Source organism: Streptomyces sp. NPDC055025, from assembly GCF_053608565.1.
This window is the reverse complement of record NZ_JBSGVS010000033.1, coordinates 1-57,671: the sequence shown is the minus strand read 5'-3', so window position 1 is coordinate 57,671 and position 57,671 is coordinate 1. Positions and strand designations below refer to the sequence as shown.

The 57,671-nt window shown below is 71.6% G+C and carries 40 protein-coding genes (1 of these 40 running past the window's edge); 27 read left to right on the top strand and 13 right to left on the bottom strand.

The window, feature by feature from the left end:
* From ACWGDX_RS20985 to ACWGDX_RS20970, 4 genes are all read left to right on the top strand, one after another.
* Positions 1-2,844, top strand: partial view of a carbohydrate-binding protein gene (locus ACWGDX_RS20985; RefSeq protein ID WP_453627622.1) — the 3' portion only. The gene continues 36 nt to the left of window position 1, outside the view; the window shows 2,844 of its 2,880 coding nt (coding positions 37-2,880); the start codon falls outside the window, past its left edge; its stop codon occupies positions 2,842-2,844.
* A gap of 19 nt (positions 2,845-2,863) precedes the next feature.
* Positions 2,864-5,578: a ThuA domain-containing protein gene (locus ACWGDX_RS20980; RefSeq protein WP_453627619.1), complete on the top strand. Its 2,715-nt coding sequence runs from the start codon at positions 2,864-2,866 to the stop codon at positions 5,576-5,578.
* Positions 5,579-5,780: 202 nt separating this feature from the next.
* Positions 5,781-7,208 carry a polyprenol phosphomannose-dependent alpha 1,6 mannosyltransferase MptB gene (gene mptB, locus ACWGDX_RS20975; protein ID WP_453627617.1) on the top strand — a complete coding sequence of 476 codons (1,428 nt, stop codon included), beginning with the start codon at positions 5,781-5,783 and terminating at the stop codon, positions 7,206-7,208.
* On the top strand, positions 7,205-8,461 hold the full coding sequence (locus tag ACWGDX_RS20970) for a glycosyltransferase 87 family protein (RefSeq protein ID WP_453627615.1): 1,257 nt from the start codon (positions 7,205-7,207) through the stop codon (positions 8,459-8,461). The genes mptB and ACWGDX_RS20970 overlap by 4 nt, the downstream gene beginning before the upstream one ends.
* On the opposite strand, the gene ACWGDX_RS20965 is transcribed toward ACWGDX_RS20970, so the two are convergent.
* The 3 genes from ACWGDX_RS20965 to ACWGDX_RS20955 all read right to left on the bottom strand — a co-directional run bounded on the left by ACWGDX_RS20965 (position 8,433) and on the right by ACWGDX_RS20955 (position 12,401).
* Entirely contained in the window at positions 8,433-9,632 is a 1,200-nt protein-coding gene (locus ACWGDX_RS20965; RefSeq protein WP_453627612.1) for a PP2C family protein-serine/threonine phosphatase, read from the bottom strand. The two genes, ACWGDX_RS20970 and ACWGDX_RS20965, sit on opposite strands and share 29 nt — an antisense overlap.
* A 114-nt stretch (positions 9,633-9,746) precedes the next feature.
* Entirely contained in the window at positions 9,747-11,186 is a 1,440-nt protein-coding gene (locus tag ACWGDX_RS20960) for a CAP domain-containing protein (RefSeq protein WP_453627700.1), read from the bottom strand.
* Positions 11,187-11,339: 153 nt separating this feature from the next.
* The gene (locus tag ACWGDX_RS20955) at positions 11,340-12,401 is read right to left on the bottom strand and encodes a ferric reductase-like transmembrane domain-containing protein (protein WP_453627610.1); all 1,062 of its coding nucleotides are present in this window, start codon (positions 12,399-12,401) and stop codon (positions 11,340-11,342) included.
* A gap of 189 nt (positions 12,402-12,590) precedes the next feature.
* Between ACWGDX_RS20955 and ACWGDX_RS20950 the strand changes: the two genes are divergently transcribed.
* Together ACWGDX_RS20950 and ACWGDX_RS20945 are read left to right on the top strand one after the other, a co-directional pair.
* The gene (locus ACWGDX_RS20950) at positions 12,591-13,262 is read left to right on the top strand and encodes a hypothetical protein (RefSeq protein ID WP_453627607.1); all 672 of its coding nucleotides are present in this window, start codon (positions 12,591-12,593) and stop codon (positions 13,260-13,262) included.
* 290 nt (positions 13,263-13,552) lie between these two features.
* Positions 13,553-14,161: a sigma-70 family RNA polymerase sigma factor gene (locus tag ACWGDX_RS20945; protein ID WP_453627605.1), complete on the top strand. Its 609-nt coding sequence runs from the start codon at positions 13,553-13,555 to the stop codon at positions 14,159-14,161.
* Positions 14,162-14,202: 41 nt separating this feature from the next.
* Here the strand turns inward: ACWGDX_RS20945 and ACWGDX_RS20940 are convergent, their stop codons facing one another.
* From ACWGDX_RS20940 to ACWGDX_RS20910, 7 genes are all read right to left on the bottom strand, one after another.
* Positions 14,203-15,534: an MFS transporter gene (locus tag ACWGDX_RS20940; protein ID WP_453627603.1), complete on the bottom strand. Its 1,332-nt coding sequence runs from the start codon at positions 15,532-15,534 to the stop codon at positions 14,203-14,205.
* Positions 15,524-16,783 (bottom strand): ATP-grasp domain-containing protein, encoded by a 1,260-nt coding sequence (locus tag ACWGDX_RS20935; protein ID WP_453627600.1) that lies wholly within the window; start codon positions 16,781-16,783, stop codon positions 15,524-15,526. The genes ACWGDX_RS20940 and ACWGDX_RS20935 overlap by 11 nt, the downstream gene beginning before the upstream one ends.
* Complete coding sequence (locus tag ACWGDX_RS20930) at positions 16,780-17,871, bottom strand: pyridoxal-phosphate dependent enzyme (protein WP_453627598.1); 1,092 nt, start codon at positions 17,869-17,871, stop codon at positions 16,780-16,782. The genes ACWGDX_RS20935 and ACWGDX_RS20930 overlap by 4 nt, the downstream gene beginning before the upstream one ends.
* Positions 17,868-18,608: a class I SAM-dependent methyltransferase gene (locus tag ACWGDX_RS20925; RefSeq protein WP_453627596.1), complete on the bottom strand. Its 741-nt coding sequence runs from the start codon at positions 18,606-18,608 to the stop codon at positions 17,868-17,870. The genes ACWGDX_RS20930 and ACWGDX_RS20925 overlap by 4 nt, the downstream gene beginning before the upstream one ends.
* Before the next feature lie 239 nt (positions 18,609-18,847).
* Positions 18,848-19,534 (bottom strand): NADPH-dependent F420 reductase, encoded by a 687-nt coding sequence (locus ACWGDX_RS20920; RefSeq protein WP_453627594.1) that lies wholly within the window; start codon positions 19,532-19,534, stop codon positions 18,848-18,850.
* Positions 19,535-19,636: 102 nt separating this feature from the next.
* Complete coding sequence (locus ACWGDX_RS20915; protein ID WP_453627592.1) at positions 19,637-20,092, bottom strand: lamin tail domain-containing protein; 456 nt, start codon at positions 20,090-20,092, stop codon at positions 19,637-19,639.
* Positions 20,093-20,320: 228 nt separating this feature from the next.
* Positions 20,321-21,118 carry an HpcH/HpaI aldolase family protein gene (locus ACWGDX_RS20910; protein WP_453627590.1) on the bottom strand — a complete coding sequence of 266 codons (798 nt, stop codon included), beginning with the start codon at positions 21,116-21,118 and terminating at the stop codon, positions 20,321-20,323.
* Positions 21,119-21,674: 556 nt separating this feature from the next.
* Between ACWGDX_RS20910 and ACWGDX_RS20905 the strand changes: the two genes are divergently transcribed.
* The 10 genes from ACWGDX_RS20905 (at position 21,675) to ACWGDX_RS20860 (ending at position 39,058) form a co-directional block, all read left to right on the top strand.
* The gene (locus tag ACWGDX_RS20905) at positions 21,675-23,528 is read left to right on the top strand and encodes a BTAD domain-containing putative transcriptional regulator (protein WP_453627588.1); all 1,854 of its coding nucleotides are present in this window, start codon (positions 21,675-21,677) and stop codon (positions 23,526-23,528) included.
* A 68-nt stretch (positions 23,529-23,596) separates the two neighbouring features.
* On the top strand, positions 23,597-25,933 hold the full coding sequence (locus tag ACWGDX_RS20900) for a TOMM precursor leader peptide-binding protein (RefSeq protein ID WP_453627586.1): 2,337 nt from the start codon (positions 23,597-23,599) through the stop codon (positions 25,931-25,933).
* Between the two features lie 28 nt (positions 25,934-25,961).
* Entirely contained in the window at positions 25,962-28,034 is a 2,073-nt protein-coding gene (locus ACWGDX_RS20895; protein WP_453627697.1) for a TOMM precursor leader peptide-binding protein, read from the top strand.
* A gap of 56 nt (positions 28,035-28,090) precedes the next feature.
* Complete coding sequence (locus ACWGDX_RS20890) at positions 28,091-29,866, top strand: nitroreductase family protein (RefSeq protein WP_453627695.1); 1,776 nt, start codon at positions 28,091-28,093, stop codon at positions 29,864-29,866.
* Positions 29,867-30,126: 260 nt separating this feature from the next.
* Positions 30,127-32,880 (top strand): lantibiotic dehydratase, encoded by a 2,754-nt coding sequence (locus ACWGDX_RS20885; protein WP_453627692.1) that lies wholly within the window; start codon positions 30,127-30,129, stop codon positions 32,878-32,880.
* A complete protein-coding gene (locus tag ACWGDX_RS20880) occupies positions 32,868-33,986 on the top strand; it encodes a lantibiotic dehydratase C-terminal domain-containing protein (protein ID WP_453627584.1) in 1,119 nt (372 codons plus the stop codon). The genes ACWGDX_RS20885 and ACWGDX_RS20880 overlap by 13 nt, the downstream gene beginning before the upstream one ends.
* On the top strand, positions 33,983-35,245 hold the full coding sequence (locus ACWGDX_RS20875) for a peptidase M50 (RefSeq protein WP_453627581.1): 1,263 nt from the start codon (positions 33,983-33,985) through the stop codon (positions 35,243-35,245). The genes ACWGDX_RS20880 and ACWGDX_RS20875 overlap by 4 nt, the downstream gene beginning before the upstream one ends.
* Positions 35,246-35,274: 29 nt before the next feature.
* Positions 35,275-36,285: an ABC transporter ATP-binding protein gene (locus ACWGDX_RS20870; protein WP_453627579.1), complete on the top strand. Its 1,011-nt coding sequence runs from the start codon at positions 35,275-35,277 to the stop codon at positions 36,283-36,285.
* The gene (locus ACWGDX_RS20865; RefSeq protein ID WP_453627577.1) at positions 36,282-37,037 is read left to right on the top strand and encodes an ABC transporter permease; all 756 of its coding nucleotides are present in this window, start codon (positions 36,282-36,284) and stop codon (positions 37,035-37,037) included. The genes ACWGDX_RS20870 and ACWGDX_RS20865 overlap by 4 nt, the downstream gene beginning before the upstream one ends.
* Entirely contained in the window at positions 37,034-39,058 is a 2,025-nt protein-coding gene (locus ACWGDX_RS20860; protein ID WP_453627575.1) for a TOMM precursor leader peptide-binding protein, read from the top strand. Before ACWGDX_RS20865 ends, ACWGDX_RS20860 begins: the two co-directional genes overlap by 4 nt.
* Positions 39,059-39,214: 156 nt before the next feature.
* Here ACWGDX_RS20860 and ACWGDX_RS20855 read toward each other — a convergent pair whose 3' ends face one another.
* Positions 39,215-39,391, bottom strand: coding sequence for a thiazolylpeptide-type bacteriocin (locus ACWGDX_RS20855; protein WP_046505532.1), 177 nt, complete (start codon positions 39,389-39,391; stop codon positions 39,215-39,217).
* A 162-nt stretch (positions 39,392-39,553) separates the two neighbouring features.
* Here ACWGDX_RS20855 and ACWGDX_RS20850 point away from each other — a divergent pair, with 162 nt between their 5' ends.
* Positions 39,554-40,891, top strand: a complete 1,338-nt coding sequence (locus tag ACWGDX_RS20850; protein ID WP_453627573.1) for an amidohydrolase — start codon at positions 39,554-39,556, stop codon at positions 40,889-40,891.
* Here the strand turns inward: ACWGDX_RS20850 and ACWGDX_RS20845 are convergent.
* On the bottom strand, positions 40,827-42,191 hold the full coding sequence (locus ACWGDX_RS20845) for a M20/M25/M40 family metallo-hydrolase (RefSeq protein ID WP_453627690.1): 1,365 nt from the start codon (positions 42,189-42,191) through the stop codon (positions 40,827-40,829). The genes ACWGDX_RS20850 and ACWGDX_RS20845 overlap by 65 nt on opposite strands.
* Positions 42,192-42,406: 215 nt before the next feature.
* Here ACWGDX_RS20845 and ACWGDX_RS20840 point away from each other — a divergent pair, with 215 nt between their 5' ends.
* The 3 genes from ACWGDX_RS20840 (at position 42,407) to ACWGDX_RS20830 (ending at position 44,931) form a co-directional block, all read left to right on the top strand.
* Positions 42,407-44,227, top strand: a complete 1,821-nt coding sequence (locus tag ACWGDX_RS20840) for a DUF885 domain-containing protein (RefSeq protein ID WP_453627571.1) — start codon at positions 42,407-42,409, stop codon at positions 44,225-44,227.
* 84 nt (positions 44,228-44,311) lie between these two features.
* The gene (locus ACWGDX_RS20835) at positions 44,312-44,554 is read left to right on the top strand and encodes a hypothetical protein (RefSeq protein WP_453627569.1); all 243 of its coding nucleotides are present in this window, start codon (positions 44,312-44,314) and stop codon (positions 44,552-44,554) included.
* A complete protein-coding gene (locus tag ACWGDX_RS20830; RefSeq protein ID WP_453627567.1) occupies positions 44,554-44,931 on the top strand; it encodes a toxin Doc in 378 nt (125 codons plus the stop codon). The genes ACWGDX_RS20835 and ACWGDX_RS20830 overlap by 1 nt, the downstream gene beginning before the upstream one ends.
* Positions 44,932-45,009: 78 nt before the next feature.
* On the opposite strand, the gene ACWGDX_RS20825 is transcribed toward ACWGDX_RS20830, so the two are convergent.
* A complete protein-coding gene (locus ACWGDX_RS20825) occupies positions 45,010-47,199 on the bottom strand; it encodes an alpha-galactosidase (protein WP_453627565.1) in 2,190 nt (729 codons plus the stop codon).
* Between the two features lie 178 nt (positions 47,200-47,377).
* On the opposite strand from ACWGDX_RS20825, the gene ACWGDX_RS20820 reads away from it, so the two are divergent.
* From ACWGDX_RS20820 to ACWGDX_RS20790, 7 genes are all read left to right on the top strand, one after another.
* Positions 47,378-48,553, top strand: coding sequence for an ROK family protein (locus ACWGDX_RS20820; protein WP_453627562.1), 1,176 nt, complete (start codon positions 47,378-47,380; stop codon positions 48,551-48,553).
* Between the two features lie 8 nt (positions 48,554-48,561).
* The gene (locus tag ACWGDX_RS20815; protein WP_453627560.1) at positions 48,562-49,872 is read left to right on the top strand and encodes an ABC transporter substrate-binding protein; all 1,311 of its coding nucleotides are present in this window, start codon (positions 48,562-48,564) and stop codon (positions 49,870-49,872) included.
* A 22-nt stretch (positions 49,873-49,894) separates the two neighbouring features.
* Positions 49,895-50,845 (top strand): carbohydrate ABC transporter permease, encoded by a 951-nt coding sequence (locus tag ACWGDX_RS20810; protein ID WP_453627558.1) that lies wholly within the window; start codon positions 49,895-49,897, stop codon positions 50,843-50,845.
* A complete protein-coding gene (locus ACWGDX_RS20805) occupies positions 50,842-51,768 on the top strand; it encodes a carbohydrate ABC transporter permease (RefSeq protein WP_453627555.1) in 927 nt (308 codons plus the stop codon). Before ACWGDX_RS20810 ends, ACWGDX_RS20805 begins: the two co-directional genes overlap by 4 nt.
* 141 nt (positions 51,769-51,909) lie before the next feature.
* Positions 51,910-53,742 (top strand): alpha-galactosidase D, encoded by a 1,833-nt coding sequence (locus tag ACWGDX_RS20800; RefSeq protein ID WP_453627553.1) that lies wholly within the window; start codon positions 51,910-51,912, stop codon positions 53,740-53,742.
* 188 nt (positions 53,743-53,930) lie between these two features.
* The gene (locus tag ACWGDX_RS20795) at positions 53,931-56,369 is read left to right on the top strand and encodes a glycosyl hydrolase family 95 catalytic domain-containing protein (protein WP_453627551.1); all 2,439 of its coding nucleotides are present in this window, start codon (positions 53,931-53,933) and stop codon (positions 56,367-56,369) included.
* On the top strand, positions 56,366-57,601 hold the full coding sequence (locus ACWGDX_RS20790; RefSeq protein WP_453627549.1) for an SGNH/GDSL hydrolase family protein: 1,236 nt from the start codon (positions 56,366-56,368) through the stop codon (positions 57,599-57,601). Before ACWGDX_RS20795 ends, ACWGDX_RS20790 begins: the two co-directional genes overlap by 4 nt.
* Positions 57,602-57,671 lie beyond the last annotated feature (70 nt).

The window sequence follows — 57,671 nt, the reverse complement described above, 5'->3', positions numbered from 1 at the left end:
AGACGCCTCTGGTCACGATGGCTCACCGCGTTGGCGCTGATCGTCGGCGGTGGCGCCGTCGCGGTGCCGGCGGCCGGTGCGCCGGCGGCCGTAGCGGCGCCCGCAGCGCCCGCCGTCATTCCGGCCGGCGACTACCAGCAGGTGCAACTTGCCCTGGGTGCCGCCGAGTTGGGTGAGGCAATGTCTCTCGCGGTCCTGCCGGACCGCGCCGTCGTCCACACCGCCCGCGATGGCACGGTCCGTTTCACGGACGCCGCGGGCAACACGAAGACGGCCGGCAAGCTGGACGTCTACACGCATGACGAGGAGGGGCTCCAGGGCATAGCGGCCGACCCCGGCTTCGCCTCGAACCGCTATCTCTACCTCTACTACTCGCCCAAGCTGTCGACTCCGGGCGGCGACGCCCCCGTCACCGGCAGCGCCGCGTCCTTCGAGCCGTGGAAGGGTCATCTCAACCTCTCCCGGTTCACGCTGAAGACCGACGGCACGCTCGACATGACGAGCGAGAAGGTCGTCCTCGAGGTGCCCAACGACCGGGGACAGTGCTGCCACGTCGGTGGTGACATCGACTTCGACGCCGCCGGGAACCTGTATCTGACCACGGGTGACGACACCAACCCGTTCGAGTCGAACGGCTACGCGCCGATCGACGAGCGGACCGACCGCAACCCGCAGTTCGACGCCCAGCGCTCCTCCGGCAACACCAACGACCTGCGCGGCAAGGTCCTGCGGATCAAGCCGACGGCGGCGGGCGGCTACACCGTCCCGACCGGCAACCTCTTCGCTGCCGGTACGGCCAACACCCGGCCCGAGATCTACGCGATGGGCTTCCGCAACCCCTTCCGGATGTCCGTCGACAAGGCCACCGGCATCGTCTACCTCGGTGACTACGGCCCCGACGCCGGAGGCACCGACGGTGGCGGGCGCGGCCCCAGCGGCCAGGTCGAGTTCAACCGCATCACCGCGCCGGGCAACTACGGCTGGCCCTACTGCACCGGCACGAACACCGCCGCCGAGACCTACGGCGAGTACGCCTTCCCGAACGGTCCCTCCAGCGGGAAGTACAACTGCGCGAGCGGCCCGGCCAACAACTCCTTCCGCAACACCGGCCAGGCCACGCTGCCCGCGGCCAAGGCTGCCTGGATCAAGTACGGCGGCGACGCCGGCTCCCCGCCCGAGTTCGGCGGCGGCTCCGAATCGCCCATGGGCGGACCGGTCTACCGCTACGACGCGAACCTGAACTCCAATGTGAAGTTCCCGCAGTCGCTCAACGGCTACTTCTTCGCCGCCGAGTACGGCCGGAAGTGGATCAAGCCCATCGAGGTGAAGGCCGACGGCACCCCCGGTGTCATCGAGAGCTTCCCGTGGACGGGCACCCAGGTCATGGACCAGGCCTTCGGTCCGGACGGCGCGCTGTACGTCCTCGACTACGGCACCGGCGCCAACAACCAGGCGCTGTACCGGGTCGAGTACGTCGGCGGCAGCAACCGCAACCCGATCGCCGCCGCGGCGGCGGACAAGACCTCGGGACCGACCCCGCTGACCGTCGCGTTCTCCTCGGCGGGCAGTTCCGACCCCGAGGGCAAGGCACTGACCTACTCCTGGAACTTCGGGGACGGCGGCACGTCCACCGCGGCGAACCCGTCGCACACGTACACCACCACGGGCACCTTCCGTCCCACCCTGACGGTCAGGGACCCGGAGGGACTCACCGGTACGGCGAGTCTGGTGGTGACGGCGGGCAACACGGCGCCGTCGGTCAACCTCACCGCTCCCAAGGACGGTGAACTGTTCTCCTTCGGTGACACCGTGCCCTTCTCGGTCACCGTCAGCGACCCCGAGGACGGGGCCATCGACTGTGCCAAGGTCAAGGTGACCTATCTCCTCGGCCATGACGAGCACCGTCACGCGATCACCTCGAAGAACGGCTGCACCGGCACGATCGCCGTGCCGACCGACGGTGAGCACGACACCGCCGCCAACATCTACGGGGTCTTCGACGCCGAGTACACCGACGGCGCCGGACTGACCACGCACAGCGCCCGGGTCCTCCAGCCCCGGCACCGGCAGGCCGAGCACTTCTCCGCCCAGTCCGGTGTCCAGGTGGCCGCGCACGGCACCGCCGAGGGCGGCAACACGATCGGCTTCACCGACAACAACGACTGGATCTCCTTCAAGCCGTACGCCCTGGGCAACGCCAACCGCATCACCGCCCGGGTCTCGTCCGGCGGCACCGGCGGCACCATCGAGGTACGGGCGGGCTCCGCCACCGGCACCCTGCTCGGCACGGTGACCGTACCGGTGACCGGTGGCTGGGAGACCTTCACCGATGTCTCGGCCAACCTGACCAACGCCCCGACGGCCTCCACGGAGCTGTTCCTCGTCTTCAAGGGACCGACGGGCCAGGGCAACCTGTTCGACCTCGACGCCTTCACCTTCGCCACCGGCAGCACCCCGTCGAGCCAGACCGTGGAAGGGGAGTCGTTCTCCTCGTCCCTGGGTGTCCAGGCCGCGGACCACGCCGCCGCCAGCGGTGGCAAGACGCTCGGCTACATCGAGAACGGTGACTGGGCGGGCTACGCCTCCGCCCCCACCGCCGGGACCAAGACCTTCAGCGCGAAGGTCTCCTCGGCCGGGGCCGGCGGCACCATCCAGATCCGCTCCGGATCCGCCACCGGCGCGGTGCTCGGCACGGTGGCCGTACCGGTGACCGGCGGCTGGGAGACCTTCACCAATGTCACCACCGCCCTGACCGGCACGACCAGTTCGGGAGCGCTGTTCCTGACCTTCACCGGCGGCGCGGGCTCCCTGTTCGACATCGACACCCTCACCCTCACCAAGTGACCACGGGAAAGGGAAAGTGATGCTACGTCAGCTTCGCCGACTCCCGTCGGCCGCTGCCTCGGCCTTTGTCGTCGCGCTCGCACTCGTGGGGGCGTTCCTGACACCGGCCACTATCGCCCAGGCGGCCGACCCGGCCTACAAGGTGCTCGTCTTCTCCAAGACGGCGGGCTTCCGCCACGACTCCATCCCGGCCGGTACCCAGGCCATCCGTGATCTCGGTGCGGCCAACAACTTCACCGTCACGGCCACCGAGGACAGCGCGGCCTTCACCACGGCCAATCTGGCCCAGTTCAAGACGGTGGTGTTCCTCAGCACCACCGGCGATGTGCTCAACGACACCCAGCAGTCGGCCCTCCAGTCGTACCTCGACGGCGGCGGCGGCTATGTCGGTGTGCACGCGGCGGCGGACACCGAGTACGGCTGGCCGCAGTACGAGGGGATCGTCGGCGCCTGGTTCAAGAGCCACCCGGCGATCCAGCAGGCCACGCTGAAGACCGAGGACCGGTCCCACGCGGCCACCTCGCATCTCGGCCAGACCTGGTCGCGCACCGATGAGTGGTACAACTACCGCGCCAACCCCCGCGGGAACGTCCGGGTGCTCCAGAGCCTGGACGAGTCCACCTACAGCGGTGGCGAGATGAGCGGTGACCACCCCATCACCTGGTGCCACCCGCAGGGCAACGGGCGGTCCTTCTACACCGGGCTCGGCCACACCGCCGAGTCCTACGCCGACCCCGCCTTCCGTACCCTGCTGCTCGGCGGAATCCGCTACGCGGCGGGCTTCGCCAAGGCCGACTGCCGTGCGGAGACGGGCTACACCCCGATCTACAACGGCTCGACCACCGGCTGGGCACAGGCGGGCCCCGGCAGCTTCACCAACACCGACGCCACCCTCACCTCCACGGGCGGCATGGGCCTGTACTGGTACCAGGCGAAGCAGTACAACGCGTACTCGCTGAAGCTGGACTGGCGGATGCCCGGGGACGACAACTCCGGTGTGTTCGTGGGCTTCCCCTCCTCCACCGACCCCAACTCGGCGGTGAACCAGGGGTACGAGATCCAGATCGACGCCACCGACACCGCCGACAGGACCACCGGCTCCATCTACGGCTTCAAGTCGGCCGACATCGCCGCGCGCGACGGCGCTCTCAACCCGCCGGGGGCGTGGAACACCTACGAGATCCGGGTGGAGGGGGAGCGGCTCCAGGTCTTCCTCAACGGTGTGAAGATCAACGACTTCACCAACACCGACCCGGTGCGGTCCCTCCAGCAGGGCTACATCGGCATCCAGAACCACGGCACCGGCGACGACGTGTCCTTCCGCAACATCCGGATCAAGGAACTGGGGACCACTCCTCCCCCCGCGTCGACGTCGACCTACGAGGGCGAGGCCTACACGTCCTCCGCGGGTGTCCAGCCCGCCGACCACGGCTCCGCCAGCGGCGGCAGGACGCTCGGCTACATCGAGAACGGTGACTGGGCCGGCTACTCCCAGGCCTCGCTCACCGGGGCCACGACCTTCAGCGCGAAGGTCTCCTCGGGCGGTTCGGGAGGCACCCTCCAGGTGCGCTCCGGATCGGCCACCGGGGCGGTGCTCGGCTCGGTCGCCGTACCCAACACCGGCGGCTGGGAGAACTTCCGTACCGTCACCACCACGCTGAGCGGCACCCCGACCGGACCGGTCTTCCTGACCTTCACCGGCGGGGCGGGCTCCCTGTTCGACATCGACACCTTCACGCTGGAGAGGCCGGCGGCGTTACAGGCCACGTCGGCGAATGTCCACCTCTTCTACTACCCGTGGTACGGCAGCCCCGCCAAGTACGGCAGCTACCGCCACTGGCAGCAGGGCGGCCGTACGCCGCCGCAGGACATTGGCGCCGATCTCTACCCGAAGCTCGGGGCGTACGACTCCGGTGACTACACCGGAGCCGTCGCGCAGCACATGAAGTGGGTCAAGCAGTCAGGTGCCGGAGTCATCGTCTACAGCTGGTGGGGCAAGGGCGGTTACGAGGACACCCTCGCCAAGGGTGTCCTGGACGCGGCCGCGCGCGAGGGCGTCAAGGTGGCCTGGCACATCGAGCCCTACGCGAACCGCACGGCGGCCTCCGTGGTGTCCGACATCCAGTACATCAACACCACCTACGGCAGCCACCCCGCCTTCTACCGTGACGCCGAGCACAACAACCGCGCGGCCTTCTACATCTTCGAGAGCCTCAGGACCACCGACTGGGCCGCCCTCGACCAGGTCACGCAGAACAACACCGTCCTGGCACAGACCACCGACACCAGCAAGATCGCGCACTTCTCGGGGCTCTACACCTATGACGGGATCGCGGGCGCCACGGCCCCCGGCTGGAAGCAGGCCGGAGACTACGCGCGCGCGAACGGACTGATCTGGGCACCCTCGGTCGCCCCCGGCTACATCGACGACCGCGCGGTACCCGGCAACACCACACCGACCCTCGGCAGGGACAACGGCGCGACCTACGACAAGGAGTGGAACAACGCGCTCGACCCCGCCATCGGCGGATCGCCCACCTGGGTCTCCGTCACCTCGTTCAACGAGTGGCACGAAGGCAGCTCGATCGAACCGGCCTCGTCCGCACCGCCCGGTGGCTTCGGCTACCAGACCTTCTCGGGCGCGTACGGCAAGACCGGTACGGCCGCCGAGACCGCCTATCTCGACCGGACGAAGTACTGGGTGGGCCAGTTCGACGCGCGGCGCGTGCGCTGACGCGAGGAACGACACAACGGCCACACGCGAGGACGGGCCCCGGGGAAACCCGGGGCCCGTTCCCGTGTCCGTTCCCGTATTCGTATGCGGATCCGTGTACGGCCTCGTACCCGTCCGGGCTTAACGCGGTGGCTATGCGTATGCCACCGGCCCGTGGTGGGGGCGTCGCCTTCCGGCCACCACCTCCTGGGAGCCTCCACAGATGCTCGCCCTGAACGCGGATGTGGACCCGAACCGATGCCGGACCCTGGGGCTCGCGGGTTCCGTCGCGCTCACCGCCGGCGGTCTGACCGCGGGCGCGCTGCCGGTACGCGAGGAGCTTCTGCCCACCTCCGGCCGCGCCGCGCTGGGCGTGCTCTGCGCGTACTTCGGGCTCGTCCTGCTGATCGCGGCCTGGTGGTGGCTGGGCCGCGCGGTGCGCGGGCCCCGGCCGCCCACGCCACGCGCGCTGCTGACGACCCTCGCCACCTGGGCGGCGCCGCTGCTGCTCGGACCGCCGCTGTTCAGCCGGGACGTGTACAGCTATCTGGCACAGGGCGCCATGGTCGACGCGCGGATCGACGTCTACACCTACGGACCCGCGCAGTTGGGCGGGCCGCTCGCCACCGAGGTACCGCCCGTCTGGCAGCACACCCCGGCGCCGTACGGTCCCGTGTTCCTCGCCGCCGCGGCCAAGGCCGCCGATCTCGCCCATGTCGACATGTCCGCCGGAATCCTCGGGATGCGGCTGGTCGCGCTGCTCGGCGTCGGGCTGATGATCGCCTTTCTGCCGCTGCTCGCCGACCGCTGCGGGGTGGAGCGCTCCGCCGCGCTCTGGCTCGGCGCGCTCAATCCCCTGGTGCTGCTCCATCTCGTCGCGGGCGCCCACAACGACGCCCTCATGCTGGGACTGCTCGGTGCCGGACTCGTGGCGGCACTGGGCGGATGGCCCGCCAGAGCGGCCTTGCTCGTATCGCTCGCCGCGCTGGTCAAGGCGCCCGCGGCGCTCGGCCTGCTCGCGGTCGCCGCGCTCTGGTCCGGCCACTTCACCGGACGGGCCCGTACGCTCAGAGCCGCCGCGCTGACCTGCGCCATCGCCCTCGCCACCACGGTGGGCGTCACGGCCGTGACCGGCACGGGCTATGGCTGGCTCGGCGCGCTGAGCACCCCCGTCTCGCCCGACAACTGGTCGCTGACCAGCGGACTCGGCCGGCTCTGCGGCGTCCTGCTGGACTCCGTGGGCAGCGGGTTCGCCGATCTGGCCGTACCGGCGTGGCGGTGGCTGGGCCTCCTGGCCACCGCCGTGGCGGTGGTGGTCCTGTGGCTTCGCCGGGTGCGGCTGGGCCCGGTGTACGCGCTGGCGCTGAGCCTGCTCGCGGTCTTCGCGCTGGGCCCGGCCTTCCGGCCGTGGTACGCGCTGTGGGGCCTGTTCCTGATCGCCGCCGCCGCGCCCGACGGCCGGGTACGGCGCTGGGCCGCGGCCGGCAGCGGGGTGCTCGCCCTCGGCCTGCTGCCCAGCGGCTATCCGCCGGACGGTATGCAGTTGACCCTCGCGGTGGGCGGGGGCGCGCTCGCGCTGCTCGCGCTCTGGTGGATGTTCGAGATGTCGGCCCCGAGCGGTGTTCCCTCGCGGACCAGGACCGTGTCATGAGGCGGCCGTACCCCGTCCTGGCGAGACCCGCCGGGCGGATCACCGCCGCGGTCTGCCTGGTCGTGGCCACCGCCGTCTTCCTCGCGACCGTCCCCCTGCACCGGGACTTCTTCGACGTCGGCGTCTACTACGGCACGGTCGACGACTGGATCCACGGCGACGGCGGGATCTACGACTACCTCAGCCCCGGCACCCACTACGGCTTCACCTACCCGCCCTTCGCCGCCGTCTCCATGCTGCCGATGGCGCTGGTCTCCTGGCCGGTGGCCGTGGGCGTCAGTGTCGCGCTGAGCGTCGCCGCGTCGGCCCTGCTGCTGCACTGGCTGGTGGGCCCGGTCATCCGGCGCACCTGCCGGAACAGGTGGTTCGCCTTCACCGTGGCCGGCTGTCTGTTCGCACTGCTCGAACCGGTCCGTGACACCTTCAGCTTCGGCCAGGTGAATCTGCTTCTCGTCGCACTGGTCTTCACCGACGCCCGGCTGCTGGCGACCGGACGCGGCCGGTACGCCGGGATCGGGATCGGTCTCGCCTCCGCGATCAAGCTCACGCCCGCGCTCTTCATCCTCTATCTGCTGATCACCGGGCGCCGGCGGCAGGCGGGCGTGGCCACGGGCACGGCGTGCGCCGCCACCCTGCTCGCCGCCCTGATCGCCCCCGGGGCCAGCCGTACCTTCTGGACCGACGCCCTGTGGAACACCGACCGTGTCGGCTCGCTCAGCTATGTCTCCAACCAGTCGCTCCAAGGCGTACTGGCCCGCCTCCAGCCGGATCACCCCAGCCGCGCGGTATGGCTGGTGTGCGTTCTCGCCGTCCTCGCGCTCTGGGCGTACCGGGCCCGCGCGGCCGTCCGTGACGGGGACGACCGGACCGGGTTCGCGCTGACCGCGCTGGCCGCCTGTCTGGTCAGCCCCGTGACCTGGGTCCACCATCTCGTCTGGGTGATTCCCGCCCTCGTCGTACTGACGGACACCGCGCTGCGCGGCGAACGCCGGGAACGCCGGGCGCTGTTGGCGGTGTGCGCCGCGCTGTATGTGATCCTGTGCAGCAGCGTGGTCTGGCTCTGGCGCTGGAACTCGACCGGTCCCGACGCCTTCCTCGGCGCGAACACCTATGTGTGGATCACCCTCGCCCTGCTGTTCATACCTCTGTCGCCGCGGAGCGGGCCACTGCCCGGGGCGACAGAGGTGGCCTGTGAGAAGACCGGGGGAGAGGTCTCCGGCGGGCTCACGGGCGGGGCGGGCGCCATTCGATGAGCAGCAGCGTGGCGTCGTCGCGCAGTGGGCTCTTCTGGTGGTCGAGGATCGAGTGGATGATCCGCCGCAGCGCCTCCGGGGCCAGCTCGCCCGCCGCGGCCGCCCGGATGATCGAGTCGGTGAAGCGGTCGAGCCCGAACTCCCTGCCGCCCTCGATCCGTGCCTCCGTCACCCCGTCCGTGTAGAGAAGCACCCGGTCGCCCGGTTCGAGCGTCACCTCATGGGCCTCGCGGGGCGTCCCGGCCAGCTCGGCGGGCAGCCCCATCGGAGGCTGCGGCGTCCGCTCCAACGCCTGGTCCAGCACCCGCTGATCACGGATGAGCAGCGGCGGCGGATGTCCGCAGTTGCACCAGCGGAAGATCCCGTCCGCCAGATCGAGCTGGGCGACGACCCCCGTGCAGTACTGCTCCGGCAGCCACCGGGTCAGTGCCTCGTCGATGGTGCGGACCAGTTCGGGCAGCTCGGCACCGGCGCGGCGGGCGTTGCGGCAGCCGGCCATGGCCACGGCGCTGGTCAGCCCGGAGGCCAGATTGTGGCCCATGGAGTCGAAGATCGCGGCGTACAGGGTGGTCCGGGTCAGGGAGTGGTCGAAGGCGTCGCCGCCGACGTGGTACGCCGGTTCCACCACCGCCGTCGAGATGGCCTGGCCGTTGCCGATGGTGCGCGGGGGCAGCAGGGAGCGCAGCATCTCCGTCGGCAGATCCATGAGCTCGGTACGGGCATGGCGCGCGAAGGCGTCGCTGAACGCGCGCTTCGAGGTGATCGCCATGGAGAGCACGGAGGCGAGCACGCGGCAGCGCCGCAGCCGTGTGCTGTCGAGCGCGTACGTCCGGGCGCCGATGACACCGAGCCGTTCCGCTCCGTCGACCAGGGGCAGCCAGGCGATCAGACCGCCGTCCGGATCCGGGGAGTCCTCGACCCGCAGTTCCAGGGTGCGGTAGGTGGAACCGGCGAGGGCGGTCTCCAGATCGATGACCGGCAGCCCGTCGGCGAGGGGGACGAGATGGCGCTGCTGGATGTCGACGAGATAGACGACGAGCTCCTCGACACCGATTACGGGCGCGCACCGGTTCACTACCCCGGGCAGGTCCATCGGGGCCACGGTGTGGATCTCGGTGAGCAGTTCCTCCAGCAGCCGCTCGCAGGGGGGCGCGGGGAAATCAGTCGCCATCGCCGGACCTCCTCACAGGCAGTCTCACACCACCGGAGCGGTTCCGCCCGGCCGGACGCGGCGCACGCGCTCGGGCGGTGCACGTGCTCGGGGGCGCATACGCTCGGGCGGTGGTCAGAGCCGGCCGAAGAGCTGGGTCCAGTACGTACCGGCGGGGCCGCCGCCCGCGAAGCCGATACCGAGATGGGTGAAATCCCGTTTGAGGATATTGGCCCGGTGGCCCGGACTGTTCATCCATCCCCGGACCACCTCGCGCGGGCCGCGCTGGCCGCAGGCGATGTTCTCGCCGATGCCCCGGTGCGCGGCGCCCGCGGCGGCGGCGCGGTCCCAGGGTTCGAGCCCCTCGGGCGAGGTGTGCGAGTAGAAGGCGCGCGCGGCCATGTCGGCGCTGTAGGCCTGCGCCGCCGCGCCCAGCCGCGGATCGCCGGCCAGGGGCCGCAGACCGGCCGCCGTCCGCTCCGCGTTGGTGAGGGCGAGGACCTCGGCGGCGGTCCGTATCAGTCCGCCGGAGGTGAAGGGGCGGGCCCACAGAGCCGTCCAGTAGACCTCGCCCGAGCGGGCGTCGGCGGCGCGGCCGAGTCCCGCGTCGGTCAGCGCCGGGTCGAACAGCGGCCCCCGGGCCGCCTCATCGCCGAGGCAGTACTCCACGAACGCGCGGGGCGTACGGGGCCCGGAGACGAGATGCTGGTCGATACGGAGATAGTGGTAGCCGCCCGCGATGATCCGCTGGAAGACGGAGACCCCGTCGGCGCTCTCCGCGCCGAGCCGCCGCTGTCCCGCCATCGCCGTCGCGTGGGCCTGGGCCGCGGTCGAGAGTCTGCTGTCCGGCGCGACGGCGGGGACACCGGCCCTCAGCCGTTCCGCCCGGACCAGCTCCATGAACTCCGTCGCCCCGGCCCATTCGGCGGAGGTGCCGCGCCCCACCGCGCCGTTCCCGTGCGTGCCGTTCCCGGGTGTGCCGTTGCTGTTCCCGGGCGTGCCGTTCCCGTATCTCCTCGGCCCATCGCTCGCGCGGACGGCCGGCGGTGGTGGGGGGCCCGCGGGTCCGGTGTGCCCCACGGGTCCGGTGACCTCCTCGGTGACCTCCACGCCGAAGTCGCGGGCGATTCCGGCCAGTCCGTCCGCGTACCCCTGCCCGAGCGCGCGCAGCTTCCACCCGGCGCCGCGCCGGTAGATCTCCGCCAGCAGCAGCACCGTCTCGTGCGCCGGGCGCGCGGGAGTGAACCGGGCGAGCACGCCCCGGCCGCCGCTGCCGCTCACGGTCAGTGTCGGCACCGGCAGCCCGCCCAGCGCGGTGCCGGGGCCGGCCGGGCTGATCACCACCGTGACCCGGGTCGCGCCCGCCCGCAGCCGCCGCGGGTCCACGCCGACCCCGCCGCCGTACAGCCGTGCGCCCGGTGCCGACGGCTGGTTGTAGAAGACGAAGTCGCTGTCGCCGCCCACCTTCCCGCTGTCGTCGGTGATGAGTACGGAGAGGTCGAAGGGACCCGGCACTTCGATCGTCAGCGCCGTGTCCGGCAGGGGCAGATTCCCTCCGGGAACCAGCTCGATCATCGGCACCGCCCGTTCCGTTCCGCAGGAGCGCCGACGTCACGCGGCGCTGCTGGGAGAACGTCGAGGAGGGCGGCCGCGGTTCCGCGGCGCGGTCCCGTCCCGTCGGCCGGACCGCCAGGTCCTACGGCCCGGTCCGCCCGGTCCGCCCGGTCCTCAGTCGTGGTTGTGGCTGGACGAGGTGTCGTCCGGCGGGACGGTACGCCCGCCGTCGTTTCCGCTGACGATGACGGCGAGAAGGGCGATGACGGCCCCCGCCGCGGCGAGTCGCCCGCCGAGGCGCAGCCCCCAGCCCGTGCGCGAACCGGAGCGGGCGCCGGGGCGCGACAGCCGCTCCGAGCGGCGCGCGGGACGCAGCAGGCGCGCCAGCAGCAGCGCGGCGATGGGCAGTTGGAGCAGCCAGACCGTGGTGCGGAACCAGCCGTCGTACCAGACGTTCGTGCCGTACAGCAGGGTGTGCCAGACGCTCAGGACATAGACGACGATCACGAACCGGTGCAGAACACGCCAGGTCTTGGGGCCGATGCGGTGGCGGACGTAGAAGAGCAGGCCGAGCGGGACGGCCAGATAGAGGGCGGCCTGGCCGACGGGCATGGCGATCTGGCCCGTGCCCGAGTCGTAGCCGCCCGGTACGAAGGACTCGACGAAGGCGGTGGAGAGCCGGGAGTACCAGCGCGTGGTGTCGTGCCGTACCAACTCGGCGGCGAACAGCAGCGCGTGGGCGAGGATGAGCGCGATGGTGTTGAGACTGGTCGTACGGTGCAGCCGTTCCAGGCGCTGCGGCGACAGCGGCAGCCTGCCCGGCCGGGGTCCGGAGAGCAGGAGGCCCAGTACGACGGTGGTCCACGCCCAGAGCAGCGCCGCCCAGCCGAAGGCCTGGCTGAGGAAGTACATCCAGAAGCCGCCCGCGTCGGCCATGAAGGGCATGACGGACACGGTCGACGAGGTCTTCGCCTTGATACGGGCGTAGAGGAGGGCGAAGACGGCGGCGGTCACCACCAGGGCGAGCAGACCGTCCGGTATCGACGCTCTGAGATCCGATCTCAGGGTGACTCTGGGCTGTGACCGGTCCGTGGCGGCCGCGGCGGTCGTGGCGGCCGTGGTGGTCGTGTCGGTGTCGGTGTCGGTGGTGTGTGTACCGGTCGTGTCTGTACCGGTCGTGTCCGCGACGGGCGGGCCGGTCGGCTCGGGGACGGCGGGCGTGGGGGACGGCTTCATCTGGGCGGCTTTCTCGACGGCTTCGGCGGGTTACCGGAGCAGTCGGGCCCCGGCCGCGGAAAGTTCCCGGCGAGTTCATGTGACATGGATCACATCATCTGGGTGTCCTCCTATAGTGGCCGAACCATCGACGTTTCCGGATCAGCGGCCCTTTTCCGAGGCTCCGTCACGGGTGGGACGATGACGCCCATGAGAGCCGGGCCCGCACTCCGACTCACACGTGCCGCGGTGTTCGCGGCCGTGTGCGTAGCCGTGTCCGGACTCGGCCACGCGCTCCGGTCCGCCACCCCGCTGCCATGGCCCGCCCTCGCCGCCGCGCTGGTGGCCATGGGCGGCGCGGGCTGGTGGCTGGCGGGGCGTGAGCGCGGCGCCCCCGCGATCGTGGGCGCGAGCGCGGCGGGACAGGTCACCCTGCACGCCCTGTTCAGCTGGACCCATGTCCTTCTGCCGGGCGCCGGTACCGCGCGGGCCATGGAGATGCCGGGGGCGGGCCGTTCGGGAATGGCGGCGCACGCCCACGCCGGAACGGCCGAGGGGCCGGCGGATCTGCTGGCCCTCGTCCTCGCCTACGACGGGCACTCCCTGACGTCCGGTATGGCCCTGGCCCACCTGGTGGCCGGGCTGCTCTGCGGCTGGTGGCTGTGGCGCGGGGAAGCGGCCGTCCTCCAACTGGGCCGCTCGCTCGCGCTGTTCGTCGGCGCTCCCCTGCGGCGGGCCTGGCGGGTGCTGTCCGGCGCCGGACCTCTGCTGCCGCCCACCCCGGCCGTGGCGCTCCACCGGCCCCACCGCAGTCCGCGCCGGCTCGTGGTGCTGTACGGCATCTCCCGCCGGGGTCCGCCCTTCCGCCCGTCCTTCGACTGACCCTTCGCCGCCGCCGCTCGTTCCGGGCTCCGCCGCTCCCGCTCCGCTGCCCCGGGCGTTCCGGTCGCTCCCGATATTCCGGGTGTTCCGGGTGTCCGGCGACCCGCAACCGGGCCGCCGACCGCCCTTCCGCCGTGGCCGAGGGTTTCCCAGGCGCGCACGCGTGCCTGTGCACAGGCATGCCGGTGAACCGCCGCCCCACCGCGGAAGCCGGCCACCGATGGCGCCGCGCCCTGCCCTGGCCTGCCCGGCGCGGTGCGGCGCCGCGAGGACGCGAAGGACCGAGTGTGATGTTCCCTGCCCCAACGACTCATCCACGCACCGTCAGATCCGCCCACCGCGACGGGGAGATCACCGCCTGGGCGCTGGCCGCCGGGGGCGGCGACCGCGAGGCGGCCGAGTGCTTCGTGCGCGCCACCTACGACGACGTACGGCGGTTCGTCGCGCATCTCAGCGCCGATGTCCCGGGCGCCGACGACCTGGCCCAGGAGACCTATCTGCGGGCCCTGACCAGTCTGGCGAAGTTCGCGGGCCGCTCGTGCGCGCGCACCTGGCTGCTGTCGATCGCGCGGTGCGTGGTCATCGACCGCTACCGCAGCGCCGCCGCCCGGCCCCGGGTCGCCGACACCCTGGACTGGCAGACGGCGGCCGAACGCGCGCAGCCGCGCCATCTGCCCGGCTTCGACGAGACCGTCGCGGTGTTCGACGCCCTGGACGCGATGGACCCGTCGCGGAGGGAGGCCTTCGTACTGACGCAGTTACTGGGTCTCTCCTACGCGGAGGCCGCCAGCGCCGCGGGCTGTCCGGTCGGTACGGTCCGCTCCCGGGTGGCGCGCGCCAGACGTGACCTCACCTCGGTCTGGCAGCCCGCGCGGTCCTCTCGCGACCACGTCTCCTAGCTGTCCCCAGCTGTTCCCAGCTGTCTTCCAGACGTCTCCGCCTACGTCGCCGGGGTCCCGCGTGAGGGGGCCCGGCGGCGCTCACGGGTCATCAGGGCGGGCAGAGCCGGCAGGATCAGGCACTGGAGCGACACCACGAGCCAGAAACCGGGGACCATTCCCGCGCCCTCGGCGACCTCGTAGAGCCGGCCGCCGGCCACCCCGCTGGCGAACGCCCCGATTCCGGCGGCCAGCCGCTGGCGGCCGAAGACCGTGGCCGGCTCCGCGGACGACCGCGCCAGTGCCTCCAGATCGTTCTTCAGGAAGAGAACGATCTCGCCCAGACAGATCAGCGCCGCGCCCGCGCCGATGCCCGCCCGGCCCCCGGCCGCGATGACCGCCATTCCCGCCGCCATCGCGCCGAAGCCCACCCGTATCGCGGTGCCGTAGGCCAACCCGGCGATCCACTCCGACAGCAGGGGCTGCGCGACGACGAGAAGACACGCGTACCCCATCAGCACGGCGCCGTAGAACGAGGCCGAGGTACGGGGGACGGCGTAGAGCGCCAGATAGTGCTGGAAGAACATGAAGACGTACACGCTCAGCACGGTGACCGTGAAGGGCAGCGCGTCGCGGCCGGGACGGGGTGGCCCGGTCGTGTCCGGAGGCGCCGCGGGGAGCGTGGCGGGCGGCGACGGTCGCGGTGCGGGCGGTCGCGGCGCCGACGGCAGCAGCGCGTGTCCGAGGCCGACCACGGCGAACAGCAGCGCCACTGCGCCGAACAGCGCGCCCGGTGACGCCAGGACGAACGGCGCGGCGGCCGGCGGGCCGAGCGCGATCCCCGCGTTGAACGCCGAACCGCTCGCCGAGAGCAGCCGGGGCCGCTCCGACTCCTTCGCGCCCTCCACCAGATACGCCTTGTTCGCGGGCAGATAGAGCGCCGCGCCGCACGAGACCAGGAACAGCGCGCCGACGGCGAGCGCCGGACTGCCGAGCCCCGGCACGAACGCCGCGAACCCCGCGGTGCGCACCCCCAGCGCCACCAGCATCGTGGCCCGCAGTCCGATCCGCCGCGCCAGCGCCGCGCCCGCCACTCCTCCGGAGAACTGCACCAGCGAGGCGATGGCGAGCACCGCACCGACCGTACCGAGACCGAGCCCCAGCCGCTGGTGCAGCAGCACCGACATGTACGGCAGTACGGCGAAGCTTCCCAGGGTGATCAGGAACGAGCAGGCCAGCAGAAACGACTGCGGTCCGGTCGGCAGTCCGGGGCCGCGCGCCCGTACACCGGGGCCGCGCCGCCGCGTACGGTCCCGTCCGCAGTCCTCGCCGCCGCCGTCCCCGCTTCCGCCGTCCCCGCTTCCGCCGTCCCCGCTCCCGCGCTCACCGCCCACCGTCGTCCACGAGGACGGGGCGCACACCCGACGCGGCGCTCGCCGCCCGGTGCAGTGCCAGCTCCGCGGTGGCCGCCTCCGCCAGGACCATCCCGGTGCAGCCGCGCTGATCGGCCACCGTGCCGATCGTGTCCCCGGGCGCCCGCACCGGGTACCAGCGCACCGCGCCCGGATAGGACCCGAGCCCGTCGAGCCCGCGCCAGCCCGCCAGTTCACCGGTCCGCTCCGGGTAGACAAGGACGAATCCGCTGGCGGGGCCGGTGTGTTCAAGCGCGGCGTCCATCAGCAGGGGACGGCGCCCGAGCGCGGTGTCGATCATGGCGTCGTACACATTCGTCCGCAGGGACCGGCACAGCGCCTCACCGACCAGGGCCCCGCCGATCCTCCGGTTGATCTCGACGAGTTCGGGACCCTCGGCGGTGAGGATGAACTCCACATGGGCGAAACCGCTGTGGTGCCCCGCCGTGTGCAGCACCCGGCCCACCCACTCCTCGATCCCGGCCGACTCGCCCCGGGGCAGCGCGACGGGGAAGGCGGCGGCCTCCTCCCGTACGGCGGGTTCCCGTGAGGTCTGCCGGCTGAGCACCCCCAGCAGCCGGGTGTCCCCGGCCCAGCTCAGGGTCTCCGCGCTGTAGAGCGGTCCGGCGAGGAAGGGCTCCGCGAACAGCTCCCCGGTGAGGGAGCGCCGGCCGGCCTCGGCGAGCGCGGCGCGCAGCGCCTCCTCGTCCCTGACCACCCAGACATCGCGGGACGAGGTGCCCGCGGAGTCCTTGAGGACGGCGGGCAGCCCGATCGTACGGAGCACCTCGGCGGCGGGGTCCGTGTCCGTGCCCGCGCTTGTGCCGAGCGGTACCGGTACGGCGGGGCCCTTGCTCAGTCCGGCGCGGTGCAGCAGCCCCCGTACCCGCGCCTTGTCGCGCAGCACCCGTACCGCGTCCGGATCGGGGCCCGGCAGTCCGAACTCGGCCGCCAGATCGGCGGCCGGGACGCTCCAGGTGTCCGTGGTGTTGATGAGACCGGCCAGTCCGGGCAGGGCCGCCAGCGCGCGCCGGGTCGCCGTCCGGTCGAAGGTGTCGACGTCGACCACGGTGAGCGCGCCGTCCGGCAGTGTGTCCGGGAGCGTGTCCAGCTCATGGCGGTACACGCTCCGGTCGCCGGTCAGCAGTGTCAGCCCGTGTCCGGCGCCGGCCGCGGCGGCGGCCATCCGGGCCAGTCCGAAGGACAGTGATTCCAGTGCCGCGATCGTCATGACGGTTCCCCCTGCGACAACGGCCGCGGCCGGAGGTCGGATCCGCTCTCCGGTCCGACGTCGGCCACGACGAGTTCCTTGTGGGAGCGGCGCTCCCACTCCATCACCGACCACGGCGGCCGGAGTTCGTCCAGGGTGTGGATCCGCCCCGGCCGCAGGGCGCGTATGTCCAGTGCCTCGGCGTGCCGGGCGAACACCCGCTCCGCGTACCGGTGTCCGGTGTCCGCGCCGATGACCAGATGCTGCCGTCCCGGATCGCGGTCCGCCTCCCAGCCCGCGACGAGATGCGCGGCTCCCGTGGACAGCCCGGCGAACACGGCGTGTTCCCGCAGCAGACCGACCGCGCCGGCCATCGCATGGCGGAAGTCCACCCAGTGGAGCGTGTCGTACAGCTCGTGCCGGACATTCTCGAAGGGGATGGAACTCCCGATCCCCGCGATGATCGCCTCGGGATCACTGAACCGCTCGCTGCCGAAGGTGACGCTCCCGAACGGCTGGATCCCCACCAGCCGCACCGCACGGCCCGATCCGCGCAGCGCCCGTACCAGACCACCCGTCGACGCGCCGGTGCCGACGGCGCCGACCACCGTCAGCGGGCCGTCGGGCAGGGCCTCGGCTACCAGTGCCGCGAACTCCCGGTACCCCGCGTAGTGCACGGCGTCGTGATACTGCCGCATCCAGTGGAAGTCCGGTCTGCGGGCGAGGAGTTCGCGGACACGCCGCACCCGGCGCTCCTGATCCAGCCGGAGACTCTCCGACGGGGGCATCTGGTCGACCGTCGCGCCCAGGACCTCCAACTGGGCCCGCATCACCGCGTCGACGGTCGTCGACGCCACGATGTGGCAGCGCAGTCCGTACCGGTGGCAGGCCATGGCGAGCGCCAGCGCGTAGATACCGCTCGAACTGTCGACGAGGGTCTGCCCGGGGACGATACGGCCGCGCCGCAGCAGCGTACGGACCGCCCCCAGCGCCGCGTACACCTTCATCGTCTCGAAGCGGGCCAGGACGACATCGCCGCCGAGCCGGATCAGATCGGGGGCCTTCATCGCGTCGGTGATGTGCTCGTGTATCGGAGTGCGTGCCGTCATTTCCGTGTCCCCCGTACGATCAGCCGGCGAGAGCGCTGGTCATAGCCGGAGCCGTCGAAGCCCCCGAAGCACTCGACATCCGTGAACCCGGCCGCCACGAAGAGATCGTGCAGCTCGGCGGCGCTGTAGAGGAAGGAGGTGAGCGACGCCGTACGCGCGGTCGAGCCGCGCACCAGCGTCCAGTCGGTCCGCAGCCGGCGCCAGCTGTCGAGCACGGTGTCGCGCTGGACGACATACGAACCGTCGGGGAGGTCGACCGCCTGCGGCCGTCCGATCCAGCCGGCCAGGACCTCCTTGCCCATCACGTCCACCAGCAGCCGGCCACCGGGCACGAGGGACGCGTGGGCGTTGCGCAGTACACGCAGATTGGCGTCCGGATCATCGAAGTAGCCGAAGGACGTGAAGACATTGAGCACGGCGTCGAAGGAGCCGGGCTCGGTGTACTCCAGCATGTCGGCCCTGATCAGCCGCACATCCGCACCGGCCGTCGTACAGGCCGTCCGCGCCCGCTCCAGCATGACCTCACTGAGGTCGACACCGGTGACGGTGTATCCGCGCCGGGCCAGCGGCACCAGGAAGAGCCCGGGGCCGCAGCAGAGATCCAGCACCCGGGAGCCGGGCGGGAAGTCCAGCAGCGGTGAACCCGCCACGATGCCCGCGACCTCCTCGCCCCGGGCGGCCGAGAACATCGTGGGCGCGAAGTCGGACCAGAGGGAGTCGTCCTCGTACCACTTCAACCGTGCTGCCCTCTTCCTGAGCCTCGACGGCCCCTGATCCCGGCCCTGTCCGGCCCCTGATCACCGCTTCCTTGTCAGTAGTCGGCCGCTGTCCACGGCTGGTTCCCGGGGTTCCCCGGAGATTCGGGACGCTGCGCGGCGGACCGGCCGGCCCGCCGCACGGTGGTGCTCAGTCCTCAGTCCTCAGTCCTCAGTGCTCAATGCTCAGTCCTCAATGCTCACTGCCCACTGCTCGGTGTTCAGACTTCGCGCTCGGCCGCGGCCAGGGCCGTACGGATCGTCTCCACGTCCGCGCTCACCGCCGGGACGTCGAGGGCGTCGCCGTGCCCCTGCGCGTACGGCCTTCCGTAGACCGGGGTGCCGGGCTCGAACCGCCAGCTCTCCGCGAGCGGGCCCGCGTCCACGACGTCATAGCCGAGGAGGTCGAGCAGCCGCGTGGCGGAGGCGTTCGCCTCCGGGTCGTCACCCGCGATCGGCAGGGCCGTGCGGTCGGGCGCGCCCGTGGGGCGTGCCAGCGAGGCGAGATGCTTGAAGAAGATGTTGTTGAACGCCTTGACGACCTTCGACTCCGGAAGGTGTTCCTGGAGCAGACCGCTGCTGGTGTCCTTCCGGGCGTCCAGCTCCGGGATCCGCCCGTCGCGCCCGGGATAGTAGTTGTTCGTGTCGAGGACCACCTTGCCCGCCACGGGCGCCACCGGCACCTCGCGGTAGTGCTTCAGCGGGACGCTGACCACCACCCAGTCGCCGGCCTCCGCCGCCTCCGCCGGTGTCGCGGCCCGTGCCCGCGGGCCCAGTTCGGCCACCAGGCCGGCCAGGGTCTCCGGGCCCCGGGAGTTGCTGAGGACCACGTCGAGCCCCGCCGCGACGGCGAGGCGCGCCAGGGTGCCACCGATGTTTCCACTGCCGATCAGTCCAAGAGTGCTCATAGGCCTGCCAGCGAAGGACACCGCGGCGGTATTCCCCGCCGCGGTGTCCTGTCCGCTTCTGGAGCAGTCGTCGGACGGAGTGATCTCCGGATCGTCCGGCTGTCAGCAGTTCTTGTAGTCGGAGCGCGTGGAGTTGTACGCGCAGGTGTCGTGCACCGCTCCCGAGGACCGGGTCAGGGTGGCCTTGTCCTTGTCGTTGTTCCAGACGTAGGCGGCACGCTGCTGGTACACCGTGGTACCCGTGTTCGTGCCCTTGCCCGTCTTGACGGTGACGGTCTTCCCGGCCTTCAGCGTGAATGTCTTGAACGTGTACGCGTGCCGGGAGGCGTCGGTGAGCTTCCAGCCCTTGAGGCTCACCGCCTTGGCGGTGGTGTTCTTGATCTGGACCCACTCGCCGTTGAGGCTGGTCTTGGACCGGTTGTCCGAGCCGGGGGAGTCGTACCAGATCTTGGTGATGTGCACGGACCCGGCGGCCTGCGCCTGTCCGGGGAACATCATCAGGGTGGCGGCTGCCGCCGCGAGGGCGGCGGCAGCGCCGGCTGTGCGGGCACGGGGCATCAAGGGATACGTCCTGTTCGGGGATGGCGCCGCGCTACGGGGCGGACGCGAGGAACCCGACATTACGCAGTGCGTGCCCGCGAAATACTGCTTTCCAGGAAATCACATCAGAAGTACGCTCACGCCCCGCAGAACTCATGACCGGTCCAAGTGGCTTTCGGGCGAGGGCGCTTGACGGTACGTCAGTGGTCTTCGCCGGTCTTGTGGACCAGACCTGTGGCACCGTCCTCACCCGGCCTCACCGGCGCCGCGCGCGGTGGCGAGATGGCTGCCCGCGGCCTGTTCCAGATGGACCAGATCGCTGGCGACGGTGGCGAAGGTGAAGCCCTCGGCCAGCCGTCTCGCGGCGCTCGCGCCGTCCGGGGTGTGGATGCCCGCCGCGATACCGGCGGCGGCCGCCGTCTCACGGATCGTCACCAGCGCCGCCTCGAACCGCTCCCCGACCGCCGGGTCGCCCGTGGTGGCCCCGCCGAGGCCCAGACGCAGATCGGAGGGGCCGACATAGATGCCGTCGAGGCCCTCGGTGGCACAGATCCCCGCCACATCGGCGAGACCGGCCGCGGTCTCGATCATCGCGAGCACGACCGTCTCCGCGTGCGCACGCGCCGGGTCGGGGCCGATACGCAGCGCGGAGCGCATCGGACCGTACGAGCGGTGCCCGAGCGGCGGATAGCGGACGGACGCCACCGCGTCGGCCGCGTCCTGGGCCGTGTCGACGAGCGGCACGATCACACCGGCCGCCCCCGCGTCGAGCGCGCGGCCGATCGGGCCCGCGTCATTGGCCTCGACCCGTACCAGTCCGACGGCGCTGCTCCCCTTGGTGTCGATGGCGGTGAGCGACGCGAGTACCCCGGTGTACGCGAGCAGACCGTGCTGGGAGTCCAGGACCACATAGTCGTAGCCGAGACGCGCGATCCGTTCGGTGGAGACCGGGGAGTCGAGGACGGACCAGTAGCCGATGAGCCGTTCGCGGGCGCGCAGCGAGGTGGCGAAGGCGGCGGGCGTGCCGGACTGGTCTCGGGTCATGGGGGGCTCCTTCGGGGCGGTGGGGCTGACACGGGCGGCGGGGCGGCGGCCTTTTCCGGTCTCCGGCTACGGTTCCGGTCAACTTCGGGCAGAGCGGTGCGAGCGGCGCAGCCCGACACGGGCCGGTCCATTCACCCTCATTCAAGCTCCTTTCCGCTTATTGGCCAACAGCCGGAGAATGCAAATCCCGGAAGGGTCGACTTTCCCCCGTCGACTTACTAGGATGCCCAACAAGTTCTTGGCGCCCGTATTGTTGAAACTCGACAGATGTCATCGCGGTAATCCATTCATCTGTCGGTAAAGCACGGTTAAAGGCTTCTGGCTGCCTACTGTGCGTCGGTGGAGATCGACGTGGAGCGAATGGGCAGGTGGTCGGGCATATCGCGTTGTCACGGGGGAGATGGAAATAGTGGGGCCTGTTAGAGGTCTGTACCAAAGAAGATTGCGGAATATTTCTGTCCGGCGATGTCGGCGATGTCCTGGCGATGCGATGTGCCAAATTTCCGGCACTTTCACGCGTCGCGGACCCGAGTCCTGATCCGGGGGCGGGAGTCGCGTGCGTTTCCAGCTTCTGGGTCCTTTGAGCATCGCCGAGGGCGAGGACGCCGTTGTCCTCAAACCGTCCAAACCGGCCAGCCTGCTGGCGGCTCTGCTCATTCATCCCGGATCCGTCGTCTCGACCGGCTATCTGCTGCGTGCCCTGTGGGACGAGGACCAGCCGGCCACCGCCAGGGCCGCCCTCCAGAGCTGTGTCCTGCGGCTGCGCCGGCTCTTCACCAAGTACGGCGTCACGGGCAGCGCCATCGAGGCGGTGCCCGGCGGTTACCGGATGAACGCCGACGCCGGCACCCTCGACCTGGTGCGCTTCCGCACCCTGGTACGGGCGGCGGACGGCCTGGGCGACGCGGAGGGCGAGCTCTACCGGCTCAAGGAGGCGCTCACCCTCTGGCAGGGGCCGCTGCTGGCGAACGTGCCGTCCCCGATGCTCCATCGCGACGAGGTGCCGGGCCTCACCGAGGAGCGGCTGCGCGCGCTCGAACGGGCCTGTGACATCGAGCTGGCGCTGGGCCGATGCCGCCAGGTACTGGTCGATGTATGGGAGGCGGCGCGCAGACATCCCGGGCGCGAGCGTTTCTCCGAACAGCTCATCGAAGCCCTCTACCGCACCGGCCGGCAGTCGGAGGCCCTCACCGAGTACCGCTCCGTGAAGGGCAGGATGAAGGAGGAGCTGGGCATCGATCCCGGCCCGGGACTCCAGCGGCTCGAACTGGCCATCCTCCGGGGCGATGACCTCGGTCCCGCGGCCGTCGACCGGACGGTACCGCTTCCCGGCCGTACGGCGGTGGCCCTCACGGCGGGGACCGCGCGGCCGGCACTCGCCGCGGCCCCCGCGCCCGCCTCCGCTCCCGCCGCCCCTCCCGCGCCGGTCCCGCTCCCCGTACCGCCCGTGCCGTCCTTCACCGGCCGGGCCGCCGAGCGGGCGGCGATCAACGCGAGCCTCACCGCCGCCGCCTCGGACGGTCCGGGCGCCCCGAGAGGTCCGGGATCCCAGGGCGCCGCCACCGTCGTGGTCCTCTCCGGCGCCCCCGGCATCGGCAAGACGGCGCTGGCGCTCCAGAGCGCCCACGACTGCCAGAACAGCTTCCCCGGCGGGGTGTTCGTCCTCACCATGACCCGTCCCGACGGATCGTCCGTCACCCCGGCCGAGGCCATGGCGGACCTTCCCGCGCCCGGTGCCGGCGCCGGGCGGACACTGATCGTCCTCGACGATGTCACCACCGCCGACCAGGTCCGCCCGCTGCTCCCGGCGGCGGCCGGCGGCGCGGCGGTCGTCACCAGCCGACGCGGTCTGGCCGGACTCGTGGCCACCCACGGCGGCACCGTCCACCGGCTCTCCACCCTGGACCCCGAGGAGTCCCAGGAACTGCTGGCCGCCGCCCTCGGCGCGGGCCGGGTGCGCGCGGAGCCCGCCGCCGCCCGGGAACTGGCCGGTGTCTGCGGCCACTTCCCGCTCAGTCTGCGGATCGCGGCCGCCCGGCTGCTCACCCGCCCCGGGCTGCGTATCGAGGACTGTGCGGCCTGGCTGGCCGAGGATCTGCCGGCCAGGCTCTCCCTCGCCGACGACCCGAGGATGTCCGTACCGCATGTGTTCGGCAGGGCGCTGCACCGGCTGGAGCCGCGCTGGCAGCAGGCTTTCCGCCAACTCGGCGACCAGGAAGGGCTGTTGCTCTCCTCGCGTGTGCTCGGCGACTCCGCGGAGGCGGAGGAGGCGCTGGAGCGTCTCGCCGACGCGGGACTGCTCGAAGAAGGGCCTCCCGGCCCCTATCGCATCCATCAACTGCTGAAAATCTACGCGCGTCGGCAGGCGCGCGAATGGAACCGGGACCAGACGGCCACAGCGCCCCACTGAGGCGCGATGCCCGACCTCGAACGATCCGGCCACCTTGACCACACCACGTATCCAGGGGTGTCTTTCACATGGGCTCAACCTATGAAGCCGTCGCCACGACCCGTCCGCGTATCCGCCGGGACGTCCTGTTCACCGAGACGGCGGACGGAGTGCTGTTCCACAACGCCGACGGCGGGTTCCAGCTCACCGCCAGGTCCGCCTACCGCTTCGCCACACTGATCGTCCCGCATCTCACCGGGGAGCACTCGGTCGCCGACATCTGCGAGGGCCTCGGTGACCGGCAGCGCGCCATGGTCGGCGAGCTGGTGAAGAGCCTGTACGAACGGGACTTCGCCCGAGCGGTGCCGGAGACCGGTACCGGTACCGGTACCGAGGTGGTGGACACACCGCCCGATGTGGCCCGGCGCTACGCACCGCAGATCGCCTACGCCGACCACTACTCGGACGACGCGGAGGCGAGGTTCAGGCGGTTCAGCACCGCGCGGGTGGCCGTCCTCGGTGACGATCTCGTCGCCCGCTGGTGTGTGCTCAGTCTGATCCGCAACGGCTGCGCCACCATCGGTGTGCGGCCCGGACTCGACGGCGAGGCACGGGAGATCATCGAGAGCGAGGCACGGGAAGCGGCGGACGACGGCTGCCCGGTGACCCTTCTCGACCTCGGCGCCGACGACCCCGCACGGCCCCTGGGCTGGCCGGACCTCGACACGTACGACATCGTCGTGGTGACCGGCGGACCGGAGGCGCCCCGGCGGCTGTTCCCGCTGCTGCGCGCGGGCGTTCCCGAGGGCCGTACCCTGCTGCCGGCCTGGTCCTACGGCCATCAGTCGGTGGTGGGACCGCTGATGACGGCCGGGGCCACGAGCTGCTGGGCGTGTGCCGCGCTGCGTATCGGCTCCCACGACGGGGCCGCTGCCGCCGCCGACATCTGGAACGCGCTGGCGCTGCCCGGCACCGTTCCGGTCGGTGATCTCCCGAGCCGTCCCCTGGCGGCCATGACCGGCAATCTGCTCGGCTACGAGATCTTCCGGATCACCACCGGCGCGCTGCCCGCCGAGACCGCGGGGCAGCTCATCGTCCAGGACATGCGGTCGCTCGATGTGTCCGCCGAACCCCTGCTGCCGCACCCCCGTTGCCCCTTCTGTACCGGTGCCGACGGCGGCGCTGTCGCCGGAGCCGGTGTCGCCGACGGCCGGACCGACGGCCGGACCGAGGAGAGCGCCGCCATGGGCGCCGACGGAAGTTCCGTACCGGTGGCGGCCGTTGATCTCACCACGGCCGGGAGCGGCACACCGCCGATGCCGACGCTCGCCACGGCCCGGGACGCCGACGCCCTGGTGGAGGAGTTGAACCGCCGCTCGGTGCTCGTCCGGCCACGGGCCGGGGTCTTCAGCCGCTTCGCCGACGAGCCGCTCACCCAGATCCCGCTCAAGGCCACCGTCGTCGAGTTCGGCACCGGTCACGGCACCGCGCGCCGGGTCGCCGCCTTCGATGTCCACCATGTCGCCGGAGCCCGGCTGAGGGCGCTCGACGCGGCGGCCGAGGTCTACACCGAGCATGTCGTGCCCACGGCGGGTGTACTGACCGGTGACCGGGTGGCGACGGCACGTGCGCAGATACGCGCCGTGGAGCCCGGGGCGTTGACGACGGCGGGCGCGACGGCCGCCGAGGGCGAGCGCGTGAGCGCGTGGACCCTCGCCGCCTCGCTCCTGACCGGGGAGCGGCTCCTCGTGCCGGCGGCGGCGGTGCGGACCTTCGGCCCCCACAACGCCGACCGGCTGTACGAACCGACCCGCGCCGGGACCGGCGCGGGGGCCTCGGCGGCGGACGCCGCGGCCGGCGGGCTGCTCTCGGTCCTCGCCCATGACGCGCTCGTCCGTACGCTGCGCGGCGGACCGGCGAGCCGGATACCGCTCAAGGCCCTCGGCGAAGGCCCGGACGCGGACGCCGAACTCACCTTCCTCATCCGGTCCGCGGCCGTGCTCGATGTCGAACTGGAAGTGCTCGACCTGGGCGAGAGCGAGCGCTCCGGAGTCCATGTCCTGCTCGCCCGGGGAGCGGGCGGCTGGGCCATCGGCAGCGAGACCGGCTGGCGCGGCGCCGCCGTCGCCGCCGTACGCGATCTGCTCGGTACGGTGCAGCTCGAACGGGACGACTCCGCCGCGCCGTTCGACACCGGGGACCCGCTGCTGCGCGACCTCGACCCGGCGGCCCTCGACGCCACCGACGCCGACGGCCTGCCCGCCGTCGCCGACCGGGACGCCGTCTCCTGGCCCGAGGTGCTCGACCGGCTCCGCGCGGCCGGACGCGACGCCCTGGTGGTGTCCACCGGCTCCGCCGATCTGGCCACCGCGGGGATCAGGACCGCCCGGGTACTGCTCACCACGGAGGCGTCCCGTGGCGCCTAGCACCCTCGCCACGCGCCCGGCCGGTGTCATGGACCCCGCCCATCGCGCGGGCCCGCGTCTGGCGGAGCTGCTGGGGCGCGCCCTCGACCGGCTCGGCGGCCCCGAGACGGTCATCGGAGAACTCGGCACCAGCGACGCGTTCGCGGCCGAGGGCCCCGAGCACGCCGAGGGCCCCGAGCAGGCCGAGCACGCCGAAAGCGCCGAGGACACCGAGCACGCCGAAGATGCCGAGAGCGCCGAGCACGCCGTCCCGACGCTCACGCGCGGCGGCGGGCCGGAGACCGCGCGGCAGGCCCCTCCCGGGTCGGCCGTCCCCGTACATCTCTACGGCGGGCACGCCGTCGTCGGACCGCTGCCGGTCGGCGACGGCACCGGCGGGACGGCCTCCGGCGCGGCCTGTTCCCGCTGTCTGGCCCGCCGCTGGCAGGCCGTACGGTCGGTGGCGCTCCGCGACGCCCTCGAACTGGGCGGAGAGACCAGAGCGGCCGGCGAGTGGCCCTACGCCACCCCCTTCGCCGCGGACGCCCTCGCCGCGCTCCTCACCGCGCTGCGGGACCAACCCCCCGCGTCCGAGGGGCCGTTCCCCGAGATCCGGCTCGTGGACCTGCGTACCCTCACGGTCCGGAGCTACCCGCTCGTCCCCGACCCGGAGTGCCCGCGCTGCGCCACCCCCCGTACCGACACCGCCGAGGACGCCCGGATCACACCGCGGCCCGCCCCCAAGCACCGCGCGGGCACCTTCCGGGTGCGCCCCATCGAGTCGTACGCCATCGAGGTGGCCGCGTTCGCCAATCCGGTGTGCGGCGCGCTCGGTCCCTCCGTGGTCCATGACGTCTCCTCCACCTCCACCTCGGCGACCATCGGCTGCTTCTCGATGCGCTCCGGGGAGTATCTGCGCGAGACGTTCTGGGGCGGTCACGCCGACTCGTTCGGCCACAGCAACCGGATCGGCGTACTCGAAGGCATGGAGCGGTACGCCGGAATGCGGGCGCGCTCCCGGATCACCAGTGTCGTCGGAACGCTCGACGAGTTCGGCGCCGACGCCGTCGATCCCCGTGAAGTCGGCCTGTACGCACCGGAGTTCCACCGCGACAATCCACGGGTCCGCCCGTTCGCGCCCGACCGCGAGATCCCCTGGGTCTGGGGCCACTCCCTGCGCGACGACAGACCGCGGCTCGTGCCCGAGGTGCTGACGTACTATCACGCGCCCGGACTGGAGAACAGATTCGTCCAGGAGAGCTCCAACGGCTGTGCATCCGGCGGATGTCTGGAAGAGGCCGTCTACTTCGGTCTGATGGAGGTCATCGAGCGCGACGCCTTCCTCCTCACCTGGTACGGGCGGCAGCCGCTGCCCGAGATCGACCCGGCCACCAGCACCCGCGCGTCGACCCGGCACATGGTCGACCGGCTGGCGATGTACGGCTACCGGGCACGGTTCTTCGACACCCGGATCACCTTCCCCGTCCCGGTGGTCACCGCCGTCGCGGAACGCTTCGACGGCGGACCCGGCCGGATGTGCTTCGGGGCGGGCGCCGGGCTCGACCCCGAGTCCGCGCTCGACTCGGCGCTCTGCGAGATCGCCACCGACGCGGTCAACCTCCAGGGCCGCACCGAGCGCGACGAGCCGCGACTGCGGGCCATGGCCGAGGACTTCGACCGGGTGACGGCCCTGCACGACCATCCGCTGGTCTACGGCATACCGGAGATGGGCCGGTACGCGGACTTCCTCCTGGACGGTCACGGCCCGCGGCGGCGGGGCGCGCCCGAACCCCCGCGCGCGGTCGCCGATCTGCGCTGGCCCGACCGGTCCGGCGCCCCGGCCTCCCCGGACCTCCGCGAGGATCTGCGCCGGTGTGTCGACGCGGTGACCGCGGCGGGCTTCGACGTGGTCGTCGTGGACCAGACCATGCCCGAGCAGCGCACGCTGGGACTGCACACCGTCAGTGTGCTCGTCCCCGGACTCCTGCCGATCGACTTCGGCTGGTCCCGGCAGCGCGCCCGCACCATGCCCCGGCTGCGCACCGCCCTGCGCGAGGCGGGACTGCGCGACCGCGACCTGACGCCGGAGGACCTCAACCCGGCGCCCCACCCCTTCCCGTGAACCGACCGTCCAGCGTCCAGCAGGTCCAGCTGGTCCAGCAGAGAGAGGAGCGTCCCGTGGGCTACGCCCATGAGTACGCGGCAGCGATCATGCAGCGCGGCCGGATCCCGATGGAGCCCGCCGATTTCGTCCCCGACTGGGCGGACCGGCCCCGCAAGGCGAAGTACTACCCCGGCGCCGGGGCGTTTCCGCTGCCGGACACGGACTACCCCGCGGCGGCGACCGTCGCGGCCGGCTGTCTGCCCGCGAGGGACCTGCTCGCCGGGGATCTGCCCGCAGGGGGCCCGTCCGCCGGGCCCCCCGGAGGACCGGGCGCCGAACGACCGGGCGCCGGCCGGCCGTTCACGCTGGACACACTGTCGGGGATGCTGCGGGACTCCTACGGGCTCACCGGCCGCAGGCTCGGTGTCCAGACCAATACGGATCTGGCGGCCCTGCCGCACTACGCCCAGGCCAACTGGTCACGCGGCACCGCCTCCGGCGGCGGTCTCTACCCGGTCAGTGTCTACTGGATCTCCGGCCCCAGCGGACCGCGGGCACCCGGCATCCACTACTACTCGGCCCCGCACCACGCCATGCAGCGGCTGATCGCCGGAGATATGACCGGTGAGGTGCGCGCGGCACTCGGCGCGGGGGCGGAGGGGGCGGAGAGGACGGCCGGCCCGGTCGGCGCGGCCCATGACCAGTTCCTGGTGCTGGGCGTCAAGTACTGGCAGAACGCCTTCAAGTACAACAGCTTCTCCTTCCACGCCGTCAGCATGGACCTCGGCGCGATCCTCCAGACCTGGCGCATCTGGGCCCGCGCACGCGGTCTGAAGGTCGAACCGGCGCTGTGGTTCGACGAGCGGAGGCTGAGCCGTCTGCTGGGGGTGGACAACGAGGAGGAGGGCGTCTTCGCCGTCGTCCCGCTGACCTGGGCGGGCGCCAGGCCCACCGCCCCCGCGCTGTCCGCACCGCCGGCCGTCCGGCACACCGACTCCGAGCGCTCCCGTACGGTCCTGCGCTTCGAGACCCTCCAGCGGATCCACACCGCGACCACGGAAGCCGCGACCGAACGCCCCGCACCGGGCGCGCTGGCCCCGGCCACCAACGCCACGCCCGCCGGTACCGGCGTGACCGTGGCTCTGCCGGCGCCCGAACTGCCGCCCGTGAGCGTCCGTACCGCACTGCGGACGCGCAGGAGCAGCTTCGGCCGCTTCGACGCCAGTACGCCCCTGACCACCGGGCAGCTGGCCGCGGCCCTCGCGGCCTGCGCCGCCGCCTCGCTCGGCAGCGACGCCGAACGGCCCGAGCGCGCCGGGCAGGCAGGGGGGCACGCCGGGCACACCGGGCCGGCAGGGCACACCGGGCCGGCCGACGGCACCGTACGGGATCAGCCGGCCACCCCGGGGCTCGTCACGCTCTACGCCTTCGTCAACCATGTCGAGGGCGTCGAGCCCGGTGCGTACGCCTACGATCCCGCCGCCCATGAGCTGCGGGTGGTGGTGCCGGGCCCGCCAGGACCCTTCCTCCAGCGCAACTACTTCCTCTCCAACTACAACCTGGAGCAGGCGGGCGCCGTGCTCGTGCCCACCGTCCGTACCACCGCCGTCCTCGACGCCGTGGGGGACCGCGGCTACCGGCTGGTCAACGGCACGATCGGAGCCGTCGCCCAGACCTTCTACACCGCCGCGTCGGCCCTCGGACTCGGCGCGGGCGTCGCGCTCGGCTTCGACAACATCTCCTACGTCGAGGAACTCGGCCTCGACCGCACGGGCGAGGACCCGCTGCTCATCATGCTGCTCGGCAACGAGCGGGCGCGGCCCGCCGACTTCCGCTACGAGATCGCCTGACCCGGGACGGGAGAACTGCCATGACACCGGGCACGAGTACGAGTACGAGTACGGACACCAGCGCCGGCACGAGTGCACCGACGAGCACGGCGACGAGCACGGGCGCGACCACGACAGCGGACGGGACAGCGGGCACGACAGCGAGCGGGACAGCGGGCACGACAGCGAGTACCGGTACGGCCGCGGGCGCTGCGGCGGCTACGGTACCTACGGCGGCTCGGGAGGCCGTCGGCGCCGACTGGCGCCCCGGCCGGCGCTTCATGCTGCGGGTCGCCGGACTCCCCGTCGAGTCCGTGCACGCGCTGCGCTGCGAGGACAGCGGACGCTGGTCCGACGAGGTGCTCGCCGCCGAGGACCGGCTGCGTACCCGCGGCGCCGAACTCAGCGATCTGCTGCACGAGGTGGTACGGACCACCGATGTCTCCCCGGACGGGGAGGGCGGCACACAGCGCCGTGAACTGCTCGCACTGCGCCGCGAGATCTTCAACAACCGGCTGCCGGCCGCCCCCGGGAGCGCCCTGGCCCTGGTCACCGCGCTCGCCCCGCGCGCCGCCGGACCGACCGCGGAGTGGCTCAGGGACCGCGGGCATCTGGAGAAGCTGCGCGCCGAGGGAGCACCGCTGCTCGCCGCCGATCTCGACAGGACCCGGACCGCGCTGCGCGGTCTGCTCACCGAGGACCGGCTGCGCTGCGGACTGCTGCTCGCCTCCCCGACCCTGGAGGGGCAGCTCGACGCCTACGCCGCCAAGGCCGCCTCCGGCGCGCCCTACGACAAGCGGATGCGGAAGATCGAACGCTCGGTGCTGTCCTATCTGTACCGGACGGCCTGCAAGACCAGCCCGTTCAGCACCTTCACCGGTGTCGCCACCGGCCTCTTCGACGAAGGCGGCGCCGAGGCCGCCGTCCGTGTCGACGAGGAGTGGTCGAGCCATGCGCGGCTCAATGTCGTCGTGCTGGGACGGTTCGCCGAACTGATCCTCGCCGACCCGGCCCGGCGCGGTGATCTGCCCGTACGGCTGGCCTCCGGCTGGGAGCGCGACGACGACCGGATCCGGTACGTGCGCCAGTGGGTCACCACGGGCGACGACTCCGCCGCGGTCACCTTCGACGCGGTCAAGGACCGGCTGTTCTTCCTGCGCCGCAGCGGCACCCTGGACCGGCTGCTCGCCCTCTTCGACACCGACACCGGCACCGACACCGGGATCGGGACCGACGCCGGCACCGGCGGCGAGCTGCGCTACCGCGATCTGGTGGAGTGGCTCCGGACCGAGCACGACGCCGAGCCCGGGATGTGCGAGACCTATGTCGCGGCGCTGCTCCAGCTCGGGATGGTGCGGGTGCCCTGTCTGGACACCGATGTCCACAGCCCCGATCCGCTGCGCTCCTTCTGCGGCGCGCTCGGCGGACTCGGCCGTCCCTGGGCCGACGAACTCGCCGCCGCCCTCGGAGGACCCGTCTCCGTCATCGACCGCTTCCCCTCGGCCGGTCGCGCCGAGCGGGCGGAGCTGCTGCGCGAGCTGCGCGCCGGACTGCGCGCGGCCCAGGCCCTGTTGACCGACGGCGAGGCCGAGACCACACTCCCGCAGACGCTGCTGTACGAGGACGTCAGCGCGGGCCGCGAGGTGAGCTGCGCTCTGGGCGCCTGGACCGGACCGGCCGGCGGGGCGCTGCGCTCCGTCGAACGGATCCTGCCCGCCTTCGATCTGACGCTGCCTCAGCGCGTCACCTTCAAGGGCTTCTTCCTCGCGCGGTACGGGCGCGGCGGACGGTGCGACGATCTGCTCGGGCTCGTCCACGACTTCCACGAGGACTTCTTCGACCAGTACCTCTCCTTCGCGGGCAAGCGGCGGCCCTTCGACGACCGGGGCGAGTACGTGCCGGAGGAGAACTGGCTCGGTCTCTCCGGGATCCGTTCCATCGACGCGGCGCGCAGGGCGTTCATCGGCCGGATGCGACAGGCCTGGGAGACGCGCGGTGACGCGGCCGAGATCCGGCTCGGGGAGGCGGACCTCGCCCCGGTGGCCGCCGAACTCGCCCCGATAGCGGGCGACTTCGTACCCCAGTCGCACCATCTCCAGCTCGCCCGCGAGAACGGCGCCCCGCTGATCGTGCTCAACCGCTCCTACGGCGGACTCTCCTTCCCCTTCAGCCGGTTCACCCATGTCTACGACACACCGGGTCCGTCCGGGGAGGCGGAGGCCTTCTCCCGTGAGCTGCGTGCCACCGCCGCCGGCCTCACCCCCGACGGAGCGGTGCTCGCCGAGATCACCGGAGGCGCGGTCACCAGCAATCTCAATCTGCACAGCCCGCTCACCGACTACGAGATCGTCTGCCCCGGTGAGTCGAGCACCGTCCCCGAGGACCGCCGTATCCAGCTCGACGACCTCCGCGTCGAACACGACGAGGACACCGACCGGCTGGTCCTGCGCTCGGCCCGGCTCGGGCGCGAGGTCGTCCCGGTCTATCTCGGCTATCTCGTGCCGCTCGCGCTGCCCGAGATCCCGCGCACGCTGCTTCTGCTCTCCCCGACCTCGATGGCGCCCCTCGACGTGTGGGCCGGTGTCCCGGAGGGCGAGGCCGAGGACGGTGTCACCGCGCGCCCCCGAGTGCTGCACGGCGATGTCGTCCTGAGCCGGCGGAGCTGGACCACCACGGCGGGGGCGCTGCCGCGGCGCCGTCCCGGCACCGGCGACCAGGACTGGTTCCTCGACTGGCAGCGCTGGCGGCGCGCGCACCGGCTGCCCGACCAGGTCTTCGCCACCGTCTCCGGCGGGCCCAGGGGCGGCGCGGGCGCCAAACCCCAGTATGTGGACTTCCGGAGCCTTCTCTCCCTCACCGCCCTCGAAGCGCTCCCGGCACACCCCGACGACCGGGTCGTGCTGCGGGAGATGCTCCCCTCCGAGGACGGGCTGCATGTCCGGTCCGCGCGCGGCAGCCATGTCGCCGAGCTGGCCGTGGAGACCTTCACCTCGACCCGACGACGTACAGAGGGCGCACCGACATGTCAGAGCTGACCCCCGCTCCCGCCGCCGCCCCGGTCCCCGCGGACTCGGGCTCCGCTGCCCCGGGTGCCGCCGTCGCGGGCGAGTGGCAGGCCATCCACATCTTCTACGCGGCCAACCCGCAGCCCCTGCTGGTGAACTGTGTCCGCCCGCTGGTGGCCGGCCTGACCGCCGACGGACTGCTGGCGGGCCACTTCTTCATCAACTACTGGCTGGAGGGGCCGCATGTCCGGCTGCGCCTCAAGCCCGCCTCGGCGACGGCCACCGCCGAGGTGCGCCGCCGTGCCGAGGAGGCCATCAGCGCCTTTCTCCGCGCCAGACCCGCCCTCTACGAGGTGGACTCGGGCTTTCTCAACGAGTTCTACAACACCCTCTTCGAGATCGAGTTCCCGGAGGGCGACCGCGGCGCCTTCATGAACGCGGACGGCAGGATGAATCTGCGGCCCAACAATTCCTCCTCGTACGAGCCCTACGAGCCCGAGTACGGCAAGTACGGCGGCCCGGCCGGTGTCGAACTGGCCGAATGGCACTTCGCGCACTCCAGCGATCTGGTCATGGACGCCTTCCGTACCATGAATCTGCATCTGCGCACCGTGCTGCTCGGCACCTCGGCCCAGCTCATGATGGTCATGGCCGGCTGTTTCCTGCCCGAACGCGATGAACTCGGCGCGTATCTCGACCGCTATTACGAGTTCTGGCACAAGGCGTTCCCCGGCACCGGTTTCATCGGCTCGAAGGAGTACGACAAGAACTACGCGGAGATGGCTCCCGGCCTCGGCCGCCGCTTCGAGGGAATCCGGCAGGCCGTCCGTACCGGCGAACTGGGCCGACTGCCCGCCTTTCTGCGCGGCTGGGCCGAGCACTGTCTCGAACTCCGCTCCCGCGCCGAGGAGTTGGCCGTCCGGGGCGAGCTGGTGTTCCGCTCCTGGGACGGTACGCGCGACGAGTCGGTCACCGACCCCGCCGTGGCGCTGCCCCTGCTGCTCTCCCCGTACATGCATATGACCAACAACCGGTTGCATGTGACGATCCGGGACGAGGCGTATCTGTCGCATGTGCTGGGCCGGGTCCTGCGCGAGGGCATCACCGGCACTCCCACCCCGGCGGCGATCCCATGAGCGGTTCACCCGCAGGCTCCGCCGAGGCGCGGCGGCCCGCCGCCGGTACACCCGTCCCCAGCGCGTCCGGCCCCGCCACCACGGCCTCCGGCCCCGGCCCGGCCGGATTCCTCGCCCACCGTCCGGCGCTGCGCCCGGACGTCCTGCTCAGTCCCGCCCTGCTGCACGGTCCGGCCACCGTGCATCTGATCAAGGACCCGGAAGGAGGCGCCGCCTTCGAGGTGGGGGTGAAGGAGTACTTCCTGATCTCCCGGCTCGACGGCGCCCGCAGCCTGGGGGAGATCGGGGAGGAGTACGCCGGGGCCTTCGGCAAGCGACTCGCCGAGCCGCACTGGAAGCGGCTCCTCGGACTGCTCGGCGCCCGGGGCCTGTTGGCCGGCGCACCCGCGCGTCCGACTCAGGCGGCTACGGCGGCCATGGCGGCTACGGCGGCTACGGCCCCGGAGGCCCCGGCGGCTGCGGTGGTCACGGCGAGCGGGCCGTTCAACGGCACCCTGCTGCGTGGCACCATGCGGCTGGTCGCCGACGCGAACGCCACCACGGGCCGTCTCCACCGGCTGCTGCGCCCCGTGCTGCGCGCCCCGTTCCTGCTTCCGCTGACCGGGCTCCTCGCGGCGATGGAGGTGCTGCTCGCGTCGGCGCTGCCCGAACTGGCCGGTGACACCTGGTGGCTGTTCCACCAGCCCGTCGCGCTGTTCGCCGTCTTCACCCTGCTCTGGCTCAGCACGGCGCTGCACGAACTCGCGCACGGAGTCGCCGCCCGGCACTACGGGGGCACCGTCAGCGAGATCGGACTGCGCTGGCGGCTGCCCATGGCCGTCATGTACTGCACGGTGGACAACTACCGCTATCTGCGGACCCGTTGGCATCAGTTCGTGGTGGCCGGCGCGGGGGCCTTCGCCAATCTGCTCTTCCTGCTGCCGTTCCTCGCCTGGTGGGCCGCGCTGCCCGCCGGGGACCCGACCCGCCGTGTCCTGTCCGGCCTGCTGCTGCTCGGCAGCGTCCAGGCCCTCGTCAACCTGCTGCCGCTGCCACCGCTTGACGGCTACACGATGCTCGGCCACGCTCTGCGCGTCTCCCGTCTCGGCCCGGAGAGCGGGCGCTATCTGCGGCTGCGTCTCGGCGACCGCGAGGCCGCGGCCGCCTACCCGCGCCGGGCCCGCACGCTCTATCTCGGCTACGCGGTGGGGTCGGCCCTGCTCGTCGTGCTGATACTGGCGGCCCTGGCAACAGGCCTGTACTTCAACCTAGTTCACTGACCCACAACCCCCGAGGGGCGCAGAACCACATGAGCGAGGCCAGGACCATGGCGTCCGTGCCGGACGAGGCAGCCGCCGACGCGGCGATCGTCGTCGACGCGATACACAAGCGATACGGCGACCGCCGGGCCGTCGACGGGGTGTCACTCCACGTGAACCGCGGGGAGTTCTTCGGACTCCTCGGACCCAACGGCGCGGGGAAGACCACCCTCGTCGAGATCATGGAGGGACTGCGCGAGGCGGACTCCGGGACCGTCACGGTGCTCGGCCGGTCGCCCTGGCCGCGGAATGTGGCCCTGCTGCCGAAGCTCGGCGTGCAGACGCAGTCCTCCGCCTTCTTCGTACGCCAGACGGCGCGCGAACACCTCCGTACCGTCGCCGCCCTGTACGGGGCCGGGCGCGAGGACGCCGACCGTACCCTCGACTCGGTCGGGCTGGCGGAGCAGCGCGATGTGATGGTCGAGAATCTCTCCGGCGGCCAGCGCCAGCGTCTCGCCATCGCCTCCGCGCTGGTCCACGGACCCGAGCTGATCTTCCTGGACGAGCCCACCGCCGCGCTGGACCCGCAGGCCCGCCGCGATCTGTGGAAGGTGCTGCGCGACCTCAAGAGCGAGGGCCGCACCATCGTCTACACCACCCACCATCTCGACGAGGCCGAGGCACTCTGCGACCGGGTGGCGATCCTCGTCGACGGATCCGTCGTCGCCCTGGACTCCCCGCACCATCTCGTGACCGCCGCCGCCGTACCGACCCGGCTGCTGATCCCCGCCGAGCGGATGAGCGAGCGGGACGCGGCGGCCATTCCCGGTGTCGACCGGGTCACCGTGCAGGGTGGTTCGCTCGTCCTGGAGACCGCAGTCTCCGGCAAGGTGCTCCAGGCGGTCGACGCGATCACGGGTCTGGACGGTGTCCAGACCCGCACGGCCACGCTGGAGGACGTCTACCTCGAACTGACCGGCAGGACCGGCACCGTCGGCACGAACAGCACGCACGGCACCGAAGGCACGCACGGCACCGAGAACACGGAGCGGCAGGGATGAGCGCGTACGCGGCACTGACAGGGGCCGGTTTCCGGGCGCAGGTCCGGGACAAGGCGACCCTCTTCTTCACCTTCGCCTTCCCCCTTCTCTTCCTGGTCGTCTTCGGACTGATCTTCCGAGGCCAGGAGGTGGAGGAGACCGGCCGTCCCTATATCTCCTACATCGCGCCGGGCGTCATGTCCTGGGGTGTGGCCAACGCCGCCGTGTTCGGTGTGGCCTTCACCCTGATGCAGTGGCGCCGCGACGATCTGCTGCGGCTGATCCGGATGACACCCACCCGGCTGCCCGCGGTCCTGGCCTCCCGCTATGTGCTCGCGCTCGCCGTGGGAGCCGTCCAGGCCGTGGTGTTCGTCGCGGTGGCGATGCTGCCGCTGTTCGGACTGGAACTGGACGCCCGCTGGCCGCTCGCCCTGCCCGTACTGGTGCTCGGCATCACCGCGTTCCTCACCATCGGCGTGGTGATCGGCTCGTACGCCGACACCCCCGAGGCGGTCGCCGCCATCGCCAACTTCCTCATGGTGCCGATGGCCTTCCTCTCCGGCTCGTTCCTCCCGCTCGACATGATGCCGTCCTGGCTCCAGGCCGTCTCCCGGGTGCTGCCGCTGCGCTATCTCAACGACGCGGTGTCCGCGGCGCTCTCCGGCCGCGGCGGACTCGACGACATCGCGATCGGCTGCGGGGGGCTGATCGTCTTCACCGTCCTCTTCGGCGCGCTCGCGCTGAAGACGTTCCGCTGGAGCAACAAGACATGACGGCATCCACGACCGGTGGCCGGTCCACCGACACGGGCACGGCCACCGACACCGGCACAGACACCGGCTCAGCCGCCACCGCCACTGCCGCGGACCACGTACCGCTGGAGCCGGCACGGGAGCGTCTCCAGCGCGCGCTCGCCGAGCGGCTCGCCCCGGCCACCGCTCCCGTGGTGGTCCCCCTCGGCGCCGAAGACGTCCTCGGCGACCGCGACCCCTTCGGCGCCGTACGCCCCGGGGCCACCGTCCATCTCACCGCGCGCACTGTGCTGGTGGGTCCCTGGGGCGGTGACGGCGACGCCGCCGCCTGCGGCCGGTGTCTGGCCATGCGGTGGCAGCGGCTGCGTACCCGCACCGAGCGGGACGCCCTGGAGACCGGCGCCCGTACCCGCGCGGCCGGCCACTGGCCGCGCCTCACCCCGTACGCGGTCGACGCCGTGGAGGCCCTCTACCGCGCCGTGGTCCTCTCGGACTCCGTCCTCCCGCCGGAGGGGGCGGCGGCCGACCGACGGCTGCCCCAGGTCTCCCGGCTCGATCTCACCACCCTTGAGGTGCGGACCTATCCGCTGCTCGCCGATCCGCTCTGCCCGCACCGCGGTCCGCGCGGCACCGACAGCCGGGACGAGGCGGCGCGGCTCGGACTCGTCAGCCGGCCCAAGCCCTCGCCCGACGTGTACCGGCTGCGCCGCGCCTCCGCGTACCCGATGCCGGTCACGGCGCTCGCCAACCCGGTCTCCGGGGTGCTCGGCTCGGGCACCTGGATCAATGTCACCTCGCCCACCACGGCTCCGGTCGCGGGCAGTGTCTTCATGCGCGGATACGCGGGTTTGACGGATGTGACCTGGAGCGGCCAGGCCAACGGCTTCGACGCCAGCCGCGATCTCGCCTTCCTGGAGGGGCTGGAGCGGTACGCCGGAACCCACCGGCGCACCGGCACCACCCTGCTCACGGCCGCCTACAGCGATCTCGGCGGGGACGGTCGGCCCGCTCTCGACCCGGCCGAGTGCGGCTCCTACCCGCCCGAGACCTACCGTGACGACCCCATGGTCAGGCCCTTCGACCCCGACCGGCCCATCCCCTGGGTCTGGGGCTACTCGCTGCGCGACGAGCGCCCCCTTCTCGTACCGGCCCGGCTCGTGCACTACAGCGCCGGTCTCGCCTCCGACAACTTCGTCTTCGAGTGTTCCAACGGCTGCGCGATCGGGAGCTGTCTGGAGGAGGCGGTACTGGGCGGACTGCTCGAACTCATCGAACGGGACGCCTTCCTGGTCGCCTGGTACGGCGGCACCCCGCTCACCGAGATCGATCTGGACTCCGTCGGCGATCCCACCGTCCGCACGATGATCGACCGGGCGGCCCTCCAGGGCTATGACGTCCACGCGTTCGACAACCGGATCGATCTCGCCGTACCGGTCGTCACCGGTCTGGCCGTACGGCGTGACGGCGGGCCCGGCACCTTCTCCTTCGGCGCGGGCGCGAGCCTCGATCCGGCGGCGGCCCTGGAGGGAGCCCTGTCGGAGGTCCTCACCTATATCCCGCATCTGCCCCGCCAGGTGGAGGAGCGCCGCTCCGAACTGGACGCCATGGCCGAGGACTTCGGGAAGGTCCTGCATCTCAAGGACCACGCCCAGCTCTACGGTCTGCCGAGGATGGCCGAACATGTCCGCGGTTACCGGGAACCGTCCGCCGTCAGACCGATGGCCGACGTCTACCGTACGTGGGAGGAGCGGGACCGGCCGCGCACCGGCGATCTGCGGGACGATGTGATCCACTGCCGGGACGAACTCGTACGGGCGGGGCACGATGTGATCGTCGTCGACCAGACCACGCCCGAACAGCACCGTATCGGACTGCGTACCGTGGCCACCATCGTCCCCGGGCTGCTGCCCATCGACTTCGGCTGGTCGCGTCAGCGCGCCCCGCGGATGCCGCGTCTGCGGACCGCCGCGTGGCGGGGCGGGCTGCGCTCCGGCGAGCTGACGGAGGCGGAGATCAGGATGGTGCCGCACCCCTTCCCCTGACTCCCGTGCCCGTGCCTGTGCCCGTCCCCGCGTTCCGCACAGTGGACGGGCACACGGGCACACGGCACACGGATACATGGCACACGGCACACAAGCAGCGGGCGGTACCCGCGAGAGCTCGCAGGTACCGCCCGCTTCTTCGCCGAGCGCGTGGGATCAGGCGCTGCAGGAGGTGGTGCTGGTGGTGGAGGAGCAGGTCGACGTCGAGCTGCAGCTCGTGGAGCCCGCGAGCACGACCTCGCTGGCGTCCGAGTAGTCGGAGATCTCGAAGGTCTCGGACTCCAGCTCCATGATCTCGTCGGCCAGGGAGGCGAGGGTGCTCTTGTCAGCCATGGTGACTCCTTAGGGGAAGGCCCGGTCCCCGGGGGGCTCCCCGGTGACCCGATCCGTCTGTGCCACCCGTATTCCAGCGGACCCCACTTCCAGAACGGCACGTCTTCCACTGACCACCCGTGTCAGCGGTCTGTACGTGGCGGGCCCGGCCCGTACCGCACCATGGACCGGGTGAGCCCTGTCGCGTACCCGCACCCCGGAGCGAACGCCCCCGTCCTGGACGGGCTGGCCGAGGTCCTGCGCCCGGCGGTCGCCCTCTATCTGGATCTGCACCGCCATCCCGAACTCTCCGGCGAGGAACGCCGGACCGCCGCCGCGCTGGGGCGGTGGCTGCGGGACGCGGGCTACGAGGTGACGGAGGGCGTCGGCGGCCACGGTGTCGTCGGAGTGCTGCGCAACGGCGACGGACCGCGCGTCCTGATCCGCGCCGAACTCGACGCCCTGCCCCTGGCGGAGCGCACCGGACTGCCCTACGCCAGCGAGGGCCCGGTCACCCACGCCTGCGGACACGATCTGCATCTGGCCGCCGTCGCGGGCGCCGCGTCCCTGCTGGCCCGCGCCAGGGAGAGCTGGCGCGGCACGGCGGTGATCGTCGGGCAGCCGGCGGAGGAGACCCTCACGGGAGCGCGGGCCATGCTGGAGGACGGGCTGTACGAACGCTTCGGGCGGCCCGACGCCGTACTCGCCCAGCACACCGCGCCCCTGCTCGGCGGTATGGTCGCCCACGGTTACGGCCCGATGCTGGCGGGGAGCGCCGGCATCAAGGCCGTCATCCACGGCCGTGCGGGGCACGCGGGCACCCCGCAGCTCGCGGTGGACCCGGTGCTCACCGGCGCCGCGGCCGTGCTGCGGCTCCAGGGGACGGTGTCCCGCGAGTCCGCCCCGGCCGAGCAAGTGGCCCTGAACGTGGGGTCGTTCCACTCGGGCACCGCCGGCAATCTGATCCCCGGACTGGCGGCCCTCGGTATCACCGTGCGCGCCCTGTCCGAGCGCGCCCTCGACCGGATGACCGGCTCGGTGGAACGCGTCATCAGAGCCGAGTGCGCCGCGTCCGGCTGTCCCCGGGAGCCGGAGATCACGGTCGTCTCCCGGTCCCCCGTCACCCACCCCGACCCGGCGGCCACGGCGGCCGTGCGCCGGGCCCACGAGGAGCTGTACGGACCCGGGCGGGTGGCGCTCTGGCCACCCGCCATGGCCACCGAGGACTTTCCGCTCTACGGGGACGCGGGAGCGTCCCTGCACGGGACGACGGGGATCGCGCTGTCCTACTGGATGCTCGGCACGGTCGGCCCCAAGACCTGGGCCACCACCCCCGGCACGGCCGAGGAGAAGCTCGCGGCTCTGCCGCCGAACCACTCGCCGGAGTTCGCCCCGGACGTCCGCACCGCCCTGCCCACCGGGATCACCGCGATGACGGCGGCGGCCCTGGTCTGGCTCACGGCCGGCAAGGACCGTGCGTACCCCGGTTCCGCAGCCGCCACAGGAACAGCGCCTCGGTGACCGACATCCGTTCGAGCTCGCGCGGGTCCAGACTCTCGTTCACCGCGTGGACCCGCGCCTCGGGCTCGCCCAGGCCGATCAGCAGGATCTCGGCCCGGGGCGAGAGATCCGCCAGGGTGCCGCAGAGCGGGACCGAGCCGCCGAGGCCCGCCACCCGCATCTCCTGCCCGTACGCCAGCCGCATGGCCTCGGCCATCGCGGTGTAGGCCGGAGCCGTGGTGTCGGCGCTGAACGGCTGCTCCTGCCCGACGGTCTCCACCCGCACCCGCGCGCCCCAGGGCGTGTGCGACTCCAGATGGCGCGTGAGCAGTTCGGCGGCCCTGGCGCAGTCCGTCCCGGGCGGGATCCGGAGACAGACCAGCGCCCGCGCGCCGTCCCCGCTGCCCGGCCGTGGACAGTCGAGTCCGGTGACGGTCGCGGAGGGACGGGCCCAGAGGCGGTCGGCGACGGTCCCCGAACCCGGCAGGTCGACACCGTGGAGCACCGCGGCGTCGCCGCGGAACCGTCTGCGCGGATACGGCACACCGCACCAGCGCCCGGCGCCGTCGAGGCCGTCGACGACCGTGTTGCCCTCACCGTCGTGCAGAGAGGCGAGCGTACGGATCAGCGCGGCCGTGGCGTCGGGTGCCCGCGTGCTGTCCGCCGTACGGCCGGTGCCGGACGGTCCGGAGTGCGCGTCCGCGGCCGGGCCGCGCCCCGAGGACTCGGTCTCCACCGTGACCCGGGCCCGCACCGCCCCGCGCAGCGAGACGGTCACGGTCGGCAGCCCGGCCCGTACGTTGCCGGTGTCACCGATGACCACGGTGTCGGCGGCGAGGAGCTCCGGGTGCGCACGCGCGTACCGTTCCAGGCCGCCCGTACCCCGCTGCCGCGAGCCCTCCACGATCAGTTTGACGTTCACCGGCAGCCCGCCACCGGCCCGTAACGCGCGCAGGGCGAGCAGATGCATGACGATGCCGCCCTTGCAGCCGGCCGCGCCCCGTCCGTACCACCGGCCGTTCTCCCGCACGGTCAGGGCGAAGGGCGGGGTGCGCCAGGCGGATTCGTCCAGGGGCGGCCGGATGTCGTAGTGCGCGTGGAGGAGTACGGTCGGGCTCGCGGCCGGTCCCGGCAGCGAGCCGTACACCGACCGGGCCCCGTCCGGGGTGTCCAGTAACGCAACGTCCTGGAAACCTTCGGCGCGCAGGGTTTTGGCCAACCATTCCGCCGTGGCCTCGCACTCGCTCCCGGGTGAACGTGCCGGACCGGCCACCGAGCGGAACGCGACCAGCTCGGCCAGTTCGGTGCGGGCCCGGGGCATCAGAGAGGCGACGGAGGCGGCGATCGCACGGTGGGCTGCTTCGACGGACACACACACTCCTCGTGAAAGGCCCGCGCGTCAGGGGGAGTTCGTCGCGGCTCACCACAAGTGAACCGTGCCGGCGGCCGATGGCGTCAGCGGAAGATACGGCAGTTTTGCGGCGTCTGCCGTCATCGGCCGGGCATCGCGGCCCGCCGGGCGTGAGGATGATCCGCATGTCTGACACCACGCGCTCCCGGCCACTGCCTTCCGCCGCCTCCCCGTCCCCGCCGCGCCGGATCGCGGACGCCTACGCCGATGATCTGATCGTGCTGGATCCGGTGCTCGGTACGATCATCGGCGACCGGGCCAGCCATGGCAGACTGCCCGACTTCTCCCCGGACGGCATCGATCAGCTCGCGCGGCTCGCCGGAGACACACTGCGCCGCCTTGCCGCCGCGACGGGTCGGCGGACCATGCCGGAGGGGGACTCGGCGACCGGCACCGGGGCCGGGGCGGATGTCGGCACCGGCACCGGCCCGGGTACGGGGACAGGCGGGGATCCGGACGCCGGTTCCGACGCGGCGATCGAGCGGAACTGCGCCCGGCTCCTGCGCGAGCGGCTCACCGCGCAACTCGCGATGCACGAGACGGGCGAGACACTCCGCTCGGTCTCCAGCATCTTCTCTCCCGTGCACCAGATCCGGACCGCCCTCACGCTCACCCCCACCGCCGACGACGAGGACTGGCGCCTCGTGGAGCGCCGGCTGCGCGCCCTCCCCGCCTCGCTGGAGAGCTATCGCGCCGCGCTCACCGAGGGCCTGCGCCGGGGCCTGCCCGGCGGCCCGCGCCAGATCACCGCCATGATCGGGCAGCTCGACGAGTGGACCGGCCGCAAGGGCGGCTGGTTCGGCCGGTTCGTCGCCCCCGGTCCCGAGGCGCTGCGCGAGGAGCTGGAGAGCGCCGCGCTGGAGGCCACCGCCGCCGTCGGACGGCTGCGGGAGTGGCTCGGCCAGGTCTACGCCCCCGGTGTCGCGGGCGCCCCGGAGGTGGTGGGCCGCGAGCGGTACGCCGTCTGCGCGCGCTACTTCAACGGGACCGATCTCGACCTGGACGAGGCGTACGAGTACGGCTGGTCCGAATTCCACCGGCTGCTCGACGAGATGCGGACCGAGGCGGCCAGGATCCAGCCGGACGCGGCGACGCCCTGGACGGTGCTGAGGCATCTCGACACCCATGGCCATGCCGTCGAGGGGGAGGAGGAGGTACGCGTCTGGCTCCAGGACCTGATGGACGAGGCCGTCGGGCGTCTGGACGGCACCCACTTCGACATCGCCGAGCGGGTCGCCCGTGTGGAGTCCCGCCTCGCCCCCGCGGGCAGCAGCCCCGCGCCGTACTACACCTCGCCCTCGGAGGACTTCACCCGTCCCGGCCGCACCTGGCTGCCGACCATGGGCAGGACGCGCTTCCCGACATACGAACTGGTCTCCACCTGGTACCACGAGGGCGTCCCCGGCCACCATCTCCAGCTGGCCCAGTGGGCCCATCTGTCCGGCCGGCTCTCCCGCTACCAGACGGGTGTCGGGACGGTGAGCGCCAACGCGGAGGGCTGGGCGCTCTACGCGGAGCGGCTCATGGACGAGCTGGGCTTCCTCTCCGACCCCGAGCACCGGCTCGGCTATCTGGACATGCAGATGATGCGCGCGGTACGGGTGGTCATCGACCTCGGGATGCATCTGGAGCTGAGGATTCCAGGGCACTCGCCCTTCCGGCCCGGCGAGCGCTGGACCCCCGCGCTGGCGGAGCGGTTCTTCAGGGCGCACAGCGGCCGTCCGGACGAGTTCGTCCGCAAGGAGGTGATCCGCTACCAGGGCACACCCGGCCAGGCCATCGGGTACAAGCTCGGCGAGCGCTCCTGGCTGCGCGGGCGCGAGGCGGCACGCACGGCGCACCGCCGCGACGGCCGCGACTTCGATCTCAAGCGCTGGCACATGGCCGCGCTGTCGCAGGGCTCCCTCGGCCTGGACGATCTGGAGACCGTCCTCGCCGGACTCTGACCCCTCCGCGACCCCCGCGACCCCCGCGCAGACGGTGTGACCTGGGCACTTCCCTGAACGGTACCGGTTAGGTACCGTAGGCCCATGCCATCTCTCAACATCAGCTTCACCGAGGACGAGCTGGAGGCGGTCCGCGCCGCCGCCGCCGCCGAGGGCAAGTCGCTCAAGCAGTACGTCCACGATCTGCCCCTGCGTGAGCAGCAGCGGATCCAGTTCGTCCGCTACGCGGTCACCTGGGGCGAGCGGCACAGGACCGAGTTCGACGAGGCCTTCGCCGATGAGATCCCACCCGCCGGGCATGAGAACCGGCAGGTGGACGCCGCCTGATGCCCGTGCTTTATATCGATGTGGCCTGGCTCCTGGACGTACAGGAACAGGCCGTCCCCGAAGACGTGTCCGTCGCCGACTACTCCGCCCTGGTCGCCGCCGTCGCGCGGCACAAGACCCGGATCCCGCGTCCGGCCACCAGCGAACCCGATGTGGCCTGGCGCGCGGCGGCCCTCTTCCACACCCTCGTGCGGCTGGAGCCGCTGCCGTACCGCAACAGCCTGTACGCGTGCCAGGTCGCCGCCGCATACATGCACGCGTCCGGCGAGGGAATCGATCCGCCGTACGGCGCGCTCGTCGAACTGGTGCGCGCCGTCCAGTCGGGCAAGGTGAACGTGTACCAGGCGGCGCAGCACATCCGCGCCTGGCGCATCTGACACGAGGACGGCGCCCCCCGTCACGGCGGCCGGATCAGGGGTTCCTGACCGGCGGCGCCAGGATCAGCGGCGCCCGGATCATTCGTCCCGCACCCGGACCAGATGCACCGCCGTGCTCGACCAGTCGCCGGGCGGCAGGTCGGGCTCGTAGCCGTAGCCGGTCAGTACGGCCGCGGAGTGGACGGCACCGGTACGGGCGTCGCGGTAGCGGGCGGCGGGGTCCAGACCGGCCAGCCGGAGCGGGGCGCGCGGGGCGCCATGGCGGGGCGCGCGCCGCCAGACCAGCAGCAGCGCCTCACCTCCGTCCCGCGCGGTGTACTGCACCGCGGCCGGCCCGTCGTCCACGGGACCGCGCGGCCGGTGCAGCGTGCCGTGCTGGACGAGATGGCGCACGCGCTTGTACCCCGCCACCAGCTCCGCGCCCTCCGCCAGTTCACCGTCCGACCAGCGGGTGAGATCGCCGCCCACCCCCAGCACCCCGGCCATCGCCACATGGAAGCGGAAGCGCAGGGGCACCGAGCGGCCGGTGAGCTGGTTCGGCACATCGGTCACCCACGCGGCCATGGTCCGCGCCGGATAGAGCTGGCCGTAGCCGTGCTGGATCAGGACCCGGTCCGCGGCGTCCGTGTTGTCCGAGGTCCACGCCTGGTCGGTACGGGACAGAATGCCCAGGTCCACCCGGCCGCCGCCACCGCTGCACGACTCGATCCGCAGCCCGGGGTGGTCGGCGCGCAGCCGGTCGAGAACTCCGTAGAGGTTGCGCACATACGCCGTTCCCACCCGGTCGGCGCCGTCGGCCAGGTCCGGCCAGCCCGCCTCACTGAAGGCGCGGTTCATGTCCCACTTCAGGAAGTCGACGCCATGGGCGCCGACCAGCTCGGTCAGCCAGCCGTACGCCCAGTCCGCCACATCGCGACGGGCGAAGTTGAGGACGAGCTGACCGCGCAGCTCGGTGCGGTCGCGGTGCGGGAAGTGCAGCACCCACTCCGGGTGCGCACGGTAGAGATCGCTGTCGGGGTTGACCATCTCGGGCTCCACCCACAGCCCGAACCGCATACCGAGCCGGTGCACCTCCGCCACCAGGGGAGTGAGCCCGGCGGGGAAGCGGTCGGCGGACGGTGTCCAGTCGCCGAGCCCGGCCTTCTCGCTGCGCCGGGCGCCGAACCAGCCGTCGTCCATGACATACAGCTCCACCCCGAGCGCCGCCGCGCGGGCCGCGAGCGCGCGCTGGCCGGCCTCGTCGACATCGAATCCCGTCGCCTCCCACGAGTTGTAGAGCACCGGCCGGATCTCGTCGGGATGCGGCAGCACATGGGCGAGGGTGTACGCGTGCCAGGCCCGGCTCGTCGCGCCGAAGCCGCCGTCGGTGTAGAGACCGGCGTGCACCGGGGTGGTGAACTCCTCGCCCGGACCGAGCGGCAGGGCCGTACCGTCCTGGCCCGCGCCACCCGTGAACCCCGCCCGTCCGTCGGGCGTGCGCTGCACGGTGATACGCCAACTGCCGCTCCAGGCCAGGGCCGCGCTCCACACCTGCCCCCGCTCCTCGGTCGCGTCACCCGCGTCCACCATCACCCAGGGATTGGCGTGATGGCTGGTGATCCCCCGTCTGCTGGTGAGTACGGTCTCCCCGAACGGCAGCCGCTCCCTGCGCAGCTGGGTCTCGGCGGACCACTGGCCCGTGACATGGCTCAGCCGGTAGTCCTCCCTGGCCGGCAGGGTCCAGGCGGCGGAGTCGGCGCGCGGCAGCGCCACCGGGTCCTCGCCGGTGTTGCGCAGCACGGTCCAGCGTTCGATCACATCACTGTCGTCGTGGACGCGGTAGTGGAGCGTGATCTCCAGGGGGTAGTGCCGGTCCCTGAACTCCAGGGCGAGTTCGGCCGTCCCCGGGGCCCGCCCGGGGACCGGTTCCGTTCCCGGTCCCCGCCCCGGTTCCGTTCCCGTTCCCGGGTCCGGTTCATGGACCCGGTGGCCGGTCGGCAGCCACTCGACGGCGCGCGTGCTGTCGGCGAAGCGCACCTGGAGCGACGGGGGGCCGAAGCGGGCCCCGCCGTCGACGGGCAGCTCCTCGCCGACGGCCGGCCGTCCCTCGAAACTGCTGGCCGCGGGCGCCGGAGGAAGGACCAGTTCGCCTGCCTCCGCAAGCGTCAGCCGTGGTCCCCACGCGAGATGACAGGGCGCCCCCGACGCGTCGATCCGCAGCGCGTACGAGGTGCGCGGAGTGGAGAGCAGCCAGACCCCGGTGTCCGGGGCGAAGGAGATCACAGGCATGGATCCTCACGTTCGGGTAGCGCCACGAGAGCAGTCCGCAGCCAACTATCCCTTCGATCACCTGTCAATACCCCGTGCCAGTCTCGTAATCGCATGATCGGAACCCTTCCAGTTGCTGCTTCGAAAGGAGCTTGCTTCTTTCATTGACAGAGGAAAAGAACCCACCTACGTTTCGGCCATGCGCTCGACCCCTCGCACCGAGGCGGTTCCGGTACCGACACCGGCCGCTTCCCTCGTCTTCACCACCGTGCTGTCCCACGGCCCGCTCACCCGGATCGAGATAGCCCGGCGCACCGCCCTCTCCTCGGCCGCGGTCACCAAGGCGGTGCGCCCGCTGATGGAGGCCGGCTATCTGGTCGAGGGCGTGGACGAGGAGGCGCGGCCCGCCCTCGGACGTCCCGCCAACCTCCTGCGGGTGGACGGCGGCAGGGCCCTGTTCATCGGGGTCAAGGTGACCGGCGACGAGATCATCGCGGTCCTCGCCGATCTCTGCTGCCGTATCCGGGTGGCCCGGCACCTGCCGCTCACCGCCCGCGATCCGGGCTCCGTACTCGCCTCGATCGCCGGACTCGTCCAGGAACTCCTCACCGAGGCCGACGGATTCGGTGTGGAGGTACGGGGTCTCGGCCTCGCGGTCTCCGGCGATGTGGACCGGGCCGCCGGGGTGGTGCGGTACTCGCCGTTCCTGGAGTGGCGGGACGTGCCGCTCGCCGAACTGGCCGCGACGGTCACGGGCCTGCCGGTCACGGTCGACAACGACGTACGCGCGCTGACCGTCGCCGAGCAGTGGTTCGGGGCCGGGGCGGGCATCTCCGACTTCGCGCTGGTGACCGTGGGCGCGGGCATCGGCTGCGGCCTGGTGGTGCACGGCCGGGTGGTCTCCGGCGCGCACGGGGTGGCCGGTGAGATCGGCCATCTCTCCATCGATCCGCTGGGTCCCCCGTGCCACTGCGGCAACAACGGCTGTGTGGAGGCGATCGCCGGGGACTCGGCCATCATCCGCCGGGTCAGGGAGGTGACCGGTCTGCCGGTCACCGGCTCGGAAGAGGCCCTGGACCTCGCCCACCGGGGCGACCCCGGCGCCAGAGAGGTCTACGCGCGGGCCGGGGAGGCCATCGGGCGGGCCATCGGGGCCGTCGTCAATGTGCTGGGACCGCGACGGGTGATCATCTCCGGTGAGGGCCTCGCCGCGTACGACCTCTTCGCCGAGCACATCCGCGACGCGTTCACCGCGTCCGCCTTCGGAACCGCCGCGCAGTGCGACGTGATGACACGTCCGCTGCCCTTCGAGGAGTGGGCGCGCGGGGCCGCGGCCACCGCCATCCAGTCCTTCATCGGAACAGACACGCATTAGGAGTAGCGATGACGCTGAGCCGCATCCCCTCGCCCGCCAGTGGGCCCGGCCGCCGCGGTGTGGTCCGCGGCGCCCTCGGCATCGGTGCCGCGGCGCTCGCCGCACCCGTCCTGACCGCCTGCGGCGGCGGCCCCTCCGCCGATCCGAAGACGGTGACCTTCGGCTCCAACGGGGCGGACGCCACCCCCAAGTCCGCCTACGCGGCCGTCACCGACGCCTTCACCAAGGACAGCGGTCTCACGGTCAGGACGAACACCGTCGACCACGACACCTTCCAGAAGAGCATCTCCAACTACCTCCAGGGCACCCCGGACGACGTCTTCACCTGGTTCGCCGGCTACCGCATGCAGTACTTCGCCAAGAAGGGTCTCGCCCACCCCGTCGACGACGTGTGGGAGAAGATAGGCGCCGGCTTCAGCGACGCCGCCAAGCAGCTCTCCCGGGGACTGGACGGGAAGTACTACTTCGTCCCGCTCTACAACTACCCATGGGCCGTCTTCTACCGCAGGAGCGTGTTCCAGGAACGCGGGTACGAGACCCCCCGCACCTGGAGCGAGTTCACCGCGCTCGCCAAGCGGATGAAGAAGGACGGTCTCTCGCCCATCGCGTCCGGCTACGGCGGCGGCGACAGCTGGTCCATCCTCGGTGCCTTCGACTATCTGAACCTCCGCGCCAACGGCTACGACTTCCATATGTCGCTGATGCGCGGCGAGACCTCCTGGACCGACCGGCGCACCGTCAGGACGCTCGACCTCTGGCGCGAGCTGAGCCCCTACTACCAGCAGGGCGCGGGCGGCCGCTCCTGGCAGGACGCCGCGCAGTCCCTGCTCGACAAGAAGTCCGGCATGGCCGTCATCGGACTCTTCCTGGGCCAGCAGATCACCGACGACAAGCTCCGCGAGGACATCGACTTCTTCGCCTTCCCCGAGATCGACCCGTCCTTCGGCCAGGACACCGTCGAGGCACCGACCGACGGCTTCATGCTCAGCCGGCGGCCGAAGAACGCGGACGGCGCCGGCCGGCTGCTGGAGTTCCTCGGCAGCGCGAAGGCCGAGAATCTGTACATGGGCGTCGACCCGAGCAATGTCGCCGTCAACTCCCAGGCCGACACCGGCTCGTACAACGCGCTCCAGAAGAAGTCGGCCGAGCTCATCGCCTCGGCCAAGCACATCACCCAGTTCGGCGACCGCGACAGCGACCCGGGCTTCATCTCCACCGTCGTACTGCCGGGGCTCACCCAGTGGCTGGGCCACCCCGACGACGGCTCGGCCCTGCTGAAGAAGATCGAGTCCCAGCGCTCGCGCTTCTTCACGGCCTGACCAGGACCCGGGAAGGTTCCGCATGTCCTCCGTGCGCCCAGCGCCGCCCTCCCCCTCACGCGACCGGTCCGGGCCCCGTCCGCGCCGGCTCGGCGCCGGTGACCGGGTCTTCCTCACGGTCATCATCGGGATTCCGCTCGTCGCCCTGCTGGTCTTCGTCTGGCTGCCGGCCCTCGCCTCCCTCGGACTCTCCTTCACGAGCTGGGACGGCATCGCCCTGTCCGACATCCACTGGACCGGGCTGGGCAACTACCGGGAGATCCTCACCAATTACCCGCCGTTCTGGCCGGCGGTGCGGCACAACGTCGTCTGGCTGCTGTTCACGGCCCTGCTGCCGACCCCGTTCGGTATCTTCCTGGCCTACCAGCTCGACCGGAAGATCCGCTTCACCCGGATCTACCAGACCGCGATCTTCCTGCCCATGGTGCTCTCGCTGGCCGTGGTCGGCTTCATCTGGGAGATCATCTACAACCCCGACAACGGACTGCTCAACGGCGTCCTCAGCGGGGTGGCACCCGGCCATCACATCGACTGGCTGGGCGACCCGGACCTCAATCTCTGGGCGGTGCTCGTCGCCTCCGCCTGGCGGCACACCGGCTACATCATGATCCTCTATCTGGCGGGGCTGAAGGGCTTCGACCCCGCGCTGAAGGAAGCCGCCGCCCTCGACGGCGCCAACGAACGCCAGACCTTTCTGCGCGTCGTCTTCCCCGCCCTCAAACCCGTCAACATCATCATCCTGGTCGTCACCGTCATGGAGTCGCTGCGGGCCTTCGACATCGTCTACATACTCGGCGGGGGAGTCGGCAGCAAGCCCGGTATGGAACTGCTCTCCCTGCTGATCACCGACAACATCATCGGCGAGTCCAGCCACATCGGTTACGGCTCGGCCCTCGCGGTCGTCCTGCTGCTCGTCTCGCTGGCCGCCATCGGGACCTTCCTCTTCCAGAACTTCCGCAAGGAGGACCAGTGACCGCGACCGCCACACCGCCGGCCGCCGGCTCACGGACCCGCCGTACGCCCGCGCCCGGCGCCGGCCCCTCCCGCCCCAGGAGCCAGACCGGGCGGCACCTTCTCCTCGGCGGGATCGCCCTGCTCTGGCTCGTGCCGCTGCTCTGGGCCGTCTACACCTCGCTGCGGCCGTACGAGGACACCAGCAGAAACGGTTATCTCTCCTGGCCGCGCGGTCTGAGCCTGGAGAACTTCTCGGACGCCTGGAACCAGTCCGGGATGCCGCACTTCTTCTGGAACTCCGTTCTCATCACCATCCCCGCGGTCCTCGGCACCCTGCTGTTCTCCGCCGCGGTGGCCTTCTTCGTCACCCGCTTCGACTTCCGGTGGAACATCGTCCTGCTGATGCTCTTCACCGCGGGCAATCTGCTGCCGGCCCAGGTGCTCATCACCCCGCTCTACCGGCTCTATCTGCTGATCCCGCTGCCCTGGTGGATGAGCGACTCGCTCCTGCTCTACAACTCGGTGTGGGGCATCATCGCGATCCATATCGCCTACCAGTGCGGCTTCTGCACCTTCGTGCTCAGCAACTACATGCGGACGATCCCCAAGGAGATCACCGAGGCGGCGCTGGTCGACGGCGCCCCCGTATGGCGCCAGTTCTTCCAGATCGTGCTGCCGCTGTGCCGTCCCGCGTTCGCGGCGCTGGCCACGCTGGAGGCCATCTGGATCTACAACGACTTCTTCTGGTCGCTCGCGCTGATCGAGACCGGCGACAAGCGGCCGATCACCTCCGCGCTGGCCAATCTCCAGGGCCAGTACTTCACCAATCCCAATCTCATCGCGGCCGGAGCGCTGATGACCGCGATCCCGACGCTGCTCGTGTACTTCGCTCTCCAGCGCCAGTTCATCAGCGGGCTCACGATCGGCTCCGGCAAGGGCTGAGCGCGGCCGCTCCAGAGGCCCACCGGCCCGTCGAGCCCCGCCCGACCACCCCTCCCGCTTCCCCGTGCCATCACGTATCCATCCGCCCCCGTGCGGACACGTCCTGTCCCGTCCTGCCCCGACAACAGGAGGTCCCGGCCCATGCGGTCACCCTCGTACTCCTTCAGAACTCTGCTCGCCCTGGCTCTCACCGCGGGTCTGACGACGGCCGTCCCCGCGGCGGTCGCGGCCACCCCCACGGCCACGTCGACCACCACCGCCGCCGCCACAGCCACCGCCCCCAGCTCCTCGACGGCCGCCGCTCCCGCCCCGAAGCCGTACATGGGCTGGACGAGCTGGAGCATGCAGTCCTCGAAGTACCCGGGACTCAACCCCGACGGCGACTACAGCTATCTCACCGAGAAGAACGTCCTCAAGCAGGCGGGCGCCCTGGCCTCCAAGCTCAAGAAGTACGGCTACGAGTACGTCAACATCGACGCCGGCTGGTGGCGCGACATGGCGTGGAAGCCGGAGTTCGACGGATACGCCCGGCAGGCCGCCGACCCCGGCCGCTTCCCGCGCGGTATGAAGGCGGTCGCCGACGACATCCACGCGAAGGGGCTCAAGGCGGGTATCTACCTCCCCGTCGGTCTGGAGAAGGAGGCGTACGGCGGCGGTACGGTCCCCATCTGGAACGCCGAGGGCTGCACCACCGCCGATATCGTGTACAGCGATCTGCGCACCACCAACGGCTGGGACAGCGCCTACAAACTCGACTTCTCCGGTCCCTGCGCGCAGAAGTACATCGACTCGCAGGCGCGGATGTTCGCCGACTGGGGGTACGACTTCCTCAAGCTCGACGGTGTCGGACCCGGCTCCTTCAAGAGCGGTGACAACTACGACAACGTCGCCGATGTCGCCGCCTGGCAGCAGGCGATCGCCACGGCGGGCCGCCCGCTGCACCTGGAGATCTCCTGGTCGCTCGACATCGGCCATGTCGCCGACTGGAAGAAGTACTCCAACGGCTGGCGGATCGACACCGATGTCGAGTGCTACTGCAACACGCTCGTCTCGTGGGAGAACTCCGTCGACGACCGCTTCGACGACGCTCCCAAGTGGGCCCGGTTCGCGGCTCCCGGCGGCTGGAACGACCTCGACGCCATCGACGTCGGCAACGGCGAGATGGACGGCCTGACCAAGGCCGAGCGGCAGAGCTACATGACCCTGTGGGCCATCGCCAAGTCGCCCCTCTACACCGGTGACGACCTCACCCGCCTCGACGACTACGGCGTCTCCCTGCTCACCAACAAGGACGTCATCGCCATCAACCAGGGCAGCGCGCCGCCGGCCCGCCCGGTGACCGCGACCGGCGACCAGCAGGTCTGGAGTTCCAGGAACGCCGACGGCAGCCACACCGTGGCCCTGTTCAACCTCGCCGACACCTCCGCCGCCGTGACCGCCGACTGGCAGTCCCTGGGCTTCACGGGCCAGGCCAAGGTCCACGACGTATGGAACAAGGAAGACCTCGGCACGTTCAAGGAGAAGGTGACCCAGGCCCTGCCGGCCCATGGCTCGCGTCTGTTCACCGTGACCCCGAGGGGAAGCGCGTTCACGAAGACGGCCTACGAGGCCGAGTCCCCGGCCAACACGCTCAGCGGCAACGCCTCGATCGGCGACTGCGGCGCGTGCTCGGGCACGCACAAGGTCGGCAATCTCTACCAGGGCGGAAAGCTCCGGTTCAACGACGTGGTGGTGGCGAAGGCCGGGCACTACATGATCGATGTGTCCTACATCAGCGGTGACGCGCGCCCGGCGAAGATCTCCAGCAACGGGAACGGCGCCACCGGTCTCGAATTCCCCGCCACCGCCGACTGGGGGACCGTCGAGACCGTCACCGTCCCGGTGACCCTCAAGGCCGGTACGAACACGATCACCATCGACAGCGGTGACGGCTACGCGCCGGACATCGACCGGATCGCCGTACCGCGGCTCTGAGCCCGCGTCCCGCTCCGAGTCTTTTCCGCTCCGAGCCCCTCCTGCTCCGCGCCCGTCCCGCTCTGAACCCCTCCCGTTCTGAACACCGGTGCGGGGCCCTGCCGCCGCAGGCCCCGCACCGGCCCCTTCCCCGCCCCGGCGGACCGGCACCCGCATGCCCGCACCGCCCTTCCGGAATGGAGTGCACCGTGGACGACCAGCACACCGGCACACCCGCGTCAGCACCGGACTCCCCCCGCCGCCCGAGCCGGCGAGAGGCCCTCTCCCTCGCCGCCGCGGTGGGCGCCTTCACCGCCCTCGGCGCTCTGCCCGCCTTCGCCGCCTCCCCGCCCGTGGTCCGGCAGACCAGGTCCCCCCTGCTTCCGGCGTCGTCGGCCACCAGGTTGTGGTACCAGTCACCGGCCTCGGACAAGAACATGATCGAGCAGGGCCTGCCGGTGGGCAACGGCCGCCTCGGCGCCCTCGCGGGCAACGATCCCTCCCGCGAGGTGCTCCTCGTCACCGACGCCACCCTGTGGACCGGCGGTCTCAACGGCACGCTCGACGCGGACGGCCAGTTCCCCTACGGGCGCCAGGACTTCGGTTCGTTCACCCTGCTCGGCCGGCTCACCGTCGACATCCCCGACCACGAGCTGTCGGCCGTCTCCGGCTACCGGCGTGACCTCGACATCAGCCAGGGTGTGGTCTCCTCCTCGTACGTACGCTCCGGAGTGACCTACGAGCGCCGGATCTTCGCCAGCCATCCCGACGACGCCGTCGTCGCGCACTTCTCGCAGAAGGGCGGCGGACGGTACACCGGATCGGTGAGCCTGGCCGGCACCCACGACGAGACGACCACCGCGGACCGCGCGCGCACGTACGCCTCGTTCAGCGGCTCCTTCCCGGACGGCGGACTGCGCTACGGCGCCGCGGTGACGGCCTGGAGCGACACCGGCAAGGTGACGGTCGACGGTACGACGATCACCTTCGAGGGCTGCCGGGAACTCACGGTCGTCGTCAGCGGAGGCACCGACTACGCCCCCGACGCGGCCACCGGCTACCGCGACCGCGGCCTCGATCCCGAGCGACTGGCCAGGACAAAGGTCCTCGCGGCGGCCCGTAACCCCGTCACCGCCCTGCTGCACAGCCATGTCGCCGACCACCGCGCGCTGTTCGAGCGGATGGACGTCTCGCTCGGTGAGTCGTCGGAGCTTCAGCGCGGTCTGGACACCTGGGAGCGCGTCCGGGCACGCCACACCGACGGTGAGGCCGATCCCGAACTCGAAGCCTCCTACCTCCAGTTCGGCCGCTATCTGATGATCGCCGGATCCCGGGACAGTCTGCCGGTCGCCCTCCAGGGGCTGTGGCTGGACGGCAACGACCCGGACTGGATGGGCGACTACCACACCGACATCAATATCCAGATGAACTACTGGATGGCCGACCGGGCGGGTCTGTCCGGCCTGTTCGACGCCTTCGCCGACTACTGTCTGGCGCAGCTCCCGTCCTGGACCGCGCTCACCCGCGACCTCTTCAACGACCCGCGCAACCGCTTCCGCAACTCCACCGGGAAGGTCGGCGGCTGGGCCGTCTCCTTCTCCACCAACATCCATGGCGGCAACGGCTGGTGGTGGCATCCCGGCGGTAACGCCTGGCTGGCCAACTCCCTCTTCGAGCACTACGAGTTCACCCAGGACAGGGCGTACCTCGCCAAGATCTACCCGCTGCTCAAGGGCGCCGTCGAATTCTGGGAGGCGCGGCTGATCACCACGACCGTCACCGACGCGGCCACCGGCAGGACCCGCGAGGTGCTCATCGACGACAAGGACTGGTCGCCCGAGCACGGCCCGCAGGACGCCAAGGGCATGACCTACGCGCAGGAACTGGTCTGGGCGCTCTTCGGGAACTTCCGCACCGCCGCCGCCGTCCTCGGCAAGGACACCGCGCACAGCGCGACCGTCGGCGCCCTCCGGGAGCGGCTGTATCTCCCCGAGGTGAGCCCCACGTCGGGCTGGCTCCAGGAGTGGATGTCGCCCGACAACCTCGGCGAGACGACCCACCGGCATCTCTCCCCGCTCATCGGGCTCTTCCCCGGGGACCGTATCCGCCCCGACGCCTCCACCCCCGAGGAGATCGTCGACGGTGCGGCCGCCCTGCTCACCGCGCGCGGGATGGACAGCTTCGGCTGGGCCAACGCCTGGCGCGGTCTGTGCTGGGCGCGGCTCAAGAACGCGGACAAGGCGTACCAGCTCGTCGTCACCAACCTCAGGCCCTCCACCGGCGGCACCAACGGCACGGCACCGAACCTCTTCGACATCTACGAGGTCGAGAAGGGACGGGGCATCTTCCAGATCGAGTCCAACTTCGGCACCGCCGCCGCGATGATCGAGATGCTGGTCTACTCACGGCCCGGCCATGTCGAACTGCTGCCCGCGCTGCCCGCGGCCTGGGCGGACTCCGGCCGGATCACGGGCGTCGGGGTACGGGGCGGCTTCACCGTCGATCTGAGCTGGCGGGACGGAAAGGTCACCGAGGCCCGGCTGCGCAGCGTCGGCGGGCGTACCACCACGGTCTCGTACGGCGGGCGGACCCGGAAGGTCGATGTCGAGCCGGGCCGCTCCGTCACCCTGCGGGACCTGGGCCGGTGAGCCTCCGTCAGCGGTCTCTCCTCGGTCCGCGCGCGGCGGTTGCCGTCGCCGCGCTGCTGACCCTGCTGAGCGCGCCCCTGACCGCCCAGGCGGCGCCGACGCCACCGGTACAGGCCCGGACATCACCGCACCAGGTCGTCACCTGGGGCGCGAGCGTGGACCGGCAGGGCGAGGCGCCCCGCGACCGGAGCTACCGGATGGTGGTGCGCACCAGCGCCGGCGGCACCGGCACCCGGGTCCGTCTGTCCAACGCGTTCGGCGACCGGCCGGTGACCTTCGACAGCGTCTACGCCGGCCGGCGGCAGGAGGGCGCGCGGGTCGTACCCGGCACCAACCGCGCGCTCACCTTCGGCGGCGCGGGGTCGGTCACGGTCGCGCCGGGCGCGAGCGTGGTCAGCGATCCGCTGCCCGGCCGGCTGGCCGCGGGGAGCGATCTGGCGGTCAGCTTCCATGTGCTGAGCGCGGGCGGCCCTTCGACCGGCCACGGCATGGCCATGCAGACCTCGTACGCGACCGCGGGCGACCACGCCGCCGAGGAGGGCGCCGAGAGCTGGACCGACCGGACCAGCTCCTGGTACTACCTCGACGCGGTCACGGTGGAGACCGGCGCGGACACCGGAGCGGTGGTCACCCTGGGCGACTCCATCACCGACGGCTGGCAGTCCAGCACCGATACGAACCGCCGGTGGCCCGACTATCTCGCCCGCCGTCTCCGGGCCACGGCCGGGACGGAGATCGAGGGGGTCGCCAACGAGGGGATCTCCGGCAACAAGGTGCTGGCGGACGGCGCCGGGCAGTCCGCGCTGAACAGGCTGGAGCGCGATGTGCTCTCCCAGCCCGGGGTCCGTACGGTGTTCCTCTTCGAGGGCATCAACGACATCAAGGCCCACACCGGGGTGACGGCCGGCGATCTGATCGCCGGATACCGGGAGATCATCGACCGGGCGCACACGGCGGGGATCTGTGTGGTCGGCGCGACGGTACTGCCGTTCAAGGGCTGGTACGAATTCGACCCCGAGGGCGAGGCCGTACGCCAGGACGTCAACGACTACATCAGGAACAGCGGTGAACTGGACGCCGTGGCCGACTTCGACAAGGCGCTGCGCAGCCCCTACGACCAGGAGCGCCTGCTGCCGGCCCTCGATGGCGGCGACCATGTCCATCCGAACGACAAGGGCATGCAGGTGATGGCCGACACGGTCGATATCAAGACCCTGGGCTGCGACCGCTGACCGGCCGCCCTCTCCTGCCGCCGCGGCCGGCTCCCGTATGATCCACCGGCTCCGCCTCCCCCGGGTCCCG

Coding starts and splice junctions, on each gene's coding strand:
- ACWGDX_RS20980 (WP_453627619.1), top strand. CDS start 2,864: ATGCTACGTCAGCTTCGCCGACTCCCGTCGGCCGCTGCCTCGGCCTTT.
- mptB (WP_453627617.1), top strand. CDS start 5,781: ATGCTCGCCCTGAACGCGGATGTGGACCCGAACCGATGCCGGACCCTG.
- ACWGDX_RS20970 (WP_453627615.1), top strand. CDS start 7,205: ATGAGGCGGCCGTACCCCGTCCTGGCGAGACCCGCCGGGCGGATCACC.
- ACWGDX_RS20965 (WP_453627612.1), bottom strand. CDS start 9,632: ATGGCGACTGATTTCCCCGCGCCCCCCTGCGAGCGGCTGCTGGAGGAA.
- ACWGDX_RS20960 (WP_453627700.1), bottom strand. CDS start 11,186: ATGATCGAGCTGGTTCCCGGAGGGAATCTGCCCCTGCCGGACACGGCG.
- ACWGDX_RS20955 (WP_453627610.1), bottom strand. CDS start 12,401: ATGAAGCCGTCCCCCACGCCCGCCGTCCCCGAGCCGACCGGCCCGCCC.
- ACWGDX_RS20950 (WP_453627607.1), top strand. CDS start 12,591: ATGAGAGCCGGGCCCGCACTCCGACTCACACGTGCCGCGGTGTTCGCG.
- ACWGDX_RS20945 (WP_453627605.1), top strand. CDS start 13,553: ATGTTCCCTGCCCCAACGACTCATCCACGCACCGTCAGATCCGCCCAC.
- ACWGDX_RS20935 (WP_453627600.1), bottom strand. CDS start 16,783: ATGACGATCGCGGCACTGGAATCACTGTCCTTCGGACTGGCCCGGATG.
- ACWGDX_RS20930 (WP_453627598.1), bottom strand. CDS start 17,871: ATGACGGCACGCACTCCGATACACGAGCACATCACCGACGCGATGAAG.
- ACWGDX_RS20920 (WP_453627594.1), bottom strand. CDS start 19,534: ATGAGCACTCTTGGACTGATCGGCAGTGGAAACATCGGTGGCACCCTG.
- ACWGDX_RS20915 (WP_453627592.1), bottom strand. CDS start 20,092: ATGCCCCGTGCCCGCACAGCCGGCGCTGCCGCCGCCCTCGCGGCGGCA.
- ACWGDX_RS20910 (WP_453627590.1), bottom strand. CDS start 21,118: ATGACCCGAGACCAGTCCGGCACGCCCGCCGCCTTCGCCACCTCGCTG.
- ACWGDX_RS20900 (WP_453627586.1), top strand. CDS start 23,597: ATGGGCTCAACCTATGAAGCCGTCGCCACGACCCGTCCGCGTATCCGC.
- ACWGDX_RS20895 (WP_453627697.1), top strand. CDS start 25,962: ATGGACCCCGCCCATCGCGCGGGCCCGCGTCTGGCGGAGCTGCTGGGG.
- ACWGDX_RS20885 (WP_453627692.1), top strand. CDS start 30,127: ATGCTGCGGGTCGCCGGACTCCCCGTCGAGTCCGTGCACGCGCTGCGC.
- ACWGDX_RS20880 (WP_453627584.1), top strand. CDS start 32,868: ATGTCAGAGCTGACCCCCGCTCCCGCCGCCGCCCCGGTCCCCGCGGAC.
- ACWGDX_RS20875 (WP_453627581.1), top strand. CDS start 33,983: ATGAGCGGTTCACCCGCAGGCTCCGCCGAGGCGCGGCGGCCCGCCGCC.
- ACWGDX_RS20870 (WP_453627579.1), top strand. CDS start 35,275: ATGAGCGAGGCCAGGACCATGGCGTCCGTGCCGGACGAGGCAGCCGCC.
- ACWGDX_RS20865 (WP_453627577.1), top strand. CDS start 36,282: ATGAGCGCGTACGCGGCACTGACAGGGGCCGGTTTCCGGGCGCAGGTC.
- ACWGDX_RS20860 (WP_453627575.1), top strand. CDS start 37,034: ATGACGGCATCCACGACCGGTGGCCGGTCCACCGACACGGGCACGGCC.
- ACWGDX_RS20855 (WP_046505532.1), bottom strand. CDS start 39,391: ATGGCTGACAAGAGCACCCTCGCCTCCCTGGCCGACGAGATCATGGAG.
- ACWGDX_RS20850 (WP_453627573.1), top strand. CDS start 39,554: ATGGACCGGGTGAGCCCTGTCGCGTACCCGCACCCCGGAGCGAACGCC.
- ACWGDX_RS20845 (WP_453627690.1), bottom strand. CDS start 42,191: ATGCCCCGGGCCCGCACCGAACTGGCCGAGCTGGTCGCGTTCCGCTCG.
- ACWGDX_RS20840 (WP_453627571.1), top strand. CDS start 42,407: ATGTCTGACACCACGCGCTCCCGGCCACTGCCTTCCGCCGCCTCCCCG.
- ACWGDX_RS20835 (WP_453627569.1), top strand. CDS start 44,312: ATGCCATCTCTCAACATCAGCTTCACCGAGGACGAGCTGGAGGCGGTC.
- ACWGDX_RS20830 (WP_453627567.1), top strand. CDS start 44,554: ATGCCCGTGCTTTATATCGATGTGGCCTGGCTCCTGGACGTACAGGAA.
- ACWGDX_RS20825 (WP_453627565.1), bottom strand. CDS start 47,199: ATGCCTGTGATCTCCTTCGCCCCGGACACCGGGGTCTGGCTGCTCTCC.
- ACWGDX_RS20820 (WP_453627562.1), top strand. CDS start 47,378: ATGCGCTCGACCCCTCGCACCGAGGCGGTTCCGGTACCGACACCGGCC.
- ACWGDX_RS20815 (WP_453627560.1), top strand. CDS start 48,562: ATGACGCTGAGCCGCATCCCCTCGCCCGCCAGTGGGCCCGGCCGCCGC.
- ACWGDX_RS20810 (WP_453627558.1), top strand. CDS start 49,895: ATGTCCTCCGTGCGCCCAGCGCCGCCCTCCCCCTCACGCGACCGGTCC.
- ACWGDX_RS20800 (WP_453627553.1), top strand. CDS start 51,910: ATGCGGTCACCCTCGTACTCCTTCAGAACTCTGCTCGCCCTGGCTCTC.